We start from the raw sequence: 57,671 nt of genomic DNA, 5'->3' as shown, positions 1-57,671 counted from the left end.
GCTGGCGCTGATGGCCACTTTGTCGATGGGCATTCATCAGTTTTGGCAGCTTACTTTCACCCGAACATTGCACGCGCAAACGACCTTTCAGGCCAAATGGGATCTGTTGGCGGGGGAGCAATTTGTTCGGCAGTTATTGGTAGAGAGTTTGCATGAACAGACGTCCGTTAATCTGGGGCAGCGATGGGCAACGCCTGGGATGATACACATGGAAGACAGGGGGATTTCTTATGTTATCAAGGATGCCCAAGCCTGTTTTAACATCAATACGTTACGCTACCACTACTTGCCGGATAAGCAAAAATCGCCCCCGCAAGACCCGCCGCCGGCCCCACAGTCCGAGGTTAAAATCGACAGAGATATTGCCCGTCAGGTGTTCGGCGCTCTGTTATCGAATCTGGCGTTCACCGATGATGAAATCAAAGGCATCGGCAGTGCGATAGAACAGCGGCTGATGCCGGAGAATTCGCTTTTTACTGACGTTTCCGAATTGCGCACATTTCCCTTCATTGGCCGCCAGCAGTATCTGCGTTTACTGCCCTGGCTATGTGCATTGCCGGAACGTAAGCCGGCAATCAACATCAACACGCTGGATGAGGCTCACTTACCTCTGCTGCGCGCCTTGTTTCTGAACCAGGCCAGCGACACTCAATTGAAGAAATGGCTCAATGCCCGTCCCGAGGCCGGTTGGCGCGCGCTGGACGATCAGGATTGGCAAAAAGCACTGGCCGGGTTGCGCCTGTCCTCGTCGGCGGGGGAGAAAATGTTGGTGACGGAGAGCCGTTATTTTAACGTCCTGCTGCTGACTCAAGATGCAGACGCCGGTTATTACCTGCGCAGCAAATTGCATTATGAAAAAGGAAGGGTGACGGTGAAAGGTCGTCAAACCGGGCAGGGAGAGAAGGTTCAATGACGTGTTCAAAACCCTTGTTGGTGCTGGCATTAGGGGAGGCCGGAGCGCCAATCCTATGGTGTCAGGGGGATCCGAGTGAATCGCAATGGCGGCATGCGGGGGCAGATACCTTGCCGGCGACGCTGCCGATAAAGGCATCGCAATGCAGAGTCGTGGTCTGCGTGCCGGGCCAGTCGGTGACATTGCAGAGGGTGACATTCTCTGGCCCCAGCCGCGCGGCAACGCCTCTGGCCCTGGCTTATCAGTGTGAGGATAGCCTGCTGGAGGAGGTTGAGCAGTTGTATTGGGTGATCCTGGGTCGGCAGGACGACCACTATGCGCTTGCCGGTTATCGTCATGTGGATATGCAGCGCTGGCTGTCGCAATTGGAACGCTGGGGCATTGTTCCCGACAGCCTGTTGCCAGACACGCTTTGCGGACCGGTCAACGACCGTCATTTCTACCGTTGGCGGGGAAGGTTGTTGCGCAGGACGTCGCCGTGGTCAGGCTATTCGCTGCCGTCACAGTGGCTTTTGGCTCCGTCCGACGTCGTCGACGCCGTTCCCCTGTCTCCTTGCGATGTGTTGTGGGACCGGGTTCGGGGAGAGGCCGAAACGGCAGTTTCACTCCTGCAGGGTAAATATAAGGCGCCGCCACGCTGGCAACGAAACCCGTTCTGGCGCCACTGGCCCAGCATCGCCGGGGCGGTGTTAACGCTATGCGCTCTGGCGATCGGCGGGGCGCATTATCATCATCAGGCTAAGCAGGCCAACCAGCAACGTGACGCTTTATATCAGCGGCTTTTTGTTGGCCAGCCGATACCGGCGGAACCTGTGAGTGAGAGCGCGCGTTATATCCGAGCGTTACAAGAAGCAAAATCTCCGCGCCAATTCTTCGAACTTGCCGCGCAGGCGCAACGGGCCCTGCAGGGGATCCCGAAACACCGGGTCATTGGTCTGACTTTCGACGCCGACAGGTCAATGCTGGCCATCAGATTACAGGCGCCTGAATTGCAGCCCTTCACGCAAATAAATGATGAAGGTAACACCCTGGAGCTGCAGGTTAACCCGGCCAAACAGCAGGGGACGCTTACCCTGAAGGAAACTCAATGATGTCTCCAACAATGCGGCAGCGTGTGGGCAAAAAGAGCACGGCGCTTATCTTTTGCGGCATGCTCGTCGCGGTCAGCCTTTTGGCGTTTTATCTTCAGCAAAAAGGCCTGGCCCAACAGGCGAGCGCTGAACTGGCTCAAATGCAACGCAATGCGCAGCGTATTGCCATGCTGCGGCACCCTTTACCCCCGCCGCCGCCTGAAGGCACATCGCTCCAGACCCTGCTTAAGACCAGCGCTGAAAAACTCGGGGTGCGATTGGGGACCGTCCGCTCAGACAAAAATAACCTGGATGTTGCATTGCCCCCGCAACCCGTCAAGCCACTGCTGTTGTGGCTGGAGAACCTGCAACAGGCATATGGCATGGGGGTCAATTCGATTGATCTCAGCCTGCATGGGGATGAGGTCAGGGTGCAGGCATTGACTCTTCAAGTCATCTCAGTTCATTGACCAATAGGAATGACCATGGCGTTTTACACGGATACCTCTCTTTGGCTGGCGTTCTCGGGGCTGGTGGGGTTGTGCGTCGGCAGCTTGCTTAATGTGGTGATCTATCGCTTGCCGCTGATGATGCAGCAGGAAGAAACAACCTTCGTGATGGATTATTTGACCCGACACCCCAGCGCCGTACCAACGCCCGCCGGAAAGAGCATTTTCCCCGATAAAAACCGCGCAGTCCTGAACCTGTTTCTGCCGCGTTCACATTGCCCCAACTGCAAACATACCGTCGCCTGTTACGATAATATTCCGCTGCTCGGTTGGTTGCTTTTGGCCGGGCGCTGTCGCTATTGCCGGCAGGCTATCGGCTGGGCTTACCCGGCGGTTGAGCTGGCGATGGCGGTTATCGCCACCCTGTTGGCCTGCTATCTGCCCCCGGGAGCGGACTGGGTGATGATGATGGTTTCTAGCGCCTTGCTGCTCTCGCTGGCCATCATCGATTTTCGCCATCAAATATTGCCGGATATCCTGACTTTGACGTTGTTGTGGTGCGGCCTGTTTTGGCACTGGCTGGAGCAGCGTGATTTTTTGGGTGATGCGGTGCTCGGCGCTATCGCCGGTTACCTGGTATTGTGGTTGCTCTATTGGAGTCTGCGGCTGATGACCGGGAAGGAAGGGCTGGGGTATGGCGATTTCAAGCTGCTGGCGGCGCTCGGTGCCTGGCTTGGTTGGCAGAAGTTGCCGGAGATCCTGCTGATAGCCTCGACGGCAACGCTGTTTGTTATCCTGTTGTTCGCGAAAAAGCGAGCAAATAGCTGGAGCCAGCCCCAACCTTTCGGTCCGGGGCTGTGTGTTGCAGGGGCGATTTGCCTGATCTTACAGCTGAAATAGCGTTATTGTCGGCGAGAGGCTTCAATAAAAGCGGCTAACGATGAGTTAAAATAGGCACACTTCTGGGCAACCGGCGTGGGGTCCTGGTTCAGCTTGTTAATAATTTCGCGGGCATTCAGCGGTAATACGTCAGACAGTGTTTCACTGACCGGCCATTTTTTATTTTTCGCTTCTAATATCGCCGTTTTTGTTAATGCCGAAATAGCAGGAATGTCATTGCGTTGGCAATTTTCTTTTAGATACTGACTTCCGGCAATTAATGCCGCCAACTGTTGTTGATGTTCTACATCCAGCTTGGTGGTGGGGTTATTGTCAGTGGTTGTCGAACAACCCGTTAATAATGTGTTGCACAAAATAAAAGATAATAAAATCTGTTTTTTTACCACTGATAGGCTCCATGAAATTTCATAATGTCTGCGTCTCCCGTGTCGAAAGACACGGAGGTGGAGGGTATTTTACGTCAGGGGTATTATGGGCCGTCAGCGGCATTATGTCACTTATACTCCCTTATATTCAGCCTTTTTAAGGTGCCCGTGGCAGAAGAATAACTATGATATCGGCAGAGTAAATGAGCGGTTATCGGTGTATGGGATATACACCGTTTAACCAGTTAAATTTGAATGATAACTCTGGTGATAAAATGGAATTGAAAAAAATCGCGCTGGCAGTAGCTGCATTAACTCTCTCCAGTGGTGCTCTGGCGCATGGTTATGTTGAATCGCCGCAAAGCCGGGCCTATAAATGTAATTTGCAGGAAAATACCGATTGCGGCGCCGTGCAATACGAGCCGCAAAGCGTTGAGAAAGACTCCGGCTTCCCGACCGGGCCTTTACCGCGCGATGGCGAACTGGCCAGCGCCAGCATTCCTCATTATTCCCCGCTTGATAAGCAAAGTATGAATATGTGGGCAAAAAATCCCATCAAGGCGGGAATGAATACGTTTACCTGGTTCCATACTGCCATGCACAAAACCAATAACTGGCGGTATTACATCACCAAACAGAATTGGGACGCCAATCAGCCGCTGACTCGCGCGGCATTCGAAGCGACGCCTTTCTGCCAAGCTGAGGGCCATGGACAGATGCCGGCCCAGCGGGCAGTTCATGAATGTAACGTGCCGCAGCGCAGTGGTTATCAGGTGATTTACGGCGTCTGGGAAATTGCCGATACCGTAAACAGTTTCTATCAGGTCATTGACGTCGATTTTGGCGGAGGTGAAGGCATCACGTCACCGTGGAGTAAGCAGCTTTCAGGGCAGGTGTCTGGTAAGGATTTGAAAAAAGGCGATAAGGTTATAGCTCGATTCTTTGACGATCAGGGAGAGGTAACGTCTCTGCGCAGCGAAATGACCATTGATAATCAGAAGCAGATGGATAAAAACCGTTGGTCACACGATCTGGCGGTATTGATTAATGCGAAACATGATGATGTACGTATTGGCGTAAAGGACACACAAGGAAGTGTGAATCCGGTTTACGGCAATAACAGTGCTTTCGTCAAGGATGACAGCCGTTTGAGCAAGGTAGTCATCTCTTATGAAGAGCAGGCCCCAGGCATTGAAGAAGAAGTGGAAATCTCCGGCGTTCAGGTGGATAAAATCCAGGATGGTCACGCCAACGTGAGTTTCAACGTTAACGTCAAGGGGGAAGTCACCTTTGAAGCCCGGGTGTTCGATCACCATGGCAGTGAGAAAGGCTACCTGAAGCAAAGCGTAACCGATGACCGCCTATCGATGACTCTGCCGCTGAACGACGTTACTGCCGGGCACCATATGCTGAAATACTTCGCGACCAATAAAGAAGGTCAGTTGGTTAAACAGGATGTGATTAACCTGCAATTAGAAGATGCTTCTTCCGGCAACTATCAATATATCTTCCCCGAAGGTCTCGATAGCTACACGGCAGGGACGGTGGTGTTACAACCTAAAAATGGCAAAACCTATCAGTGCAAACCTTTTCCTTACAGCGGCTATTGCACACAATGGGCTAGCGGTAAGGCGCAATTTGAACCGGGTATCGGTGAACACTGGCAACAAGCCTGGATATTAAAAAACTAATAGCAACACTACTTTTTTGTCGGCCTGCCCCGGGCCGACTTTTTTTTATCAGTAATAAGGATATTAATGACCATGCAGAATAAGGCACCTCGCTCCCGCTACGATCGTTTTTCTCGCATATTACACTGGGTGCTGGCCGTCGGGATTATCTACGCCTCGCTGGTGGGGTATGGCCTGCACTTTATTTTGGACCCCAAGATTTTCACCTTCTTCTCTGAGCTTAATATGTCATTGGCAACGGTGATGACGCTGCTGATGATTGTGCGTTTTACCTGGCGTTTTTTCAGACCCTCGGTGCCCTACGGTGAGCATATTCAGGGAAATAAAAAAGGATTGGTTATTTTACTTCATGAAATTTTCTACCTGATCATCTTTGTTGTTTTGATCAGTGGCTTCTTAATGTTGAAAGATGGCTACCTATTTTTTGGCCTGTTGCCTGTCCCTCAGCCGCTCAATAACCTTGAAGTGAACCTCTTCTTTTTCAACGTTCATCGGTACAGTTGCATTGCTCTGGGGCTGATGTTGTTAATGCATGTCGCTGCGGTGATAAAACATCAGTTATTTGATAAGAAAAATATTCTCTCAAGAATGGTCTGACTGCCCTCTATCCATTATTTATCCGGGTTATGTACAACAGAAAATATTGTTTGTTCATTTCAAAAGGAAAAAACATGTTTAGCAATAACCTCACTTACCTTATTCCTTTGACTTTATTTATCCCTTGTTTGTCCCTGGCTTCGCCTCTGACGCCCGAATACACCCCTACCCAGGTGATTGACGGTGGTGATGTTGGCATCTTTAACGTGGTGTGCGACTACTCTCATACGTTGGCCGATGACGCGATTGTCATGCCGGGCTTGCCAGGGTTCTCGATGATCCATGATTTTTTTGGCAATACCGAGGCGGATGCGATGAGCACGACCGAGTCATTGCAAAAATCCCCGACCACCACCTGTACCTCGCCCTATGACAGCTCCTCTTATTGGGCGCCGCAGCTAAAACTAGCGGATGACAGCGTTGTTACACCCAGCTATATCAAGGTTTATTACCGTAACAATATACCGGAGCAGGCCGTTGCGCCTATCCCGCCGGGGTTGCAACTGTTGGTAGGTAACCACCATAGGTCGCCAGACGATTATGATCCTTATATTTGGTTTTACTGCCGCACATCGCTTGAGGGCGGGGTGCATTCCAACGATCCACCGGAGAGCTGCCCGCAGATAGCCGGGTTTGACGAAGGCGCAGAATTCAATATTTCGCTTAACTTCCCGGACTGCTGGAATGGCACCAGCCTGACCACTAACCCGCACAAACGCAATGCGGCTTACAGCGATAAATTAACCGGTCTATGCCCTGCGGCATATCCGGTGAAGCTCCCGCAGCTGAATATGCGTATCCATTATGCTTTGGGTGAAAATAGCAATCTTAAAGGGGCCAAATTGTCCATGAACCCCGTTTTGCAGGCTGACGGCAGTTTACTCCCTAAATGGGGCGATCTATATGCTGCGCACGCGGATTTCTTTGCCGCCTGGAGCTCGCGCGCCACGCGTTACAGCGTGGAAGAGTGCCTTAATCGCAAGATTGCCTGCGATAAGGATATTCCGGGCGATTTCGAGCGTAGCAGCGATGATGCCTGGGTTTCGGTGACCGATGGGCGTCTTCATGGTGATGAGGCGGTGATCAAGGTCGGGGGAGAGCAAAATATCGGCTTAATCAAATTTGACCTGCCGGAGCGTCTCGACAACCTGAATATCACCAAAGCCGACCTGCGTCTCTATGGCCGTCAGGTTAGCGGCGAAACCGGGCAGGTACGGTTATATGCACTGCCGGGAGTGAATTGGGATGAAAATCAGGGGCAACATGCCATCAAGAACTGCCCATCGGCCCAATTGGATCACGCGCAGATGTGGACCGATTCGGTGCAGAAAACCTTTGACGTCACTGCCGCCGTCACGCAAGCCCTACAGGCCGGGCAGCGTGAGGTGAGTTTTTGTCTGAGCGGCAGTCAAGACGCGGATGCCGAATTCAGCAGCAAAGAGGGGCCTCGCGGGCCGGTGTTGCGTTTCTATTTTACCCCCGAAAATAGCCATCAAAACCCTTAACCTTTTGCCGTCGCTAGGGACGCAGGGACGAAGGAGACCGGCCGAACTGGCGACGGAAGTGGGTACTGAATTGCGCCGGGGCGCTGAAACCGCATTGGGCGGAGATCTCGGTCAGAGATAACCGGCTGGTGATGACCAGTTGATAGGCTCGCTCCAGCCTTCGATGCAGAACATACTGATAGGGTGGCAGGCCAAAAACCTGTTTAAAAACCCGGGAAAAATGGAACAGGCTCAGCTCGGTGAGTTGAGCCAGAGCCTGAAGAGTGATGGTCTCACCCAGGTTATCTTCGATGTAGCAAGTCAGTTGCTCCATCTGCGTTTTGGTGAGCGCCTGGTGAGCGAGCGCCTGCGAGGACAACACTTGCAGGTGATGTGAGGTTTCAGTCAGCATCGTCAACATCAAGGACGTTGCATGTAATTCATCCGTACTGGTTTTCAGGCTGGCGCACAGTTGTCTGATTAACGGGCTGCGGATATTGGCGTTAGGCTCAATATTCAGCCCAGTGGCACCACCCGGAAGCGACGCGATGAGCTCGGGGGAAACGGAAATAGCGGTGTATTTGAGCGTGCCGTCGATATAAGTCACCGCCTCAAAACCGCAGCCGCAGGGGACGATATCCGCGACCTGGCCGATTGTGCGTCTGCAGGGAACCCGTTTGTGGTCAAACCAAATGTCGCCATGGATGGTGCTACCGCCGTCAGCAGCGTGAAAACTGTCATAGACAATCAGCGTGTGGCTGGGACGGGAAAGTTGAGCTTGATGAGCCCCGCTGACCGCAACGTTATCCACCTGACCGTATTCCCAATGCGTAGAGCTAACGGTTAATTCTGTCTGGTGACGGTAAACAAGCCCATTGTTATCTTTAGTCATGGTGTCGGAGGCCCTGAAAATTTTAAAAGCGACGGGTTAATGGTGAATAATCCTGTATCGGATGAATAAGTCCTGCGGTTGATTCATCTAATCTATGGATGCGAACTCAGGATGCGTAGGGTAGTAATGTGTTTCTAGTCACTTGAGTTATTAATAGTTCAATTTTGAAATATGCTTTATTTCTATTTGTGAAGCGTTGTTATTATTTCTTGGGGCAATTAATCAGAATTCAATAGCCTGAAATCGCATGGCATTACTGGCGGTATAGAGTACGGTGTGGTGAATGTTTCGATGCCCAAGATAGTCCTGAATCAAACGGGTGTCCATCCCCAGATTTGCCAGAAAGTAGCCGCAGGCATGGCGTAACATATGGGGATGTGTCGGGATTTGGATGTTGGCATTTTTACCGTAATCACGGATCAGACGGTAAATTTGCTGGCGGGATATTGGCCCGCCTTTTCGTGAAAGAAACAGCCAGGGCTGATCGGCATAGTGCCAGCTTTTCCTTATTTCCAACCAATGATTCAGCATGACTATCTCATTTTCATGTAAAGGGTGTTGTACGGAAAGACCATTCTTCAAACGAGGGATGTAGATCCTCTTCGCATTCAGTTCGATATTATCCAATGTCAACCCTCCCAGCTCACTGGCGCGTAAGCCGTGAATAAAGCACATGCTGATCATGCATCTGTCACGCCAGGCATTCATGCCTTTTTTAATATTCTCGATCATGCTGTTTATTTCTGACTCATCCAGATATTTTCTGATGTTCGGTTTCACACTTACCTCCGTTGTACTTATGTGGTGTGAGATTAAATGATCGAGTAATTATAAAATGTTTCTTAATGACCGATTCGACTTAAGATAAATCTTATGTTGTTATGTTTGCATAAATAGACTCCCGTCTTCTACTTGATTATTGCTGTGACATTGTTATTTTTGCCATGCTTCGATCTGTGTTTGACATGTGTTTAAAAAACAATGAGATACGGTTATTTTATTTTTTGTTTAATTTATTTTTTAATTATTAATATTTCTTATGTTGATTTTTTGTTTGATAAAAATACCTTTTGTTAAGTGCGGTTCATTATTTAATTGTCAGTATTGTTCAGCGTTTTTTATTAAAATTGAGCAGGGCGTTACGAGAATGAAGCACAGTGTGAGGTCCATTGCGGCCATCAGTGGCCTTAAAGGCCACTCTGACAAACCTGAGGGCTCGTTCCGGCTTGCCTTTCACCGGCGTAGCCCGCGCCGTGATGTGACCGATGTGTGAAATAACCATGCTCTTTTTGCAACTAGTGCGTATAATCGCCGCCCGGCGATTAATTAACCTGTGAAAGAGCACCAGAATGAGCACTACCAGTCTGATCCAACCCGACCGTGAATTGTTTTCCTATAAGCCTTATTGGGCCGAATGTTATGGCACCGCGCCGTTTTTACCGATGTCGCGCGAAGAGATGGATCAACTGGGCTGGGACAGCTGCGATGTGATCATTATCAGTGGTGACGCCTATGTCGATCACCCAAGTTTTGGCATGGCGATCATCGGCCGTATGTTGGAAGCGCAGGGCTTCCGCGTCGGTATCATCGCGCAGCCGGACTGGAGTAATAAAGAAGATTTCATGCGTTTGGGCAAACCGAACCTGTTTTTCGGCATCACCGCCGGCAATATGGATTCGATGATCAACCGCTATACCGCCGACCGCAAGCTGCGCCACGATGATGCCTATACCGCCGGCAACGTGGGGGGCAAACGCCCGGATCGCGCGACGCTGGTTTACAGCCAACGCTGTAAAGAAGCCTATAAAGATGTGCCGATCGTACTGGGCGGCATTGAAGCCAGCCTGCGCCGCATTGCTCACTACGATTACTGGTCGGATACCGTGCGCCGCTCGGTGCTGGTGGACTCCAAAGCCGACATGCTGATCTACGGCAACGGCGAACGGCCGTTGGTGGAAGTGGCGCACCGTCTGGCCGCCGGCGAAAAAATCAGTGAGATCCACGATATCCGCAATACGGCAGTGATGCGCAAGGGCGCGTTACCAGGCTGGACTGGCGTAGATTCAACCCGTCTGGATAAGCCGGGCCGCATTGAACCCATTCCAAACCCTTACGGCGACGATCTGCCCTGCGCCGACGGCGGCAAGCCGGAACCGGAAGCCAAGCCGGTGACCGTACGCGCTGCCAAGCCCAAACCGTGGGAAAAAACCTACGTGCTGCTGCCGTCCTTTGAGAAGGTGAAGGCCGACAAGGTCTTGTATGCGCACACCTCGCGTATTTTGCACCATGAAACCAACCCGGGCTGTGCCCGCGCGCTGATGCAGTCACATGGCGATCGCTACGTGTGGATCAACCCGCCGGCCATTCCGCTGACTACGCCGGAAATGGACAGCGTGTTTGCCCTGCCGTACCAGCGTATTCCGCACCCGTCCTACGGCAAGGAAACCATTCCGGCCTATGACATGATCCGCTTCTCGGTCAACATCATGCGTGGCTGCTACGGCGGTTGTTCATTCTGTTCGATCACCGAGCATGAAGGACGCATCATCCAGAGCCGTTCGGAAGACTCCATTATTCGTGAAATCGAAGAGATCCGTGACAAGGTGCCGGGCTTTACCGGCGTGATCTCCGATTTGGGTGGCCCGACGGCCAACATGTACATGCTGCGCTGCACCAACCCGCGCGCAGAGCAGACCTGCCGCCGCGCCTCGTGCGTGTATCCGGAAATCTGTACCTACATGGACACCAACCACGAGCCGACCATCAAGCTGTATCGCCGTGCGCGCTCGCTGGAGGGCATCAAGAAGATCCTGATCGCCTCTGGCGTGCGTTACGATCTGGCGGTAGAGGATCCTCGCTATATCAAAGAGTTGGCTACCCATCACGTTGGCGGCTACCTGAAAATTGCCCCGGAACACACCGAGGAAGGCCCGCTGTCGAAAATGATGAAGCCGGGTATGGGCAGCTACGATCGGTTTAAACAACTGTTCGACCATTACTCCAAACTGGCGGGCAAAGAGCAGTATCTGATCCCGTATTTCATCTCCTCGCATCCGGGCACCCGCGATGAAGATATGGTGAACCTGGCGCTGTGGCTGAAGAAAAACCGTTTCCGCCTCGACCAGGTGCAGAACTTCTATCCTTCACCGATGGCTAACTCCACCACCATGTATTACAGCGGCAAAAACCCGTTGAGCCGGGTTGGCTACAAGAGTGAAGATGTGGTGATACCGAAGGGCGATCGTCAGCGTCGTCTGCACAAGGCGCTGCTGCGTTATCACGATCCGGCCAACTGGGCGATGATCCGCACCGCGCTGGAAGAGATGGGCATGAAGCACCTGATCGGCAGTCGCCGCGAGTGTCTGGTTCCTGCGCCAAGCATTGACGAGCAGCGTGAAGCCAAGCGTTTGCAGCGCCATACCCGCCCGGCGTTGACCAAACACACCGACATCACCCGTCAGCGTACGCCGTCCAATAAGCCGCCGCGCAAGCCTATCCGCAGCGGTAAACCCTAACGGTCGGGCAGTGCTCTTAAACGAAAAGGAGAACCCCAGGGTTCTCCTTTTTGCGTTGAAAATCAAAGTTGCTCGTAGGCCGCTTCTACTTTCATCAAATGGCGCGGTGCCTGCGGGGCGGGATGATACTTGCGGACATGCCAGTTAAAGGCTTCCGGCGACAGATTGTTAATCATTGAAATGGCTTGCTGGCGGTTGCTGGAGAAGGTCCGCAGCAGCGCACCCGTGCCGTTTACGTACGCGATGATAGTGGCGTAACGAAGCGTGACGGGATCGTCGATCCCCTTAAGCTGCTGTTTTTGCAATACGGCAATATAGGCGGCACCGAGATCGATATTGGTATCCGGATCCAGCAGATCGTCTTCGTCCGGGCAGCCGCGTTTGCCTTTGTAGCGATAGGCGTCGCAACCTGCGGTATCGGCTTTCAGCTGCATTAACCCTATGGCATTTGACCGGCTGATTGCAGCCGGGTTAAAGCCGGATTCCACTTTAATCATCGCGGCGATCAGCTTTTGATCGACATCGTATTTATCCGCAGCATCTTCAATTGCGTCATCAAAAGCGTGAGCATCATAGCTGGTACGCGGTTTTTTGCTGGAACAACCGGCCAGGATCAGCATCAGGCAGACAATGCCTGCGCGTGACCAGAGTCGTAGAGTGGGGTTCATGGTGCTCCGTATTGTTTTTACTGGGATAAAGTCGGGCATCATAGCATCTCCGTCAGTGCCTGTTCGACATACAGATAGCCTATCCCCGTCACCTGCTGCGCGCGCGTCAGTTGGCCAAAGCCGATATGCGTGGCCTGGGCCTGGATCTGGTCGTGCCGGTCGAAAGGGTTAAAACCGGTCTGACTGATGATGGTGTCCAGCCAGGCCTGACCAAATCCACAGCTGCGCCCGTACAGATAGATACGGTTGATATTGAGGATATTAAGGAAGTTATACAGGCTCAGGCCAATCGCCTGGGCGGCGCGTTGCACCAGCACCTGCAACGCAGCATCGCCCTGATGATAACGGGCAATCAGGTCGGCGGTGGTGGGGGTTTTAATCCTTTCGCCTTCCTGTTGTGCCCAGGGAGCGACCTTGAGCTGAATGCGGGCCTTTTTCTTCAGCGCCGACAGCGAAGCGATGGTTTCCAGACAGCCGTAACGGCCACAGGAGCAAAGGCCGCCATCGGGATCGACAATGGTATGGCCGATTTGACCGCTGCCAAACAGGCTGCCCCGGTAAATCTGCTGGTTAATCACAAATGATGAACCTATGCCGTAATCGACGTTAATCACGCAAAAGTCCTGCAGATTGGCGTTATTTTGCCACTTTTCCGCCAGCCCCAGCATCACGCAGTCGTTATCGATCAAAACCTCGGTCTTCAGACGCTCTTCCAGCAGGTATTTTATCTCTACCGGGCCTTCCCACGGGGCCTGCGGCATACGTTGGGACACCCCGGTCAGCGGATTGACCTGGCCGTGGATCGACAGCGCAATCTTCAGTGGCATGCCCTGCTGGCGGCTGTGCAGATGATAGATTTGCACCATTTCCTGCAGCATCGCCTGCGGCGTAGTGGCGACGATCGGCTGCGGGGTGAAGGCGCTGCAAGGCGTCATCAGGCCATCCACCACGATGCTTTCAATCAGATAAGGGGAGACATTCAGGCACAGGATGCGTTGCCCGGCGGCGGCGATGCGGTAACTGCCGCCACCCAAACCGCGGCTGTGCAGGTTGTGCGGGTCGTGTTCTACCCGCTGCTCTTCCTGCAGTTCGTCGAGAATTTTGCCGACCGCAGGAATAGACAGCTGCGAAAGCCGTGCCAGCGTCGACTTACTGGCGACCTTTTCCCGGTACAGCAGTGCACATAACACCCGTTTATTAAAATTACGCACCCGTTGGTTATTCAAACCTTGCAATGCCATTTATTAAACCCCGTTTAGTGTATTGCGTGATGGTAGCGCATAAAGTCATCAATTCCGTCATCTAGACTGCCTGAAACGCAATGTTCAGTATTTTTAGAGAGGAAAGCATGCACGGGACAGTCAAGGTTTGGCAAGAACAGGTTGAATTACCCACCTACGGCACCGGTGAGCAGGACTCGCACCCGATGTTTCTGGAAAACCGTGTCTATCAGGGATCTTCCGGCGCGGTTTACCCTTATGGCGTGATTGATACCCTAAGCGGTGAGAAAACCTTGCGCCGTTATCAGGCTGTCTATCTGGAAAACGACTACCTGCGCGTGATGCTATTGCCGGAACTGGGCGGGCGTATTCATCGGGCCTACGACAAAGTGCAGCAGCGTGATTTTGTCTACCACAACGAGGTGGTCAAGCCGGCGTTGGTGGGGCTGCTGGGGCCGTGGATCTCCGGGGGCATCGAGTTTAACTGGCCACAGCACCACCGGCCGACCACTTACATGCCGGTGGACTGCCAGATTCAACAGCATGCTAACGGAGCGCAGACCGTCTGGCTGGGGGAAGTGGAGCCGATGCGCGGCCTGCAGGTGATGGCCGGTTTCACTCTGTATCCCGACCGCGCGCTGATTGAAATCAGCGCCAGGATCTTTAACGCCAACCCGACACCGCGCCATTTCCTCTGGTGGGCCAACCCGGCAGTGAAGGGCGGGGACGATCACCAGAGCGTGTTCCCACCGGATGTGACTGCCGTTTTTGACCACGGCAAGCGCGATGTCTCCTCGTTCCCCATCGCTACCGGCACCTACTACAAGGTGGATTACTCGGCCGGTGTGGATATTTCACGCTACAAGAATATCCCGGTGCCGACGTCTTATATGGCGTATAAGTCGGACTATGACTTCGTTGGGGCCTATAGCCACGATGAGCAGGGCGGTTTGCTGCATATCGCCGATCATCATGTATCACCCGGCAAGAAACAATGGAGCTGGGGCCACGGCGAATTTGGTCAGGCCTGGGATCGCAATCTGACCGACAACAATGGCCCGTACATCGAGCTGATGACCGGGGTCTACACCGATAATCAGCCGGATTTCACCTGGCTCGATGCCTATGAAGAAAAATGCTTCGTGCAGAATTTCCTGCCTTACAACACCCTGGGCATGGTGCAGAACGCCAACACCCGGGCGGCGCTAAAGTTGGAAAGCGACGGACGACAGCTGGTGTGGGGGCTGTATGCGGTCGCGCCGCTGGCGCAGCATCGGCTGGTGGTCCGCAGCGATAGCGACCAACAGTTATTGCTCGATCGTCGTATCGATCTCAGCCCCGGAGCGGCCTTGATGGAGACCATGACCGGTGATTTCTCTGGTCGTCTGACGATTGAATTGTTGGACTCGCAGGGGCGCTGCGTACTCAGCTATCGTCAGCATCAGGCCGATCCGGCGGCAGAACTGCCGCAGCCGGCCAAAGCACCGCCGCTGGCCGGGCAAATTGACAGTGCCGATGAGGCCTGGTTTATCGGCCAGCATCTGGAGCAATACCATCACGCCAGCCGTTCGGCATTCGATTACTACCAGAGAGGCTTGGCGCTGGATCCGCTCGATTACCGCTGCAATTTGGCCCTGGCGACGCTGGAATATAACCGCGCCAATTTTGCACGCGCCATTGCCTATGCTGACGATGCGCTGGCACGTGCTCACCACCTTAACCGTAACCCACAGTGTGGCTTGGCCAGTCTGATCCGCGGCTGCGCGCATGAACAATTGGGTGACGACAGCGCGGCCTATGAAGATTTCTACCGCGCCATCTGGAGCGGAAATGGTAAACCGGGCGGCTTCTACGGCCTGGCTCGGGTCGCGGCGCGGCGCGGGAATTATTCGCAGGCGCTGGAATTTTGCGAAAGCAGCCTGAGCGTTAATGCCAGCCATTATCCGTTGATCGCTCTCAAGGCATGGTTGTTGCAACGCCTGGGACAGGGGGAACAGAGCCTGGTCTATATTGCGCAGCAACTGACTGCCCGCCCGTTGCATTACAGCCTGTATTACCTGCGTTATGCGCAAACCCGTGAGGCTGCCGATTTACAACGCTTGCGTGCGGTGACCGGTTGCCGTGGCATTAATGCGCTGACCATGGCCAACCAACTCTGTGAATGGGGGGCCAAACCGCAGGCGATTGAACTGCTGACGCTGCTGGACAGCCAGGAAAGCCTGCCGCTTTATCTGTTGGCCAGCTTGCGCAAGGGCGAGGCGGGCGATAGCGAATACCAGCAGTTGCTGGCGCAGGCGCGTGAAAGCTTTAGCCGACAGGTACGCTTCCCCAATACCCTGAACGAAGTACAGATGCTGAGCCAATTGCCGGAGTGCGATTTTGCGCAGTACCTGCTGGGGTGTTTTCATTACAGCAAACGCAACTACTCGCAGGCGGTGGCACTGTGGCAGCGCTGCGTCGAGCGACAGCCGGGGTTTGCCGATGCCTGGCGCAACTTGGGGATCTACAGCTTCAACAAGCTCCAGCAGCATGACGTTGCGCTGGAATATCTGCAACGAGCGTTCAGGCTACAGCCCGACGATGCCCGGTTATTGTTCGAGCTGGATCAACTGAATAAGCATCTGCGAGCGGCTCCTGAACAACGGCTGGCCTTGCTGGAACAACATTTGGCGGTGGTGGCCAGGCGTGATGACCTCACAGCCGAACTGCTGAGCCTGTACAACCAGTGTGGCCGCTTGAGTGAGGCGCAACAGACTCTGCAACAGCGGCAGTTCCACCCGTGGGAAGGCGGTGAAGGCAAGGTCACCGGCCAGTACCTGATCAACCTGCAGCGCTTGGCGTTTCAGGCGCTACAGCAGGGGGATCCGCAGCAGGCGCATGAGTTGCTGCAGTCGGCGTTGCACTACCCGCACAATCTGGGGGAAGGCCGGCTGGCCGGGCAAAGTGACAACGATCTCTACTATTGGCTCGGCATCAGTGCCGCCCGGCAAGGTGATCTTGACGCTGCCACCGGCTACTGGCAGCAGGCCTGTGCCGGGCAGGGTGACCTGACGCAAAGCCGCTACTACAACGACCAACCGGTGGACTATCTGTTCTATCGCGGTATGGCACTCAAACAACTGGGGCAGTCGGCACAGGCCGAACAACAGTTCATGCAAATGCAGCAATGGGTACGGCAACAGTCAGAGCTGGCGCCGGGTGCCGATTTCTTTGCCGTTTCGCTGCCGGATTTGATGGCGTTGGACAACGACCTGAACCAGGCGCATCAACAGCACTGCCTGCTGGTGACTGCTTTGGCGCTGCTGGGGTTAGGGCAGTTAACGGCGGCGCAGCAGACATTGGGCGAGTTGCTGGTGGTAAATCCTGCGCATGACAAAGCGCGTTTATTCAGCGTACTGGCCGAGGTTTTAGCCAACTGATGCCGCAAGGGGACGAATGTGACGAATAAACTGAACATGCCCTATGTCTGGACTATCTGCCTGGTCGCCGCTTGCGGTGGCCTGTTATTCGGCTATGACTGGGTAGTGATCGGCGGGGCCAAGCCGTTTTACGAGGCTTACTTCGGCATTACCGACCCTGCGCAGTCCGGCTGGGCGATGAGCTCGGCGCTGGTAGGCTGTATTTTTGGCGCCCTGATCTCGGGCCTGTTGTCGGACCGTTTTGGCCGCAAGTTGCCGTTGGCGATTGCCGCGCTAACCTTCGTGATCTCCGCCTGGGGCACCGCCATGGCCACCAGTTTTGATGCCTTTATTGTGTATCGCATTGTCGGTGGCGTTGGTATTGGCCTGGCCTCGGCGCTGTCGCCGATGTATATCGCCGAAGTCAGCCCGGCAGCCCAGCGTGGCCGCTTCGTGGCGGTGAACCAATTGACCATTGTGATTGGGGTGCTGGCGGCGCAGTTGATCAACCTGTTGATCGCCGATCCGGTGGTGGCCAATGCCAGCCAGGCGGATCTGTTAGCCAGCTGGAATGGACAAATTGGCTGGCGTTATATGTTCGGCGCCGAACTGGTTCCGGCACTGGCTTTCCTGCTGTTGATGCTGGTGGTGCCGGAATCCCCGCGCTGGCTGGCAAAAGCCGGGCGTCATGAAAAGGCGCAGCGGGTATTGCGGCGTATTGGCAACGAGCAATACGCACAGCAAACGCTGATGGAGATCCGTCAGACTCTGGGCAAGGACAGTGGCAAGGTGCCGTTCCGTGCGCTGTTGCGCAGCGACGTACGACCGGTGCTGGTGATTGGCATTGTGCTGGCAGTCTTCCAGCAGTGGTGTGGTATCAACGTGATCTTCAACTATGCGCAGGAGATCTTCGCTTCTGCAGGGTTTGATATTAACGACACCCTGAAATCGATCGTCGCCACCGGATTGATCAACCTGATCTTCACCTTGCTGGCCTTGCCACTGGTGGATCGTATTGGTCGTCGCCGCTTGATGCTGATCGGTGCCTGTGGATTAACGGCGATCTACCTGCTGATGGCGGCGGCTTACGCCTATGGGCTGCTGGGTTTGCCGGTCTTGCTGCTGGTGTTGGTCGCCATCGCTATCTATGCCGTCACTCTTGCGCCGGTCACCTGGGTACTGCTGTCTGAAATCTTCCCCAACCGCATTCGCGGCGCGGCAATGGCCGCGGGCACCTTTGCCCTGTGGGTGGCCTGTTTTGTGCTGACCTACAGCTTCCCACTGCTGAATGCGGCGCTGGGTGCGGCGGGCAGTTTCCTGCTGTATGGCGGCATTTGTCTGGCCGGTGCGGTGTTTATCTACGCCCGGGTCCCGGAAACCAAAGGCATTACCCTGGAGGCGTTGGAAGAGCGGCTCAGCTCAGCAGGCGCTAGCGTCGCCAAGGCGAAAGAGTTTACTTAACGCCGTTTAGTTTAATGCGTGATCCTGTGGCGGTAAGTAATCAGCTTGATCATTTAGTGTAATGAGTCTGTGCCCCGTTGGATGGCAAACTGCGGTAAATCCCTCCGACGGGATAATAAAAATAGGCAGCAAGAGGTTAATGAACATTAACTGGAGAATAACGATGTTGCTAAAAAATATAAAACACATGCTGTTAGCCATTACCGGGGGCCTGATTATTTTCAGTGCAGGCGCACAGGCTAAAAACGATAAAACCACCATCGGCGCGATTTATCTCGATACCCAGGGGTATTACGCCGGGGTCCGCTGGGGTGTGCAGGATGGTGCCGCCAAGGGCGGAGGGAAAATCGAAATCATAGAAACCAATGCGCAGGGGGATGTTTCTAAAGAGAGTTCGTTTATCGATACCATGATCGCACGCGACGTAAATGCCGTGGTGCTTTCCGCCGTTTCGGTCAATGGCAGCGTGCGGGCCATCAAGCGTGCCAACGAAGCGAATATTCCGGTGATTTGTTACAACACCTGCATTAACGAGAAAGGCGTAGATAACTATGTATATGCCTATCTGGTCGGTGATCCCTATGAGTTTGGCAAAAAACTGGGTAATACCGCCGCCGATTACTTTATAGAAAAGAAAATCACCGAACCCGCGATTGCGGTAATTAACTGCGAAGCCTTCGAGGTTTGCGTGCAGCGGCGTAAAGGTTTTGAAGATGCGCTAAAAGCGAAAGTGCCGGGCATGAAAATCGTCGCCAATCAGGAGGGTACGGTGCTGGATAAGGCGATCTCGGTCGGCGAAAAACTGTTGATCTCCTCCGGGAATGTCGATGCCATTTTCGGCGAGTCCGGCGGTGCCACGCTCGGTGCGGTTAAAGCCGTGCGCAATCAGAACAAGGTCGGGAAAACGGTGGTTTTCGGCTCGGATATGACCACTGAAATCGCGCAGGAGCTGGTTAACCGCCAGGTACTGCAAGCGGTGGTGGATATCTCGGGCAAGAAAATGGGGGCTTTGGTCTTCACGCAGGCAATGAATGCGATTAACCGCCAGCCGGTCGGTCAAAAGGTGGTGCAGGTACCGATAGATCTCTATGCCTCATCGCAGAGTGCTACTGATTGGCTGGCGACTCACAAAGACGGCTTACCTTAATGTCGGCGGCTACCCTGAGCGACAGGGCCTTAAACGAATTGGCGCAGCAACCGGTGGTGGCCCGCATTCAATCCGGGCATAAGCGTTACCCGGGGGTAGTGGCGCTGCAAGATGTGAATTTCACCCTGCGGCGAGGTGAGGTACGTGCCCTGCTGGGGAAAAACGGTGCGGGCAAGTCTACCCTGATCCGCATGCTGACCGGCAGTGAGCGACCGGACGCCGGGCAAGTCTTTATCGGCGACCGGTTGTTGGATGGGCCAGAGGCGTTGTTGACGCGTCGTGCCGGTGAGCTTGGCGTGCGGGCGGTCTATCAGGAACTCAGCCTGGTGCAGGATATGAGCGTGGCGGAAAACCTGTGCCTGGGCGCCTGGCCACAGCGTGCCGGAGTGATTGACGTGCAATGCATGATGGCGCAGGCACGTGCTGCGCTGGCACTGCTTGGGGTGGATATCGATCCTCAGCAATGGGTACGCGATCTCAGCCCGGCGCAGCAGCAACTGGTGGAGATAGCCCGGGCCTGCCAGGGAGATCCCAAAGTGGTGATCCTCGACGAGCCGACCAGTTCGCTGGCCAACGCCGAGGCGGATCTGGTGGCTGCGGCGGTGATGCGCCTTTCTGCGGCGGGGATTGCGGTGGTGTATGTCAGCCACCGGATGAATGAAATCCGCCGGTTGGCGTCGTCCTGCACCATTATGCGCGACGGCCGCGTGGCGGGTGACGTGACGCTGGACAACACGACCACCCAGCAGATTGTCGATCTGATGCTGGGCCATCAGGATCACCATACGCAAACCGTGACTGTTCCGGCGGGGGGCGAAACGGTATTTGAGGTGAGGCAGTTATCGCTGCCGCCCAAATTGCGGCAGGTCAGTTTTGAGCTGCGGCGCGGTGAGGTGCTGGGCATTGCCGGGTTGCTGGGGGCGGGCCGCAGCGAATTGCTGAAGGCCATTGTTGGCCTGACGCCGTTTACCGATGGCGAACTGGTGCTGGACGGGGAGGCGCTGATCTGCCCGAATTATGCCGACATGCTCAAACGGGGTATGGCCTACACACCGGAGAACCGCAAGGCCGAGGGCATCATGCCGCTGCTGGGGGTGGATGAGAATACCGTGATGACCGACAGCCGCTCGGTAAGCCGCTTTGGCGTACTGAACTGGTCGAAGATCAAACAGGCAACCTCGGCCATCGTCAGCCGCATGCGGGTGAAAACCGCTGAAACCGGCACGCCGATCATGACGCTCTCCGGCGGTAACCAGCAGAAGGTGGTGATTGGCCGTTGGGTTTACGCCAGGAGCCGCATCTTGTTGCTGGATGAGCCGACGCGCGGCGTCGATGTAGAAGCGAAAAATCAAATCTATCGTATTGCGCGCGAACTGGTGGCCGAAGGGAAAAGCGTTATTTTCGTGTCGAGCGAAGTGGAGGAATTGCCTCAGGTCTGCGATCGGATCTTATTGTTACAGCAGGGAACGATAGTGAAGGAGTTTATCTCGCCCGTGGATGTTGAACAGCTGATGTCCGAAGTGCTGATGATCCAATAATTCTGCCCGCATGTGAAGGCATCGGAGGTAATGACAATGTCCACCTTGGTACCGGATGTAAAAATAGCAAAAGCCCGTAAATTATCGAAGCACGCTAATGAACTTGGCCTGTTGACAATTATTATCGTGCTGTACCTGGTGTTTTCCATTTACGCCACCGGGTTTATTTCTCTGAATAACCAAATGAATATTTTACGCGACGCCGCCACTATCGGTATTGCCGCCTGGGCAATGACGCTGATTATTATTTCCGGTGAGATCGACGTCAGCGTCGGCCCGATGGTGGCGTTTATTTCGGTGATCCTGGCTTATTTAATGCAATACCAAATCCCGCTGGCGTTCGCGCTGATACTGGCTCTGTGTCTGGGGGCGGCGTTGGGCTCGGTCGCCGGAGCGCTGCGCGGTTGGTTTAACGTGCCGAGCTTTGTCGCCACGCTGGGGCTTTGGAGCGCCTTGCGCGGCATGGGGCTGTTTATGACCAACGCCTTGCCGGTACCGATTGACGAAAACGCGGTGCTGGACTGGCTGGGCGGGCAGGTGTTGGGCCTGCCGGTTTCGGCGGTGATTATGCTGATCCTGTTTGTGGTGTTTCAGTTTATCAGCAAGAAAACTGCCTTTGGTCGCTCGGTGTATGCCATTGGCGGCAACGCCGGTGCCGCCCAGCTGTGCGGCATTAACGTCAAACGCATTCGCGTGCTGCTATTTACCCTGGCCGGCTTGCTGGCCGCCGTCACCGGTATTCTGCTGGCGGCGCGTCTTGGCTCCGGTAATGCCGGGGCGGCCAGCGGCCTGGAGTTTGACGTGATTGCCGCCGTGGTGGTGGGCGGTACCGCCTTGTCCGGCGGACGCGGTTCGATGCTCGGCACCCTGCTCGGCGTGCTGGTGATCACCCTGATTGGCAACGGCCTGGTCTTGCTGGGGATTAACTCCTTTTTCCAACAGGTGGTCAGAGGGGTGATTATCGTACTGGCGGTGCTGGCCAATATTATCGTGATGCAAAAGAACTCTAAGCAATAGCCTCACATGCCACACAAATAACTGATTAAAGCTGGAGGGAAAATAGTATGGGAAAAATGTTGGCGGCTTATTTACCCGGAAACGCCACGGCAGAACTGCGTGAGGTGGATATTCCGCAACCGGGCATTGGCCAGGTATTAATTAAAATGAAATCGTCCGGTATTTGCGGCAGCGATATTCATTATATTTATCATCAGCACCGTGGTACGGCGGCCGCACCGGATCAACCCTTGTACCGGGGGTTTATTAACGGTCACGAGCCTTGTGGCCAGATCGTGGCGCTGGGGGCCGGCTGCCGCCACTTCCGCGAGAGCGATCGCGTGCTGGTGTACCATATTTCCGGCTGTGGCTTTTGCAGCAATTGCCGGCGAGGCTATCCGATTTCCTGCACCGGCGTTGGCAAGGCCGCCTATGGCTGGCAGCGAGATGGCGGCCATGCCGACTACCTGTTGGCGGAGGAAAAGGATTTGATTCATCTGCCGGATTCGCTCAGCTATGAAGACGGCGCTTTTATCTCCTGTGGGGTCGGCACGGCTTATGAAGGCATCGTGCGTGGCGAGGTCTCCGGCAGCGACCACGTACTGGTCGTGGGGCTGGGCCCGGTCGGTATGATGGCGATGATGCTGGCGAAGGGACGCGGGGCAAAAACGGTGATTGGCGTTGATGTTATCCCGGAGCGTCTGGCGACCGCGAAACGCCTGGGGCTGATGGATCACGGTTTCCTGAGCGGTGACGACGTGACAGAACGCATTCGCCAATTGACCGCTGGCGGGGCCAACGTCACGCTCGACTGTTCCGGCAATGCCAAAGGGCGCCTGCTGGCGCTGCAGGCCTCTTCGGACTGGGGAAGAGTGATCTACATTGGCGAAACCGGCAAGGTGGAGTTCGAGGTCAGCGCAGACCTGATGCATCACCAGCGGCGGATCATCGGCTCTTGGGTCACCAGCCTGCACCACATGGAAAAATGCTGCACCGACCTGCACGACTGGAAAATGCACCCGCATCAGGCGATCACCCACCGTTTTAAACTCGGGCAGGCTGCCGAGGCCTATGCTCTGATGGCTTCTGGCCAGTGCGGCAAAGTGGTGATCAATTTCGCCGATTAATATCCGGGGGCACTATGGCATTGTTTGATATGGATAACGGCTGTCTCTCGTTGGTGGTTTCGTCGTTGGGTGGCAGCGTGTTGAAATTGGCCGCGCGCGGACCAGAGGGAGAGATCCCTCTGCTGCGGCCTGCGGTGTTGAGTGATACCACGTCGGCGCTGCAATCGGGGTGTTTTCCTCTGGTTCCTTTTGGCAATCGGGTGAATCAAAACCGCTTCAATTTCGAGGATCATGAATATCAGCTCAGCGCGAATACCGATTGGGATCGGCATTATCTGCATGGCGACGGCTGGCTGCAGGAGTGGCAATGTGTTGAACAGGGTAGCAATCATCTTCACTTGCGTTATCAGCATGAGGATGGCCCTTACCGTTATCAGGTAGAGCAATATTTCACCCTGCAGCAACATCAACTCAGTATTGAATTGGCGGTAGAACACCGTGGTGAAAGGCCGATGCCCTATGGGTTGGGTTGGCATCCGTATTTCCCGTTAACGGCGGATACCCGAGTACAGGCATCCGCCGGGGCCTACTGGTTGGAGGCCGAAGACTGGCTGGCGGGCGAGCAGGCGGCACTGACCGAGGCGCTGGATTTCTCCCAGCCAGGCCCGTTGCCGCGTCACTGGGTGAATAACGGTTTCAGCGGCTGGAACGGTGAGGCGCGGATCCAGTGGCCGGAACAAGGCGCTCGGTTACGGATGAACACTCAGCCGGCTTGCCCGGTTTACTTCCTGTTCGTCTCGGATCCGGCGTTTGATCCGGGTTATCAGTTCGACTTCTTCTGCCTGGAACCGATGTCGCATGCCGCTAACGGCCATAACATGGCTGACCTTGGTGGGCTGCGCCGCTTGGCTAAAGGGCAGCGGTTTAGCCAGACGATGCTGCTCAGTTATTCCTCGTTTTAAGTCCGGAAATTAAAATTCGGATCTCCTTCACAGAACCCGTTTAAACCCTGCAACCGGTTACTGAAACCGGTTGCTGTTTTTTCGTTTTTGAAACCATACTCATTCATCGACTGTATGATTTGCACCTATATCTCAGGAGAGCGAATGAAAAAAATATTCTTATGCTGTGCCGCCGGAATGTCTACCAGCATGGTGGTAAATAAAATGAAAAAGTCAGCAGAACAACAGGGGATTGAGGTTGATATTATTGCCGTCGGTATGGATGAATTTGAATCTACGCTGGCAAATTATCAATGCTGCCTGCTTGGGCCGCAGGTTAAATATAAACTGGCCGATTTTAAAAAAATCGCCGACAGGGAAAATAAGCCCATTGCGGTTATCAACAGCATGGATTACGGCATGATGCGCGGTGATAAAATCCTCGCCGAAGCCTTACGGATGATCGCACAACACTAATTCCGCCGGGGCCACCTGCCGCCGCGCGTGGCGTCGGTTTGTTCGCCCCGTGACCATTGACTCAGAACGTCCCGAGGGTTGAACCATGAGTATCAGCCAGGCCGCATTCAATTTTATTGAAAACCGTATCAGCCCCATTGCCGGTAAACTATCGACCCAGCGACATATTATGGCGATCCGCGACGGTTTTATTTCCGCGATGCCCTTTATGATCGTCGGCTCATTCTTATTGGTATTTGCCTACCCGCCTTTTTCGGCCGACAGCAGTTGGGGAATAGCTCAATGGTGGCTGGGTGCTGCGGAGAAACATCAGGTCGCTATTCTCACCCCGTTTAATATGACCATGGGGATTATGTCGATTTATATTACTGCCGCCATCGCTTATAACCTGGCGCAGAGTTATAAGCTCGATCCCTTTATGGCGGCCATGCTGGCGCTTATGTCATTTTTGCTGGTCGCCGCGCCGCAGACCGAAAAGATGCTGCCGACCGCCGCGTTGGGCGGCGTGGGGATCTTCACCGCCATTTTGGTGGCGGTCTATACCACCGAACTGATCCGCTTTCTCAAGTTGCACAATATCGGTATCTCACTGCCGGAACAGGTGCCGGCCAAGATCAAACAGTCGTTTGATCTGCTGATCCCGATCCTGGCGGTGGTGATCACCCTGTATCCGCTTAGCCTGCTGGTGCAGCATCAGTTTAATTTACTGTTGCCACAGGCGATCATGGCGCTGTTCCAGCCGCTGATTTCCGCTGCCGACTCGCTGCCGGCGATCCTGCTCGCGGTGCTGATCGGCCATTTATTGTGGTTCGCCGGTATTCACGGCGCGGTGATCGTCTCCGGCATGCTGCAGGCATTCTGGCTGACCAATCTGGGCATCAATCAGGATGCGTTGGCCGCCGGCCACCCGATGCCGCACATCTTTATGGAGGCTTTCTGGACCTTCTTTATCGTTATCGGCGGATCCGGCGCCACCTTTGGGCTGGTGCTGCTTTATCTGCGCAGCCGTTCGGCGCACCTGCGTTCGATCGGCAAGCTGAGCCTGGTGCCGAGCTGCTTCAACATCAATGAACCGGTGATCTTCGGCACGCCGATCGTCATGAACCCGACCTTCTTTATCCCGTTTATTACCGCGCCGATCGTCAATTCGATCATTGCCTATGCGGCCGTGAAGCTGGATCTGATTGGCCGCGTGATCTCGGTAGTGCCCTGGACGGCACCGGCACCGATTGGCGCTGCCTGGGCCACCGGTTGGGATCTCCGTGCCGCACTGCTGGTGCTGCTGCTGGCGGCGGTATCGGCACTGATCTACTACCCGTTCTTCAAGGTCTATGAGCAGCAGTTGCTGGATCAGGAAGTGAGTGAGGCGGAGCAGATCGAACAGACACAAGGAGTCACCGAATGATTGACATGGAAACGGCGGTAATGGAATTGATCATCAACGCCGGTGAGGCTCGCAGTTGTGCCATGCAGGCGTTGTACGCAGCGCGCAAATACCAGTGGGATCAGGTAGATATTTTGCTGGCGGAGTCGCAGTTGGCGGCGAAGCGAGCGCATGCCACTCAAACCGAGCTGATCGGTTTTGACGAAGGGGAAGGCAAGCTGCCGGTCAATCTGATTATGGTGCACGCGCAGGACCACATCATGAACGCCATGCTGGCGCGCGATCTGGTGGAGGAACTGGTGAGAATTTACCGATTACTGGAGCAGAACGGGGTGAAAAACCAATGAGCGTATTTCCGAAGGATTTCCTGTGGGGCGCGGCGACCGCGTCTTACCAGGTTGAGGGCGGCTTTGATGCCGACGGCAAGGGCCTGTCCAACTGGGATTTGTTCTCCCACCTGCCCGGCACCACTTATCAGGGTACCAACGGCGACGTCGCGGTCGATCACTACCATCGCTTTCGCGAAGACGTAGCGCTGATGGCCGAATTGGGGATGCAGACCTACAGATTTTCGATCTCCTGGCCACGGTTGCTGCCGCAGGGGCGGGGCGAGGTGAATGAGGCCGGGATCCAATTCTACAGCGATCTGATCGACGAACTGTTGAAGCACAACATCAAACCGATGATCACCCTGTACCACTGGGATCTGCCGCAGGCGCTGCAAGAAGAGTTTGGCGGTTGGGAATCGCGTGAGATCGTCGATGCTTTCGATGAATATGCCCGTCTGTGTTATCAGCGTTTCGGCGACCGCGTCGAGCTGTGGTCCACCTTTAACGAAACCATCGTGTTTATCGGCATGGGCTATATCACCGGAGCGCATCCGCCCAAGTTGACCGATCCGAAGAAGGGCATTCAGGCCTGCCACCACGTGTTTTTGGCCAATGCCCGCGCGGTAAAAAGTTTCCGTGAAATGAAGATCAACGGTCAGATCGGCTTCGTCAACGTGCTGCAACCTAACGATCCGATCAGCGACTCGCCAGAAGATCGCCGCGCCTGCGAGTTAGCCGAGGGAATCTTCACCCACTGGCTGTACGATCCGGTGTTGAAGGGCGAATACCCGGCAGAGCTGTTGGCGATGGCGCAGCAGGCCTTTGGCGTACCCTATTTTGCACCGGGCGATGAGGCGTTGCTAAAGGACAACATCGTCGATTTTATCGGTCTTAATTACTACAAGCGCGAAATGGTGGCGCATAACGACGACGTCGAGGGCTACGCGATCAACACCAGTGGCCAAAAGGGCAGCGGGCGTGAACTGGGCTTTAAGGGGCTGTTCAAACTGGTGCGCAACCCGAACGGGGTTTATACCGACTGGGACTGGGAGGTTTATCCGCAGGGACTGACCGATGCCATTGGCCGCATCGTCAAACGCTACGGCAACATTCCGATCTACATTACCGAGAACGGGTTGGGTGCCAAGGATCCGATCGTCGAGGGGGAAGTGCGCGATCAACCGCGCATAGACTATCTGCGCGATCATATTCAGGCGATCGGTGCGGCGATCGAGCAGGGTGCCGATGTGCGCGGTTACTATCCCTGGTCGTTTATCGATCTGCTTTCCTGGCTCAACGGCTATCAAAAGCAGTACGGCTTTGTGTATGTCGATCACGACAACAATCTGGCGCGCAAGAAGAAGCAGAGTTTTGGCTGGTATCAGCGGGTGATCGCCAGCCACGGTGAGCAGCTGTAACTCGCGAACGGGGGGCGGTTCAGTACAGCGATCCGTGCTCCTGATCCAGGTACAGTAACTGTTGCTCGATCACCAACAGGACTTTTTTCAACTGCTGCGAGTTCAGATTGCCAAAGCCAAAGAAAATGGGCGACGAGTGGCCACCCGCTCTCCAGGTGGTTTCCGAGCCGTTTTCCAGCTCACGCAAGGTGTCGAAGCGGACCCCGGCCTGGAGGCAGCGCTGCCGAAGCCGTTGAATAACATCGTCGGTCATGGATGTGATCAATGTCAGATGCAGCCCGGCGGCGTGACCCCATAGTTGCCCTTCGGGAAACAGACGTTTTAGCCCTTTACGCAATAGGGTCTGGCGCATCTCGTACTCGCAGGTCAATTTGCTCAAGTGGGTATAAAACACCTGACTGTGCATAAACTCCGCCAGGAATTGCTGCAATAACCAATTACTCCCGCTGTTGCTTAGTGCCTTCATATTCTGTACTGAGGGCAAAATGGCATCGGGACAGACCAAATAGCCCAAGCGGATCCCTGGCCCCAGGGTTTTTGAAAAGGTGCCGGCATAAATTACCCGATCCTGGCTGTCCATCGCTTTCAGCGGAGGCAGAGGTTTCTGTCCCCAGGAAAAAACCGCATCATAATCATCCTCGATGACGTAAGCGCCCACCCTTTGTGCCCAAAGCAGCAAGGTTTTGCGCCGCGAGAGAGAAAGTTGGCTACCCAGAGGATACTGGTGCGAGGGCGTGACATAGCACAATTGTGTGGAACGCTCCGGAAGATGTGATACGCACATGCCCTGTTTGTCGACGTCCAGCGTGGTGACCTGCGCACCGTAATAATTGAACAGATGCCAGGCGCCGGAATAACAGGGCGATTCGGTCACAATATGGCAGGGGATATGGGACGACGTCGTTCGCTTGAGAACAAAGAGCTGGCTCAAGAGTGATAACCCTTCCTGAACGCCATTGGTAATGATGATATTTTCTGGACGGATCTCGATGCTGCGAGAGAGGTGTAAATAGCGTGCGATCTCCTGGCGTAACGGCAGTAGCCCATGAGGAGAGTGATAGCGCGTCACCAGTTGTTCTTTGAGACAGGACGGTGAGTTGTTCCATTTGCGCCAGCTTGCCCAAGGGAAAGCGTTTGGATCGGGAATGCTCATGCGGCAATAAAGTTCGGACGTCGGCTGACTGTAGAGATCGCCGGGCACCTCTGCGGTCAACAGACGGGTGGGGGCCGGTCCTTTGAAGTAAGAGGGAATGTGCCGGACGGGTTTTACCTGACGGTCAAATACGACCTGGTAACCAATGCCCGGTCGGCTTTTAATGTAGCCGCCAATCACCAACTTTTCATAGGCCAGCACCACGGTGATGCGTGCAACCTGCAGCTTGCCGGCCAGCTTACGAATAGAAGGCAGCATATCACCGCAAACGTAGTTACCACGTGTGATGGCCTGATAATAGTATTGAAAAATCTGCAATTGCAGGGGCGTATCACAGACTCTGTCGAGCTCTAATTCCCACATAAAATCCCTTTGTCGCAAACTTTCAGCTCCTGCACCTTACGCTAACCGCGTACGGCAATAATTGACCCTAAACAAAATGTGTCATCTGGCCTTATTACTGAAACTGGCCGTATCTATTTGGCCACCTGCATTTTGCTTTAGCGTAGCCACTAAATAACGAGAATCGAGGCAATCTCATCATGTTGTGGATACGCAAGAAATCACTTTGGCTGATGGTAGCTGGGGCAGGGGTCATGTTGCTTCTGCTGTGGGCGGGATGGCAGGGCGTTCACCAAACCAGTTCGACGGCGTTCTGTTTGTCCTGCCATTCGATGAGTACCGTCGGGCAGGAATACCAGGAGAGTATTCATTTTAAAAATGCTTCCGGTGTGCGTGCCGAGTGCAAGGATTGCCATATTCCACCAGGGGTCATCCCGACGGTGGTACGCAAAATCGCCGCGCTGAACGATCTCTACCACGAGTTTATTTCCCCTTCTATCGCGACGCCGGAGGCGTTTGAGAGCAAACGCGCTGAACTGGCGCAGCGGGAGTGGGCGCGCATGACCGAGAACCGTTCTGCCGCTTGCAAGGCCTGTCACAGTTACGACGCCATGGATCACGATAAGCAATCTTCCGAAGCGGCAGCACAAATGACCGCGGCCGCGTTGAAAGACAGCAACTGTATTGATTGTCACAAGGGGATTGCGCACCACAAACCGGATATGAGCCAGGGATTCCGCAGCCAATTTAAAACGCTGCAGCAGCAAAGTACGGCTTTGCCTGCGGCGACCACGTTGTATTCCCTTGGCGAAAAATCCTTGAGCGCATCGGCCGACGAACCGGCTGACAAGGCACTGCTGATGCCCGCCACGCAGGTCAGCGTGCTGCAAAAACAGGGTGACAAAGTGCAAATCCAGATTGTGGGATGGCGTGAGAGCGCCGGTCGTGGGCGCGTGATCACGCAGTATCCAGGTAAACGGGTATTCGCCGCGGTCCTGGATGCTTCATTACTCCCCACGATCAAGATCCTGCAAACCCAGGTCGATCCGGCCTCACATCAGGAATGGCAGCAAATCAGCGTAGCAGCCTGGACCTCCAACGACGGATTTAATGCCAGCCTTGAGCCCGTGTGGCAATACGCCGACCAGATGCTGCAATCCACTTGCAGCGCCTGTCATAGCGTACCGCCCGCAACCCGTTATACCGCCAACGGCTGGATCGCCGGGCTAAAGGCCATGTCCACCTATTACCGTCTCAGTTCGCAAGAAGAGCGAACCCTGCTGAAATATTTGCAAACCCACGCCAGTGATACCGCTGACAGCGCAAAAAAATAGAATAAGGAGTCATCATGGATATTCACGATTTCAACCCTTCTCGCCGACGGTTTATAGCCGGCGTACTGGCCGCGGGGACTGCCAGCATGCTGGGCCCCAATCCTCTACTCGGCAAGGTGTGGGCGGCAGGCGAAAGCCCTGAGCGCTGGATCCAGTCGGGATCGCATTTTGGGGCTTTTGAGGCCAAGGTGGTCAACGGCGAATGGATCGACACCCGCCCGTTCAAACACGATAAATATCCGTGCGATATGCTCAAGGCGGTGCGCGAAATCGTCTATAACCCGTCGCGAGTACGGTACCCCATGGTTCGGCTGGACTGGTTGCGCAAACGCGAGCTGTCCGACCGCAGCCAACGTGGCGATAACCGTTTTGTGCGTGTGAGTTGGGATCAGGCGCTGGACCTGGTCTATCAGGAGTTGGAGCGGGTGCAAAAAAACCATGGCTCATCCGGCGTGTTTACCGGGCTGGCCGATTGGCAGATGGTGGGCAAGTTGCATAAGGCCGGGGGCGCAATGGATCGCGGGCTTGGCCTTCATGGTAGCTATGTCACCACCGTAGGTGACTATTCGGCCGCGGCGGCGCAGGTGATCTTGCCCCACGTAATAGGATCATTGGAGGTGTATGAGCAGCAAACCTCGCTGCCTTTGGTGATTGAAAATACCCAGACCATCGTGCTGTGGGGCTGCGATCCGATCAAAAACCTGCAGATCGAATACCTGGTTCCCGATCACGATCCCTTTGGCTACTGGCAGCAGATTAAAGAGCGCGTGCAACAAGGCAAAATACGGGTGATTAGCGTCGATCCGGTGTGCAGTAAAACGCAGAACTATCTCGGTTGCGAACAGTTGGCCTTGAACCCGCAGACGGACGTGGCCCTGATGCTGGGGCTGGCGCATACGCTGTACCAGGAAAAACTCTATGACGCTTCATTTATCAAAGATTATTGCGTGGGTTTCGAGCAGTTTCTGCCTTATTTGATGGGGGAGACGGATCAACAACCTAAAGACGCGGAGTGGGCCGCAGGCCTCTGTGGACTCACTCCCGAGCAGATCCGCGAATTTGCACGGCTGCTGGTCAAGGGGCGTACCCAGTTTATGGGGGGCTGGTGCGTTCAGCGCATGCATCACGGGGAACAATACCCGTGGATGTTGGTGATACTGGCCAGCATGGTGGGGCAGATAGGCCTTCCTGGCGGCGGTGTCGGTTTTGGCTGGCATTACAACGGTGGTGGCACTGTGACCTCATTGGGCCCGGTACTTTCCGGATTAGGTAGTCTGTCCAACCCTCCTGCACCCATCCATGCCGCCGATTTCCGCGGCGCTTCCGAGCATATCCCCGTGGCACGTTTCATCGATTGCCTGCTCTCGCCCGGCAAGACCCTGGCGTTTAATGGTGAGACGCTCACCTATCCTGATATCAGGTTGGCGCTCTTTAGTGCTGCCAATCCGTTCCATGCCCAACAGGATCGCAACCGAATGATCGAAGCCTGGAAGCGGCTGGAAACGGTGGTGGTGTTGGATCACCAATGGACGGCGTCCTGCCGTTTTGCCGATATTGTGCTGCCGGTGACCACGCGTTTTGAGCGTAACGATATCGAACAGTTCGGTACGCATTCCAACAAAGGGTTGATGGCGATTCGCCAGGTGGTGAAGCCGCAGTATGAGGCTCGCCACGACTTTGACGTGTTTAGCGAACTCTGCAAGCGTTTTGGCCGCGATCAGGTTTACACCGAAAGGCGCAACGAGATGCAGTGGATCAAGGCTATCTATGAAGAAGGGGTGAAGCAGGGGGCCGCGATGGGAGTGAAGATGCCCAGTTTTTCCACCTTCTGGGATGGGGAAGGTTATATCGAATATCCGGCAGGCCAACCTTGGGTGCGTCACGGTGATTTTCGCGAACAACCCGACCTCTATCCTTTGGGGACGCCATCCGGCCTGATTGAAATCTACAGTAAGACCATTGCCGCTTTTAACTACCGGGAATGCCCTGGCCATCCGCTGTGGATGGAGCCTTTTGAACGCAGCCACGGAGGCAAAGGTTCAGAGAAATATCCGCTGCACCTGCAATCCTGCCACCCGGACAAGCGGCTGCATTCGCAACTGTGTTCCAGCGATAACTACCGCGCGACCTATGCTGTAGCGGGGCGTGAACCCTTATATATAGGCCCAGAGGATGCTAAAGCTCGCGGTTTGAAAGCCGGTGACGTAGTACGCGTTTTTAATGCGCGCGGGCAAGTGCTTGCCGGGGTAGTCATTAGTCCAGACTACTCACCTGGCGTTGTGCGTATCCATGAGGGGGCATGGTATTCCCCTCTGGTGGGGGGGAAAGCCGGAACGCTTTGCACCTATGGCGATCCTAACGTCTTAAGTGCCGATATTGGAACGTCTCAATTGGCACAAGGGACTTCGGCTCATTCTGCGTTGGTTCAGGTGGAGCTTTATCAGGGCGAGCTTCCGCCGGTAACGGGTTTCGGTGGGCCACAGGAAATTAAACCGGACACCAAAGAGGCCTCTCATGCCATTACTTAACGAGGTGGCCCGGCAACGGGCCATCATTTACCGTTGGTTTTCTCAGTTGCTGTTTCAGGAACTGTCTGACGAAGGGCTGCTCAGGCTACGAGACAAAGAGAACCTGGCATTATTGAACGCCCTAAAATTGATTCCCGAACTTTCGTTGCTCGTTACGCATTTTCAGCGACGGTTACGGGCGATGTTAAAGCGGGAAGAGTGCCGACTGGAGCTGGCGGCCGATTTCGCCTCCCTGTTTTTACTGCCTGCCCCTTCGGGAGTCTCGCCTTATGCCGGGCATTATCCGCATACGAACTCACCCGAAGAGCGACAAGCGTTGCGGCAAAAGCTGGTTGAACACCGTCTTGCGCCACAAAACAATGAAGCAGTTGACCATATCGCTATCCAACTTGCATTAATGACAGCGTTGATCGAAGAGGGCGTTGAACGGGAGCAGCAGGATCTGTTTTTGAATCGGCATCTGCTGAGTTGGTTGCCACTTTGTACCAAACGTTGCTACCAGCGCGATCGTTTTGGTTTCTATGCTGCCGCTATGGGGTTGCTGACCGGGTTTGTGCAGCAAGATTCCGAATGGCTTATTGCCTGCCGACTTGCTATCCATCCAGCACGGCCTGGACAATCATAACCCCCCTTTACGGGGCCATGCAGCGCCCGGCGGAAGCCGGGCGCTGGGACATTACAGTGAGTCGGGATCCGGCCCCAGACGGTTGCCGATATCCAGTTGGGCGATATCGCTCAGTTCGTCTTTATCCAGTTTGAAATCAAACACCTCGAAGTTCTCGCGAATGCGTGATGGCGTGACCGATTTCGGGATCACGATAAGACCGCTGTCCAGGTGCCAGCGCACCACGATTTGCGCCGGGGTCTTCTCGTATTTTTCCGCCAGCTGTTTGATGACCGGCTGGTCGAACACCCCTTCGCCGCCCTGCGCCAGTGGGCTCCATGATTCGGTAGCGATGTGGTGCGTTGCGTTCCAGGCGCGCAACTGACGTTGTTGCAGCAACGGATGCAGTTCAATCTGGTTAATCACCGGCGCGATATTGGTTTCGTCCAGCAGGCGCTGCAGATGCGGGGTATGGAAATTGCAGACCCCGATACTCTTCACCAGCCCCTGTTCGCGCAGTTTGATCAGCCCGCGCCAGGCGTCTACGTATTGATCCTGCTGCGGTTTTGGCCAGTGGATCAGATACAGATCGACGTAGTCCAGCTTGAGTTTTTTCAGGCTGGTTTCCAGGGCGGCCTGTGGGTCGCCCTGATCGTCGTTCCACAGTTTGGTGGTAATAAACAGTTCATCGCGCGGCACCGAGGCGGATTGCAGTGCAGCACCGACCCCTTCCTCGTTCTTGTAAATCGCAGCGGTATCGATCGAACGATATCCCACCTCCAGCGCCTTGAGCACCGCCTGGGTGGTGTCTGGAATACTCGCCTGCCAAACGCCGAGACCCAACTGCGGCATCAGATTACCATCGTGGAGTTTGATGATGGGTTGTTGCGTTGTCATGCGTATCTCCTTGTTAACGGATTGCCCGGTGCTGCATGCACCAGGAACGGCTATCAATAAATTCTAGTTGGCAAACTGGGGTGGTGCTGAGTTTGCTAAGCAAATTTCAGCGATATCAGAATAGTGCTTGGCACTGCGCCCGAGGACAGCTCGGGCGCAAGAGACTGAAATTAAAGCCTGACAGGTAACCGCGAGTTTGCGATTAACGTGCCGCCTCATAAATACGTTGGCTGACTTCCAGGGTGATGTCCTGATGTTCGCCCAGCGCGGTCATGCCGTGCTGATGCAGCTTATCAAGCAGTGCCGGGATCGAGCTGCCGTCGAGCTGGTAATCGGCCATGCGGGTTGGCACGCCCATTTGTTCGAAGAAGGCACGGGTGGCGGCGATGGCCCCGTCGATACGGTTGTCTTCGCTGCCCTCACGCAGACCCCAGACGCGGTCAGCGTACTGCAGCAGTTTTTCGCGTTTCTGCGCTTTTTTCTCGTTCAGCAGCGCCGGCAGGACGATGGCCAGCGTCTGGGCATGATCCAGACCGTGCATGGCGGTTAACTCGTGGCCCAGCATATGGGTTGCCCAGTCTTGCGGCACACCGGCACCGATCAGACCGTTCAACGCCATGGTGGCGCTCCACATCACGTTGGCGCGTACGGCATAGTTTTCCGGCTCGGCCAGCGCACGCGGGCCATCTTCCAGCAGCGTCAGCAGCAGGCCTTCGGCAAAGCGATCCTGCACTTTCGCATCGACCGGGTAGGTCAGGTACTGCTCAATGGTGTGGATAAAGGCATCGACCACGCCGTTGGCGATCTGGCGCGGTGGCAGCGAATAGGTCACTACCGGATCCAGTACCGCAAACAGTGGCTGAACGTATGGCGAGAAGAAATGCTGTTTGTCGCCGCTGCTTTTACGGGTGATCACCGCGCCGCTGTTGGATTCAGAACCGGTAGCCGGCAGTGTCAGCACGCAACCCATCGGCACAGCGCCTTTGATTTCGCTGCCGACGGTTTTCAGGATATGCCATGGGTCGCTATCCGCCTGATAGTGGGCCGCTGCGGCGATGAACTTGGTGCCATCGACCACCGAACCGCCACCGACGGCCAGCAGGAAATCGATGTTCTCTGCACGCACGACCTCGACCGCTTTCATCAGCGTTTCGTAGGTTGGGTTAGGTTCAATACCGGAGAACTCCTGCACGTTGCGACCCGCCAGTGCGGAATAAACCTGATCCAGCACGCCGTTCTTCTTCACGCTGCCGCCACCGTAGGTGATCAGAATGCGTGCATCGGCAGGGATCTGCTGCGCCAGGCCGGCGATTTGGTCTTGACCGAACAGGATTTTGGTTGGGGTATGGAGAATAAAGTTTTGCATGGCTGATTTCTCTTCTGCATGAGGCAAGCGCCGGATGGCGCAAAATATCTGGGGTGTATTGTCAGTAACCTGGCCCCGCAGCACAATGCTCATTCCTGCCCGAGTCTTGCCTATTCCTACAAAACGTTGTAGAAAAGCAGAGTTTTAAACTATTATTTATGCCGAATTGTTCTTAGTGTAAGAGGGTGTTTCCGTGAGTGAAATCGATGAACTGCGCGGTCGGATGGCGCGCCAGGCGGCCGGCTTTGCCGAGAGCAACGGTTATACCCCTTCGCCGGTGCCACTGGTGAAAATCCTCTATGTGGATCGCCATTGTCCGCGTCAGCCGGTGATGTACGAACCTGGGGTGGTGATCATTTTCCAGGGCCACAAAGTGGGTTACTGCGGCAATCGGGTGTTTCAGTACGATCCGCGTAACTATCTGTTGATGACGGTACCGCTACCGTTCGAATGTGAAACCTTTGCCAGCCCGGAACTGCCGCTGGTGGGGCTGTCAGTGAATATCGATAGCCAAATGCTGCAGGATTTGTTGATCGACATCGGCGATGACGACTACCTGATGAAACCGCGCAGAGAAAGCAGCGGGGTTAATCTGGCCGAGCTGTCGGAAGAGTTGTTGTGCGCCACCGAACGCCTGCTGGACGTGATGGCCAAACCGCTCGATGCACGGGTATTGGGGCCGCAGATTGTGCGCGAAATTCTGTACCACGTGCTGCGTGGCAGCTGCGGAACGTCGTTGCAGGAACTGGTCAATCGCCATACCCACTTTAGCCAAATCGCCAAGGCGCTGCGACGCATCGAGAACCAATATGCCGACAGCCTCAACGTTGAGCAGTTGGCGGGGGAGGTGAATATGAGTATTTCGGCGTTTCACCATAACTTTAAGGCGGTGACCAATACCTCGCCGTTGCAGTATGTGAAGTCCTATCGGCTGCACAAGGCGCGTCTGCTGATGGTCCACGACGGCCTGAAGGCCAGCACCGCCGCGCTGCGCGTCGGCTATGAGAGTGCTTCGCAGTTCAGTCGTGAATTCAAACGCTTCTTTGGCGTGACGCCAAGCGACGAAGTGGCCCGACTGCGTGATAACCCTCCTTTAATGATGGAGGGTTAAGCACGCAGACGGGGCGGCTACTGCCGCCCGCAGGCCGATCAGGAAGAGGCGGCGCGCTTTTTACGCCAGATAACCAGCATGGCGCCCAGCAGACCCACCAGCAGCAGTAGCAGCGGCAGGATCATCAGCCCGGTCATTACCTGGCTTTCGTAGCGTTTCACCAGTGGGATCTGGCTGAAAGCGTAGCCAAGACCGACCACCGCGCCAACCCAAATCACGGCGCTCAGCCAGTTAAATATCTGAAAACGCGTGCTGTTCAGGCCTGAGATACCGGCCATGGTCGGCAGCAGGGTACGAACAAAACCCAGAAAACGGCCGATCACTAATGCCATCAAGCCATGGCGGTTAAACAGATTATGCGCACGTTGATGATATTGGGCAGGCAGTTGCAGCAGCCAGCCTTTGACCAGACTGGTGTGACCCAGCCAGCGCCCTTGCACGTAGCTCAGCCAACAGCCGAGGCTGGCGGCAACGGTTAAAATGATCAGCGTTGGCACAAAGGCCATCACGCCTTTGGCGATCAGGGCACCGGATAACAGCAGCAGGCTGTCGCCGGGCAAGAAGGAGGCTGGCAGTAGTCCGTTTTCTAAAAATAGAGTGGTGAAAAGTACTGCATAAACCACCCAAATTACGCTGGGATCAGCAAGGGCAATAAAGTCCTGCTGCCAAAGCGCATGAACAATCTCTCGTAATACATCCATTATATATCCTGTTGCATGCCGGTTGCGCCTGGGGTTGGCTTCCCCAGGATGCGGTGTTGACCGTATCTGACAGTTACCCGGCTAGTGTAACGCTAATAGCTTAAGCACACATTAAACAAGGCGAATAAAGTTGCCATTGCAACAGGTGGCGCGTCAGTGCGCGTTGGCGATACGCTCGAATCCGGCGGCGAGGTCGTCAATCAGATCCTGCACGTTCTCCAGTCCGATATGCAGGCGCACCAGGGTGCCGGAGAAGTCGACGCCGCCGGCCGGACGGATGGCTTCCAGCTCTTCCGGTTGGTTGGCCAGGATCAGCGATTCATAACCGCCCCAGGAATAGGCCATGCTGAAATGGCTGAAGTTGTCCAGATACGCGGCCAACTGTGCGTCGCTCAGACGTTGTTTCAGCACGAAAGAGAACAGGCCGTTGCAGCCGCTGAAATCACGGCGGTAAAATTCGTGGCCCTTGCAGCTGGGCAGCTCCGGGTGATTGACCACTGCCACCTCCGGCCGTTCGGCCAGCCAGTTGGCGACTTCGATGCTGCCTTGCTGATGTTGCTTCAGGCGAACGCCCAGCGTGCGCAGGCCACGGCTGGCCATATAGGCGGTATCGGCGTCCACCATCTGGCCCATCAGATAAGAGTATTCGCGCAGTTGATCCCAACAGCGCTGGTTTGCCACGGCGGTGCCGAGCATGTAATCGGAGTGGCCGATAATGTATTTGGTCCCGGCCTGAATCGAAATATCAATGTCGAAGTCCAGCGCCTTGAACAGCACACCGGCCGCCCAGGTATTGTCGATCATGATCACCACTTCCGGTGCCACCGCGCGAATGGCCTGCACCATGGCCGGGATATCCTGAACTTCCATGGTGATCGAACCGGGCGATTCAAGGAACACCACGCGGGTATTGGGCTGAATAAGCCCGGCGATATCAGCACCGATCAGCGGGTCGAAATAGGTGGTTGCCACGTTCATGCGGCTCAGGATATGGCTGCAAAAATCCTGCGTGGGTTCATACACCGAGCCGGTCATCAGCAGGTGATCGCCGGCGCTGACAAACGAAAGGATAGCGTTGGAGACCGCAGCCGCGCCGCAAGGGTAAAGGACACAACCTGCGCCGCCTTCCAGCTCAACCATCGCATCCTGTAACGCAAAGTGGGTCAGGGTGCCGCGCCGGCCATAAAACAGTTCGCCATGGGCCCGCCTGGCAGTGGCGTGCTTTTTGGCCGCCACCGAATCAAATACCAGTGAAGAAGCGCGTTGGGTGACGGGATTGACGGAACCCTGGGTATAGCGCTTGCTGCGTCCGGCGCCGATCAGGGTGGTTTCGATGTTTTTTGACGTCATAGGAGCAGGCTCACCTTTGGCTGGGTCTTCACGGGATGTTTGCGATAGCCCTTACGTTAGCATGACACATGATAGCCATCCAGACGTTTTAACCGCCAAATGTAAAAGCGTTGCCGATTTACCCGTTCTTGGCACGTTGTTTTGCCGATTATTTGGTAAATAATAATGAGAACTACTATCAATCCCTGATTGGTTTGATATGATCGCACGCTGAATTATTCCTCAATTTTGATCGGTAACGGGTGGAGGCACAGCGTGAAAACGGCTGGCAAGAATTTAAATCAAGGATCGTTCGGTCAGGGCCGGGCGCAATGGGGCCAGGCATTTGGCCGCGGTCTGTTAGCTTCAATGGTATTGGTAGTGGGTCTGGCCGGTAGCGCTCAGGCTGCTCCGGCGACTAATCCGGCCGTTACCCAGAGCGTTGCTCCGGCCTCTGCGCCTGCCGCAGCCGCGCCTGAAAGTATCACTCCGCTGAATCCGCAACCGACCATCCTGCCGCCGGAAACTCGCGGTATGGACCTGTCCGTCTGGGGCATGTACCAGCATGCGGACATCGTGGTGAAAATCGTGATGATAGGTTTGGTGCTGGCGTCTATCGTCACCTGGACCATCCTGTTCTCCAAGGGCAGCGAACTGTTCCGCGCCAAGCGCCGTCTGCGCCGCGAACAGCTGGCGCTGGCCAATGTGCGCTCGCTGGATGAAGCCTCCGAGCTGGCACAGAACTTCTCGGACGAGAGCATCAGTTCCGTATTACTGAATGATGCGCAAAACGAGCTGGAGCTGTCGGCAGAGTCTAACGACAACAACGGCATCAAGGAACGTACCGGTTTCCGTCTGGAGCGTCGCGTTGCGGGCTACAGCCGTAACATGGGCCGTGGTAACGGTTTCCTGGCAACCATCGGTGCCATTTCGCCGTTTGTCGGCCTGTTCGGCACCGTCTGGGGCATCATGAACAGCTTTATCGGCATCGCCCATTCGCAAACCACCAACCTGGCCGTGGTTGCACCCGGCATCGCAGAAGCGCTGTTGGCAACCGCATTGGGGCTGGTGGCCGCTATCCCGGCGGTGGTGATTTATAACATCTTTGCCCGTGTAATCAGCGGTCATCGCGCTCAGGTTGGCGACGTGGCTGCTCAGGTGCTGTTGCTGCTGGGTCGCGATTTGGATCTGGCCGCCACGGCACAAGCCAAACGTTCACAGCATTCACAGCAACTGCGGGTGGGGTGAGTTATGGCGATGCGCTTAAATGAAGATCTGGACGACAGCGGCGAACTGCATGAAATCAACGTGACGCCGTTTATCGACGTCATGCTGGTGCTGTTGATCATCTTTATGGTGGCCGCGCCGCTGGCAACGGTAGATATCCGTGTCGATCTCCCGGCTTCCTCAGCCAAACCGCAGCCGCGCCCGGAAAAACCGGTGTTCCTGTCGGTAAAAGCGGATAAGCAGCTGTACGTTGGCGAACAGGCGGTCAGTGCAGATCAACTGACGTCGGTGCTGGATCAGCAAACTCAGGCCAACAAAGAGACCACCATCTTCTTCCAGGCGGACAAGACCGTGGACTACGAGACGCTGATGAGCGTGATGGATACGCTGCGTAAAGCCGGCTACCTGAAAGTGGGGCTGGTGGGGATGGAAGGCACCGCCAAAGCGGGCTGACATCACCAACGATAAAAAAGGCGCTCAGGCGCCTTTTTTATTGGCCGAGTTTTTTACGAAGAAAAGCCTAAGGCTGGCCGAGCAATGCCTTCGAACCGGCGTGGCGCCAGTGGATGCTGCCCGGCAGGTACAGTGCGTTCTGCTCTAATGGCCGCTCGTCAATCAGCGCGCTAACCATGTCGAAACTGTGTTGGGCCAGGGCGCGGCAGTCTTGCGCCACGGTGTCGATTTTCAGCGTTAGTCCGTCGAACAGGTAGTGGTCGTCAAAGCTGCACAGATGCAGATCGCTTTCCATCAACTGGTGCTGATTCAGGTAACGCAGCACCCCTTCCAGCAGGCCGCAGGCGGCGGTAAACAGCGCCTTGGGCGGTCGGCCCAGTTGCGCGCAGAGTTGGGCGAACATCTCGTAGCCGGAGCTGGGGTGATAATTACCGTTGATGATCCACTCCGGTTTACACACCACCCCGGCACGTTCCAGACCGAGTTGGAAACCGGCCAGCCGATCGCGCGTGGGTGAAATGCGGGGTTGGCCGCCAAGGAAATAGAATTCGTCCGGATGCTGGCGTGCGACGTTTTCCACCAGCGTGGCGGTCGAGGTCAGCGAGTCGGTGATCACCAGCGGCAGGTCGGAGCCGACGATCAGCCGGTCCATCTGCACCACCGGCAGGCCAGCGTTAATCTTTTGGTATTCCGCATCGTTAAGCTGGCTGGAGGCGACAATCAGACCGTCGACCTGGCGTTGTACCAGACTGTTCACCGCCATCATTTCCTGCGCCGGGTTTTCATCGGTACAGGCGATCAGCAACTGCAAACCGGCCTCGCGGCACAGGGTTTCCAGCTCGCGTGAAATCACCGCAAAACCGTAGTTGGTCATTTCCGGCACCACCAGCCCCAGGGTATGGCTGCGGGAAGAACGCAGTGAACGGGCGTGGAAGCTGGGCTGGTAGTGGTGCTCACCGGCCAGTGCCAGGATACGATCGCGGGTGTCGTCGGACACCCGATATTCCTTGCTGCGACCGTTAAGCACCAGGCTGGCGGTCGATTTCGACACGCCGGCCAGTGCGGCAATATCACTGATGGTAATGCGTTTATTTTTTTTCACTGACGGCATCTGAATTCATCGAAGGATGCGTCATTCTAGCATGCATGGCGTCAGCGACCAGTGCTCGAGCGCCAGTTGGGTTTTACCGCTCAGGTGCAGTTGTGGTTGCGGCCCGGGGAAGTAGCGTGCGCTCATCACTGCCTCGCCGTGGTTGATAAAAATCTCCACGCTGGAGCGGTCAAACAGGATCTGCAGCTGGCTCAGGTTGCCGCGCCAGTAGCGATGTTCCGGTTGCCCGTTACGCAGATTATTGCGCGTCAGTCGTAGCAAGGCACCGTCCCAGAGCAGCGTCATTGCCCCGCCAAAATCGGCGCTGAATGCCCCTTCTGGCGTTAGCAGCAGTTCCGCGCTGCCGACGGGCCAACATGGCGCTTCGTCGGCGATCCCCTGCCATTGCCGGCTTTCACCGCGCAATTGTTGCAGTTCGCGCGCCGGTTGTTGGTAAAGCTTGCCCTGATGCAGCGACAGTTCGCGCGGGCAGGTCAGGATGTGGATCCAGCCGTACTGCAGCGTCGGGTGATAATCTTCGTCCTGCTCCGGCACGCCCATCCAGGCGACCAGCAACCGGCGACCATCTTCGGCCTGGGTGGTCTGCGGCGCATAGAATTCGAAGCCGAGATCCAGCTCGTGGAAGGCGCCATGTTCGAAAGTGGCCTGCCGATAATCCAGTTTGCCAGTGAAATAGCCCGCCTGATAAACGTTGAGATACTGTTCGGCCTGCGCCGCCAGCCCCTGTGGGCAACAGATCAGTATCTCGACCCCGTCCAATGTGAACAGGTCCGGGCATTCCCACATATAGCCGAAATCGCCGATGCCGTTCAGCTGTGAACCGGCAATCTCTCCCAGCAACTGCCAACCGCGCAGATCGGCGGAGCGCAACAGCAGCACTTTGCCACGGTCTTGCAGGTCGCGAGCGCCGAGCACCATGTACCAGTCGTCCTGATGACGCCAAACCTTCGGATCGCGCACGTGGCCGCTATAGCCCGGCGGTAGCGGTAATACCGGGCCGAGTTTGGCATAGCCGCCCTGGGCATTTTCTTGCGCCAGGCACTGGTAGGCGGTGCGGGAGCCGTCGGGGTATTTGACGTTGCCGGTATACGCCAGCATGATTTTGCCGTCCGCCACCACTGCCGATCCGGAATAACAGCCGTGGCTGTCGTAGCAGGCTCCCGGCACCAGTGCCACCGGCTGATGCTGCCAGTTGACCAGATCCGTCGACTGCCAGTGGCCCCAACACTTGTTGCGGTGATCGCAACCCAGCGGGTTCCACTGATAAAACAGGTGGAAGACGCCGTTATGCTGAATGAATCCGTTGGGATCGTTGAGTAACCCGACGCTGGGCGCCAGATGCCATGCCGGGCGGTGCGGCGCACGCAGTACCTTTGGCATGTCGCGCATCAACGCCTGAACGGCCTGTTTCATCAAATTCAATTCTTCCATTATTCGCTGTCCGTTTTGTATTTCAGCAGCAACGAGATAATAAAGGCGCTGCCGAAGGCGATCACCAAACCAATGATATAGCTGACCAGCGAACTGGCCTGCACAATGGCCATCCCCGGAATTGCCGTCAGCCCGACCGCGTTCATGCCGACGTGATTGGCCACCACCCAGGCACCGCCGAGCGCACCGCCGGCCAGCGCCGCCAGGAAGGGTTTCACAAAGCGCAGGTTAATGCCGAACAGCGCCGCTTCGGTAATGCCGAGCATGGCGGAAAAGGCCGAAGGCACCGCGATGGCTTTGATCTTGGCGTCGCGGGTTTTGAAATAGACCGCCAGACAGGCACCGCCCTGAGCGATATTGGCCATCGACCAGATCGGCAGCAGGAAGTTAACGCCGATATTCGGGTTGCCGAGCAGTCCGGCTTCGACGGCATGGAAACTGTGGTGGATACCGGTGATGACGATGGCGGAATACAGGCCACCGAACAGCAAGCCGGCAAACCAACCGGCGTGGGCGATCAGCGTGCTGAGCACCAGCGAGATGCCATCACCCAGCGCGCGACCGGCCGGGCCGATAAACAGCATGGCGACGAAGCCGGAGATCACCACCGTCAGGAACGGCGTCAGGATCAGATCCAGCGAATTGGGGATCACTCTGCGCAGCTGTTTTTCCAGCATGCTCATAAACCACACCGTCAACAGCACCGGGAACACCGTGCCCTGATAGCCGATCATGGCAATCTGCAACCCGAAGAAATCCATGGTGTGAAAGCCGCTGGCGACGCCCCAGGCGTTGGTCAGAGCCGGATGGGTCAGAATGCCGCCGAGCGTAGCGCCCAGATAGGGGTTACCACCAAATTCACGCGCGGCGGTGAAGCCGATCAGGATTGGTAAAATAATAAATGCCGCTGAACTGAACATATCCAGCATCACGAATACGGCGCTGTTGGCATCGGCCCAGCCGTAGGTTTTCACCATGCCGAGCAGGCCCATCAGCAGGCCGGAGGCGACGATAGCCGGGATGATTGGCACAAAGATATTCGACAGCAGGCGGGCAATGCGCTGCAGCGGGTTGAGTTTTTTCGCCGCGATATCGGCGGCCTCAGACTTGCTGGACTCGCTGACGCCGGCCGCCTTGATAAACTCCGCGTGCACCTTGTTGACCAGCCCGGTACCGAAAATCACCTGGATTTGCCCGGCGTTGCTAAAGCAGCCTTTCACCCCTTCCAGCTTGCCGATCGCCACTTTGTCCACCTTGCTGTCATCGAGCAACACCAGGCGCAAGCGTGTGGCGCAGTGGGCGGCACTGGCTATGTTTTCTTTGCCGCCGAGCAACGGCAATAGCGCGTTAGCGGTTGCGGTAATGTCCATGTTCACTCCCTTAATCAATAAAAATGCCGCCGCGGAATTTCGCGGCGGAAATCAGTTCATCAGCGTCAGAAGAAGTACTTGAACCGGGCACGTACGCCGTAGCGCTGATCGTTGCTGGAGTTGGCAATTTTGTTATCTGCATTGGCCTCCAGCATCGAGACGTAGGCCCCGAGATACAGGTTAAAGTTCTTCATATTCATGATGTTTGGTATTTGGTACGAGGCATGAATGGTATGAATATCATATTTGCCCGGCTCGCTGAGCGGGTTGCTGATGTCGGCGCTCATACCGGCGGTATTGAACTCTTTGATGTTGTTGTGGGCATAGATGTAACCCACTTCAAAGCGACGCCACAGTACGTTGACGCCGGCGGTCAGGTCCTGCTCGCCGGAGGCGTCCAGGTAGGCGGTGCTCAGGTTGGCAACCACGCCGTTGTCCGGGTTGGCGGCGGTGTTGTTCCAACTGAGAGTCATGCCGTAGCCGTTACGTTTGGACTGGTCGACGAATTGCCCCTGGCTGTCGTGATAGCCGTAGGCATTGTTGACCACGTTGCTTTCCATCGCCACCGCCGCGCTGAGCTGGTCTTTTTTCCAGGCGATCACCGGCCGCAGGTAGGCGACATTTTTCTTATTATCCAGGCTATTGCCGTGGTAGGCGTCGTCCTGGAACAGGGAGGTACCGTCCTCCACCAGCGTATTGAGTTCGAAGTAGAAGTTACCGGCATACTTGCTCAGCATCAGGTTGCCGCCGCTGCTGCTACGCCCACGACCTTCTTTCATCATGTAGATATAGCCGAAGCCATCGGCATACAGATCGTTGGCGGTATTGCCGGAATACTGGATGAAGGTGTCCTGATTGAGCGGGAACATGTCGTAGGCTTCAAAACGGCCAATCTTGGTCTGCCAGTTCTTTTCGTTACCGAAGAAGAAGGCGGCATCGTCGAGGTTCATTTTACCGGTCATGTCGGCCAGCGGCTGCACGCTGAAACCGGAGAAGTTGCCGTCCGGGTTGCGTCGGTAGCCGTCTACGCCGACCAAAATGCGGCCGTTGATATCCCAACGTTCTTTGTTGCCCGGCTTCCAGTCTTTGTTGTCGCTGCTTTTCAGCGAGGTGAGCTGGCCGCTGCGGCTGGCGCCGTCCAGGTTGAACTCGACGTCGCCGTACAGTTTCAGGTCGGTTAATCCGGTGAGTTGCAGCTTGCCGGCCGGGGCGGCGTGGGTTTCCAGCGTCGCGGTGCGCTGAACAACCTGTTGGGTTTGCTGCTCGGTGTTGGCGGTGCGTAATTCCAACTGTTGTGCCTTGCGTTCCGCCGCCGTGGCACGCGTTTCCGCCTGGACAGCTCGCTGCTCGGCCTGTTGCAACCGTTGTTCCAGCGCATTCAGACGGGCTTCGATACTGGTATTGGTACCAGTCGCGGCCGCAGAGGTAGAGATGAGAAGCCCTGTAGTGACTGCCAGATAGCCAAGTTTTTTCATGATTTTCTATCATCCGGGGTGGTTGTTATTATTTTTTGCTAAATTGCTAAACCGGTTTTTCAGGATGAAAGATAGTGAGTTGAGCGACGGCTGGCAATCAAGTTTGCTAACCCGATTCAGCTATTGTGATCAAGTCCGCAAATTATGTTCCGGAGATGAAAAGTGGGGAGGTACCCAATGCCCTGTGGCATTGGGCCTGACTTACAGCTATCGGGTTAGCGTCGCAGGAAGTCCTGCAACTCGTCGGCATGCGGCAGGGCGGTCATAGCGCCTTTGGCGGTGGTGGCCAGCGCCCCGCAGGCCTGGGCCTGGGCGATCACTGCCGGCCATTGGGCTTCCTGCGGTAAAGCGCCCAGGTGTGCCAGTGCGGCCAGCAGACCGGCGACAAAGGCGTCACCCGCACCGGTGGTATCGACCGGGGTGATTGAAGGGGCGCGGAAATGGCGGATCTGTTTGCCGTCATGCACGCAGACACCGTCGCCGCCCAGCGTCACCAGCAACAAACGCAGTGGGTAGCGCTGCATCATCCAATCGATACCGCTCTCCAACTCGCCGATATTGCTGATAAAACTCAGTTCTTCCAGCGAGATCTTCACCACGTCCGCCAGCAATAACGCCTTTTGCAAGCAGGGGCGCAGCGCTTCCGGCTGGCGCCAAACGTCTTCACGAATATTTGGGTCAAAGCTGACCCAGCCACCGGCCGCCTTGATGTTCTCCATTGCGGTGAAGGTGGTGCTGCGGCTGGGTTCCTGTGACAGAGCGATAGAGCAGACGTGCAGCCATTCATCCGCTTTGAAATCAGGCAGATCCTCGGGTTGCAGGAACAGATCGGCGCTTGGGCTGACCATGAAGGTGAAGGAGCGTTCACCCATCAGATCAAGATCCACCACCACGGTAGAGGTGTGGTGGTCTGGATCCTGTGACATATGGCCGATGTCGACCTGCTCTTCGCTCAGTACCTGCTGCAGGAAAGCGCCGAAGCTGTCCCGGCCTACCCGGCCGATAAAGGCGCTGTTGCCGCCCAGGCGGGCGATGCCGACTGCCACATTGGCCGGAGCGCCACCGGGGCACTTAAGGTAACTGTTTGAATTTTCAGGTACCAGGTCGACAACTGCATCACCCAGCACCCATACGCGATTAACCATGTTCGATCCCCGTTTTCATCGGTGTCTGATGGCGAGCTAAAATAGAAGAACCGGTTTAGCAAAGCAATAAAATAATGTTTCGAGTAGCGAAAGGAAGGGGTAAAGAGTAGCGACAGCGAGCAAAAGCGCAGGAGGGAATGCCCGCCCTGGTGTGGTTCAGGGCGGGGTCAGCAGGGTTATCCCATCTTTGGATAAACCCCCGGGCCAATCGGCAGGCCGAGCGCGTACCAGGCCAGCAGCAGCAAAATCCACACGGCAAAGAACACCAGCGGATACGGCAGGATCAGCACGTAGTAGGTGCCGAGCTGGGCGTCTTTGCGGTAACGCTGCAGGAAACCGAGGAACAGCGGCAGGAAGGGGGACATCGGTGCCAGCGGCAGCACCGAGGAGTCGGCGATGCGGAAAATCATCTGGGCGAACGCCGGATGAAAGCCCAGCAGCATAAACATCGGTACAAAGATCGGGGCCAGAATCGACCAGATGGCAGAGCCACTGGCGATAAACATGCACAGGAAGGCCGAGAGGAACATCAGCCCGAGAAACGCGGGGGCACCGCTCATACCGGCGGCCTCCAGCATATCGGTCAGGCCGATGGCCATAAACTTGCCCATGTTGCTCCAGTTAAAGAACGCCACGAACTGCGACAGCGGGAACACCATCACGATAAAGCCGGCCATGCTTTTCATCGGCTCTATCAGGTGGTTGGGAATATCGTCCGGCCGTTTGATCTGTTTGGTGACCACGCCATAGGTAATGCCAACGGTGAAGAAAAACAGGATGATGATCGGCACAATGCCCTTAATAAACGGCGATGGGATCACCGAGCCGGTTTTCGGATCGCGCAGCGGGGCCGCTTCGGGTACCACCAGGGCGGCGATAATCGCTATAAACACCAGCGCGGCAATGCCGCTCATCATCAGCCCACGGTTTTGTAGTGGGGTTAGCGTCTCAATTTTGTCCTCGGCGCTGCCCTGCCATTTGGGCAGACGCGGTTCGATAAACTTATCGGTCAACAGCGCCCCGGCGAAGGTCAGCACTACGACCGAGGTGGCCATAAAGTACCAGTTGTCGATCACGCTGACGTGAACGGCGGCGTCCACCGCCTTGGTGGCCTCGGTACTGATGCCGGAGAGCAGTACGTCGGTGGTGACGATCAGCAGGTTGGCGGTAAAGCCGGAGGCAACCCCGGCAATCGCGGCCAACAGCCCGGCCACCGGGTGGCGGCCCACGGCCAGAAACATCAGCGCGCCGAGCGGTGGCATCACCACCAGTGCGGCGTCAGAAGAGATATGGCTGAAAAAGGCGATAAACAGCACCAGATAGCTGGCATAGCGGGCGCTAACGCGTGAGGCCATCTTGTACATCAATGCCTGTAGCAGCCCGACCTTTTCGGCCAGCCCGGCACCGATCACCAGCGCCAAAATTGCACCCAGCGGGGCAAAACTGCTGAAGTTATGAATGATATTCGGGAAGATCCACTGCATGCCCGCCACGCTCATCAGGTTATTTACCTTGATCAACTCGCCGGTGGCCGGGTTTTTTACCGCCATGTCGAGCCAGGAGAACAGCGCGGTAGCCAGCATTAAAACAACGATTAAATAGACGAACAGTAAAAATGGATTGGGGATTTTATTCCCGATGCGCTCTACCCAGTAAAAAACGCGACCGGGGCTTTTATTGGCTGAAGTTGTGACCTCACTCATTGTCTTACCCTCTGTGTTTGTCCTGTTGTGTTTATTTTTTATTATTTGATTTAATTATAATTATTATTACTGGCCCGCTATTGCGGGCCTTGGCAGCATGGTGGTTACTTTAACGGTGAAGGCCTGATGTCTTTAGGGATCGGGCAGCTATAAGGCTGTTCGGCGCGCTGGCGTTCGAACTCGCGGCGGCAGCCCGCCAGCAGAGCGCTGTCGCTCAGCAGTTCGACGGCGGTGGCTGCCATCACCTTGCCGGCCAGGCACATGCCTTTGTGGGCGATCGAAGTGCGACCCTGTGCCACCAGTTGCCAGGTGTGCAGCGGAGTGCCGAACGCAAAGCAGGGGCTGAAGCACTGGGCGGTCGGCGCGACCCAACTGACATCGCCGACGTCGGTAGAGCCGTACAGTAGATCTTCCGATGCCACATAAGGGGCTACCTGATCCATCAACACCTTGTCGCCCAGATTCTGAACCCACTCGCGGCCCGCCGCGCCGCCGGTACGGGCGATATTTAACCTGGCATTACGCAGGTCGTCTTTGTTGAGCGTTTGGCGGATTTCCGTGGCGAATTTGCGTTCCGCCTCACTGTATTCCGGCAGGCCGAAGTCGCAGACATAGCGATACATCACCTGCTCCATGCTGCGGTTTGGCACGTAGTTGGAGCAAGCCTTGTCGAAACGCACCGTCATCTGGGTATCGGTCATCAGCGCTGCGCCTTTGGCGATGTTGATCACCCGTTGGTAAATATCCTGCGCCTGATCGAGCTGTGGCGCGCGGATCAGGTACAGCACCTCGGCATCGGCTTGCACCACATTGGGTGAACTGCCACCGGTATTGGTGACGGCATAGTGCAGCCGGGCTTCCTGTACGATGTGCTCACGCAGGAAGTTGGCACCGGTGTTCATCAGCGTAACCGCATCCAGCGCGCTGCGGCCAAGATGCGGTGAGTTGGCGGCGTGAGCAGCGATGCCCTTGAACTGAAACGCCGCCTGAATGTTGGCCAAAGTGCTGGTATTGAACATGCCGCTGAAGCCTTCCGGATGCCAGGTGAGGGCGGCATCAACGTCATCGAACAGGCCTTCACGCACCATAAAGGTTTTGCCGGAGCCGCCTTCTTCACCCGGGCAGCCGTAGAAACGCACGGTGCCGGACAGGTGCTGCTGTTGCATCCAGGCCTTCACCGCGAATGCCCCCGCCAGCGCGGCGGTGCCCAGCAGATTGTGGCCGCAGCCGTGGCCGTTGCCGTTTTCCACCAGCGGCTGCGGCGTGGCGCAGCCGGCCTGTTGGCTCAGTCCGGCGAGTGCGTCGTACTCGCCCAGCAGCGCGATCACCGGCTGGCCGCTGCCGTAGCTGGCGATAAACGCGGTTTCAATGCCGCCAACGCCGCGCTCAAGCCGAAAACCTTCCTGCTCCAGCGCGTCGGCCAGCAGATTGGCAGAATAGGTTTCGGTAAAGCGCGTCTCCGGGTGATCCCAGATGCTGTCGCTCAGTGCGCTGAACTGCGGCTGGTGTTGGTCAATGTACTGATTGATAAACGTAAGCAGTTGCGGGTTACTCATGCTTTGCTCCCAAAGGTCGGCAGGTTCAGTGCCAGCGACGCCAGCGTTTTCACCGCCACCGCCATCACCTGTTCGTTAAAATCGAACTTTTCGTTGTGGTGCCCGGCGCTCAGTTCGGTACCGAAAATCACGTAAGAGGCCTGCCCGCCGTGGGATTTCACCCGTTCCATCATATAAGTGGCGTCTTCGGAACCGGCGGCCTGCTCGCGGCGATCGACGACCGAAGTCAGTTCGGCTATCTCCTGCGCCTGGCGGTGAATGTAGTCCACCCAGGGCTGGGTCGGTTTACTGCTCTGCGCTGCACCCATCAGGGCGATGTCGTATTCCACGCCGTGCATTTTGGCCGCGCCTTCGATCACGTTCAGCGCCTGCTGGTAAACAAATTCGTTGATGGCGTTGGTGGCCCCGCGGGTTTCCACCTTCATAAACGCCCGATCGGCAATCACGTTGCGGCCGGTTCCGCCCTGCAGCACGCCGACGTTAATGCGTGAGCTGCCCTCGCTGTGGCGTGGGATGGCGTACAGCCCCACGGTGGCCTGCGCCGCCGCCAGCAGGGCATTACGGCCGTCCTCCGGTTTGGCACCGGCGTGAGAGGCAACGCCACGGTAGGTGACGTCCAGCTTGCTGGTGGCCATAAAGCTGTCGCTACCGCACACCAGTTCCCCGGCCGGTACGCCGGTGCCGATGTGTACGGCGGTGAAGAAATCCACGTCGTCCACCACGCCGGCTTCCACCATGGATTTTGCGCCACGAGTGCCTTCTTCTGCCGGCTGGAAAATCAGTTTGATAGTGCCGCTCAGCTGCGCTTCCAGGCTCTTGAACACCCGTGCCAACCCCAGCCCAATGGTGGTGTGGCCGTCATGACCGCATGCATGCATCATGCCGCTGTTGCAGGAAGCGAAGCCTTCACGGAACGGCAGGTGATCCGGCTGGAGTTTTTCGTTGAGATCGAGCGCATCCATGTCAACGCGATAGGCGATCACCGGGCCGGGGCGGCCGGTGTCCAGCGTGGCGACAATACCGGCGAAGCCGCCGGAAAAGTGTGGTAACCACTTATCCAGTGCCCCCTGTTCGCGGGCGCGCTGCTCCTGTTGCTGCAGAGCTTCGGCGGAAGGCAACCCCATGCGGGCATCGGCATTAATGACTTCGCGGCCCAGTTGCAGGCGGTAGCCCAGCCGATCCAGTTCTTCCGCCACCAGCGTAGCGGTGCGGAACTCAAACCAGCCGGATTCGGCATAGCGGTGAAAGTCGCGGCGCCAGGCCTGCAGTTGCGGGGATAAATCTGACACCAACATCGAAAGCGGATTATTCATTGGGAGATCTCATTGGTTATCGCGCCCAGGCAAACGCCGGGCAGCAGTGGTGCGCTGAACTGAGGTCAGACGGTGGAACTGTTTAATGAAAAAGACATATTTAGTGACTAACTGCCGTGAAATGCGCTTATTGGCGCAGAAAATGCGTTTAATTAAGCGAAATAAGAATTTGGTTATTTATTATGTTTTTTTCGAATGTACACAATGGAATCGGGCTAAATAAGATGCCAATATCTTGCTATTGATAAACAATGGTTATCACCATTCGCCTATGCCAGCCTCAATAAAATTGCACCAATTACGTGCGTTTGTAGAAGTCAGCCGTCAGGGCAGTATTCGCGCCGCCAGCCGGACTTCACAGCTTTCGCAGCCTGCGCTGACCAAGTCGATTCAGGAGCTGGAGACGGTGCTGGGGGCCAAGCTGTTTATCCGCCGTAGCCAGGGCGTGGTGCTGACCGACTGCGGCGATAACTTTTTCCAGCATGCCAGCCTGATCCTCGAAGAGCTGCGGGTGGCGCAGGAGGATATCCAGCAACGGCTGGGGCTGGCGGGCGGCTCAGTGAATATCGGCGTCGGCGGCAGCATTGCGCGCACCGTGATGCCGCAGGTGATTAATCAGTTCCACCGTGAATATCCAAAGGTCAAAGTGCGGATTGTCGAAGGGCAACTGGTGTCGATGATCCCGGAACTTCGCCAGGGTGAACTGGATTTCACGGTCAATACCTATTACCCCAGCAGCCTGGACAATGAATTGCAGTACGAACGGCTGATGGAGAAAGAGTACAAGGTGGTGGTGCGCAAGGGGCATCCGATGGAGGGGGCGACGTCACTCAGGCAACTGCAGCACTGCGACTGGACCATGCCGACGCCAAAGGGCAGCTACTACCGGCTACTGCACGACTTGTTCGGGGATTTGGGAATGGCGCCGTCTATCAGCGTCACCTGCGAGACTTTTATGGCCTGCACCAGCCTGGTGGCGCAGAGCGACTTTGTCAGCATTCTGTCGGTAGATGTGATCTCCGACCCGATATTGGGTAAACATCTGGTGCCGCTGGCGCTGGAGGAGAGCCTGCCAAAAGCGACGTTTTATCTGATCCAGCGTAAAGACACTACGCTGACGCCGATGGGCGCACACCTGGCGCGCCTGTTCCGCTTGTACTGCCGCTAAAGGGCATTCTCTTTTTGAACACCCTGCACGGATATCTCAGACCTTACCCATTAACGGATCGCTGACGCTGTGGTCGCCGTTCTCCAGCCGGCCTGCCAGTCGGCGTTGCCAGCCCTGTGCCCCCTGCAGTGAAAGATCGTACCAGCCACCGCTGGATTTGGTAGCAAAGGCCTGCTGATGGCGGCCACCCGCCGGAAGTTCAATCTTCCAGGGGCCTTTTTGCGTATAAGGGCAGCGGACGATGGTCACCGTTGTTGCCTGGCTACCCGCGTTGGTTAGCGTTAGCGATAAACGATCGCCCTGCGGGGTGAGTTGCACTTCCGGCTGCGGCTGTTGAACGCTGCCACCCAGCTCACGATGAAAACCGTTGGGGCCTAGCAACCACAGGTGGTAGCGATCTGCCGTTAGCCAGTTATCACTGACCGCTTTACCGGCCTCGACGGTATAGCGCCGTGGGATCTGCTCCAGACTCAGCAGGTCATACACATGAAAGACCGCGCCCTGTTCGCCAGTGTTGTACAGGTTGAGCGTCAGCATTTTTTGCTCGGGGTTGCTGCTGGCCTCAACGTGCAGCTGGTAAGGCAGCGCACGCGATGGGCGTGCCAGTCGCGACTGATGCGGTAACTGTTGCCTGTCCACCGGCGGCAAGGGCACCTGCGGTAACTGTTCCTGTCGCTGGCGCAGGTTATCGGCGGCGTGGCGACTGGTGGTGGGCAGACGAGGCAAGGTTTCCTCATTAGGGTCGACAAAGTTGAAGGCCGAAGTGAGGTCACCACAGACCGCCCGTCGCCAGGCGCTGATGTTCGGTTCATGCACCTGGAAACGTTTTTCTAAAAATTGCAGTACCGAGGTGTGGTCGAATACCTGTGAATTGACCCAGCCGCCACGGCTCCAGGGAGACAGCACCAACATCGGCACCCGTGGGCCGGGGCCATAGATACGGCCGTCCGGTGGGGGTTGCTCTTGTGAACCGGGTGGGGCGACATGCTGAAAGATTTCGCTGTCGAACGGCACCGTCGATTTACCGGCGAAGCTGCCGTCTTCGCGCAGTGACGGGGCTGAGGGCGAAGGCATATGGTCGAAGAAACCGTCGTTTTCGTCGTAATTGACCAGCAGCACGGTCTTGCTCCACACCTCCGGGTTATCCGTCAGCGCATTGAGGATCTCCTGGGTAAACCAGCCGCCCTGCACCGGGCTGGAAGGCCCGGGGTGCTCCGAGTAGGCCGCCGGGGCGATAATCCAGCTTACCTGCGGCAGCTTGCCCTGCTGTACGTCGTTACGAAAGCCGGTCAGCATCGCATCCAGATCGTTGCCGTCGGCTGCTGGCAGCGTATTGCCATTGCCCTTGTACAGCGGGGCTTCAACGTTCAATTCATCGCGATAGGGTACAAAGGCGGTGAAGTCTTTTGGCGGCTGTGCCGGGTTGCCGACCTTAACGCTGGCGGCACGGTACTGGCGGAATCCCGCCAGTGGGTTGTCGGTGAAGTTATCAGGCAAAAACTGATAGACCTTCCAACTGACGCCGCCGGCCTCCAGCCGCTCCGGATAGGTCTGCCACTGGTAGCCGACTTCCGCCGGGCCGGGGCTGTCCCACTCGTTGACCACCACCGCGACCTCAGCCGCCGTCGGGCCATTGGTGCCGGTCCAGTGGAACAGGCGGTTGGTGTTGGTGCCGGCGTGGATCGAGCAATGATAGGCGTCGCACAGGGTGAAGGTTTCGGCCAGCGCAAACTGGAACGGCAATTCGTGCCGACGGTAATAGCCCATCGAGGTGGGCGTTTTATAGGTCGGCCAGGCGCTCATGCGGCCGCTGTCCCAGGCGGATTGTTCATCTACCCACGAATGCGGCGTGCCGCTTACCCGTTGGGCATTGCCGCGCTTGCTGTCGAGATGATAGGGCAGCACCAGCCGATGTTCCCCCTGCTGCTGCCAGACGTGGCGGCCGCCGGGCAAAGGAATGGTGATGCGATCGCTAAAGCCGCGTACGCCGGGCAAGGTGCCGAAGTAATGGTCGAAAGAGCGGTTTTCCTGCATCAGGATCACCACGTGTTCGACATCGTTAAGAGTACCGGTGCGATTATTGGCGGGGATTGCCAGCGCTTTGCGGATCGAGGCGGGTAACAGTGAAAAAGCCGATCCGATGGCGGCAGCCCGCAGTATTTCTCTGCGCGAAAAATCAGGCATGCGTCGTTAATCTCCCTGAGGGTTGTTTTGAAGATAGTTGTTAACGACGGTAATGGCGAAAAATAACAAACAGATGACGGGGAGAAATAATGCCCCCGGGCGGGGGCATGACAAGTGGAGCGTTATTGCCTGATCAAACGGCCCAGGGTCGGCGCCGTTTCAAAATCGCTGCGGAACGGGTTGATGTCCAGACCGCCGCGGCGGGTATAGCGGGCGAACACGCTGAGTTTCTCCGGCTGGCAGCTTTGTTTGATGTCGTTAAAAATACGCTCGACACACTGCTCGTGGAACTCATTATGCTGGCGGAAGGAGATCAGATAGCGCAGCAGGCGCTCGCGATCGATTTTACGGCCCTGATAGTGGATCACCACGCTGCCCCAGTCCGGCTGATTGGTCACCAGACAGTTGGATTTCAGCAGGTTGGAGGACAGCGTCTCCGTCACTATTTCCGCCTGTTCGCTGGTGGCACCAATCAGATATTCCGGTTTGAAATCAAAGTCATCCACGGCGATATCCAGGTCGTCGATATTGATGCCCGGCAGGGCGTCGATCTGCGCTGAATAACCGTCCAACCCCGGATACAGCTTCACCCCAACCTGACCATTGGCGGCCTGCGACAGATCTTTTTGCATCGCGGCGCTGACCTGTTCCACGCTGTCGAAGCGCGTCTGGTTAAAGCTGTTGAGATACAGTTTGAATGATTTGGACTCGATCAGGTTGGTGGACGAATGGGGCAGGGTAAATTCACCAATGCCCACCACCGGTTTGCCTTTGGCGTTGAGCCAGGAAAGTTCGAAGGCGGTCCACAGGTCGAAGCCGCTGAATGGCAGTTTGCGTTCATCCACGCCGATCAGATCGCGACCGCGTGCGCGCGGCAGGGCTTCGAGCAATTCGGGAGCATACTGGTCCGGATAATCGGAGTTGGCGCCAAGATGGGTGATTTTATCTTGTTTTTTGATATGCATATTCATTGCTCCTTGCAAGATCGGTATTGATATAACGGTTAAACAGGCTACGGGCGGCGTATATCGGCCCGACGCCCACCAGGGCGTAGACCACCTTAATCAGGAACTGCGACAGGATCATGGTTTTGATGATGTCCCAGCTCAAAACGTTGTAGAACGCCAGGGTACAGAACACCAGGCTGTCGATGGCCGAGGCCACCACGGTGCTGGTGATTACCCGTACAAACAGATAGCGGGAGTTGGTCAGCTCTTTTATTTTGCACAGCAGCCAGGAGTTGACGTTCTCGGAGATCAAATAGGCGGCAGATGAGGCTACCAGCACCGCCATGATGCTGTGGACGATACCGTCATAAGTCTGGCTGAACTCCCACTGCGGAATGCTCGGTACCAGCGTGGTTGCCCAAACGCCCAGCACAAAAATCAGGTTGGCCATAAACGAGATGATAATGGTGCGCCTGGCCAGCCGCAGCCCATAAAATTCGTTCAGAATATCCACCAGGATAAAGGTCAGGGGGTAAATAAATATCGCCGGGGGCGTGATGATGTTCAATGCAGCAATTTCAATCGGTTTGACGCCGCACAGGGTTGAGAAGATATAAATCACGCTGAGCGCCACGGTAATAATCAGATAGGCATACCAGGAGCGTTCATGACGATCGCTGAGCTCATAGGCGGTTTGCTGCTGATTGTTGCCGTAGATTTTGCGATACAGCGCCTGTAGCTCATGGCGGCTCAGATCTTCCGATATATCGCTGTCGGCCAGTTCATTGAGCCCCATGGTAATGGTTTTGCCGGTGGCTAATACCATGACATTGGCAGCCAGAGTGCCATGTCGGGTAAAGCCCAATAGCTTGAACTTTTGATTCGGTTCCATTTATAGCCTTTCTCCAAAGATATAACCCAGGAATTGCACGGTATCCTGATGATTTTTCTCCATGCTGCTTTCTTCTTTGTCGTTAACCACAAAGAAGCCGTATTTTCCCGAGTGATACAATAAAGGCGAATCGCAAACTAATACCGGCGGGCGTTTTATAATAATGACCTCGCCTGGGATAAATGAACCTTTTATTTCGGTCTCTATGCGCATTGCTACCATATTTGACTCATCGCCGAAGAAATAAGTCAAAGGGAACTCTGTGACCAGTTGGCCGATCTTCTTGCCGGCAACCGCTAAATAACGCGACTGCGGAATAACAGGAATTGCGGAAGGATTTTTATTGCCTTCGGTGGACAGGGTTTCATTGAGCAGCTCCAGTTTTTCCAGATCATAGTCTTCGATCTCTTC

General features: G+C 55.8%; 48 protein-coding genes (2 of these 48 running past the window's edge). 26 read left to right on the top strand and 22 right to left on the bottom strand.

Annotation, left to right across the window (positions count from 1 at the left end):
* The 4 genes in view from gspK to ACNT1W_RS22930 are tightly spaced (at most 15 nt apart) and all read left to right on the top strand, a layout consistent with a single transcriptional unit that may run on beyond the window.
* Positions 1-913, top strand: the 3' portion of a protein-coding gene (gspK, locus tag ACNT1W_RS22945) for a type II secretion system minor pseudopilin GspK (protein WP_419246181.1). Its footprint begins 44 nt before the window's first position; 913 of the gene's 957 nt are visible here — the last part of the coding sequence; its start codon lies off the left edge, out of view; its stop codon occupies positions 911-913.
* Positions 910-2,004 (top strand): type II secretion system protein GspL, encoded by a 1,095-nt coding sequence (gspL, locus tag ACNT1W_RS22940; protein ID WP_419246180.1) that lies wholly within the window; start codon positions 910-912, stop codon positions 2,002-2,004. Before gspK ends, gspL begins: the two co-directional genes overlap by 4 nt.
* On the top strand, positions 2,001-2,453 hold the full coding sequence (gspM, locus tag ACNT1W_RS22935) for a type II secretion system protein GspM (protein WP_419246179.1): 453 nt from the start codon (positions 2,001-2,003) through the stop codon (positions 2,451-2,453). Before gspL ends, gspM begins: the two co-directional genes overlap by 4 nt.
* Positions 2,454-2,468: 15 nt before the next feature.
* A complete protein-coding gene (locus tag ACNT1W_RS22930) occupies positions 2,469-3,332 on the top strand; it encodes a prepilin peptidase (protein ID WP_012146940.1) in 864 nt (287 codons plus the stop codon).
* A 2-nt stretch (positions 3,333-3,334) separates the two neighbouring features.
* Here ACNT1W_RS22930 and gspS read toward each other — a convergent pair whose 3' ends face one another.
* A complete protein-coding gene (gspS, locus tag ACNT1W_RS22925; protein WP_012146939.1) occupies positions 3,335-3,718 on the bottom strand; it encodes a type II secretion system pilot lipoprotein GspS in 384 nt (127 codons plus the stop codon).
* Positions 3,719-3,972: 254 nt separating this feature from the next.
* On the opposite strand from gspS, the gene gbpA reads away from it, so the two are divergent.
* The 3 genes from gbpA (at position 3,973) to ACNT1W_RS22910 (ending at position 7,490) form a co-directional block, all read left to right on the top strand.
* Positions 3,973-5,388, top strand: coding sequence for an N-acetylglucosamine-binding protein GbpA (gbpA, locus tag ACNT1W_RS22920; RefSeq protein WP_419246178.1), 1,416 nt, complete (start codon positions 3,973-3,975; stop codon positions 5,386-5,388).
* Positions 5,389-5,454: 66 nt separating this feature from the next.
* Positions 5,455-5,985, top strand: coding sequence for a cytochrome b (locus ACNT1W_RS22915; RefSeq protein ID WP_419246177.1), 531 nt, complete (start codon positions 5,455-5,457; stop codon positions 5,983-5,985).
* Between the two features lie 74 nt (positions 5,986-6,059).
* Positions 6,060-7,490 (top strand): DUF1996 domain-containing protein, encoded by a 1,431-nt coding sequence (locus ACNT1W_RS22910; RefSeq protein ID WP_259190404.1) that lies wholly within the window; start codon positions 6,060-6,062, stop codon positions 7,488-7,490.
* Between the two features lie 13 nt (positions 7,491-7,503).
* On the opposite strand, the gene ACNT1W_RS22905 is transcribed toward ACNT1W_RS22910, so the two are convergent.
* Both ACNT1W_RS22905 and ACNT1W_RS22900 read right to left on the bottom strand, forming a co-directional pair.
* Complete coding sequence (locus tag ACNT1W_RS22905) at positions 7,504-8,361, bottom strand: helix-turn-helix domain-containing protein (RefSeq protein WP_012146935.1); 858 nt, start codon at positions 8,359-8,361, stop codon at positions 7,504-7,506.
* Positions 8,362-8,583: 222 nt separating this feature from the next.
* Positions 8,584-9,141 (bottom strand): tyrosine-type DNA invertase, encoded by a 558-nt coding sequence (locus tag ACNT1W_RS22900; protein WP_112364156.1) that lies wholly within the window; start codon positions 9,139-9,141, stop codon positions 8,584-8,586.
* A 569-nt stretch (positions 9,142-9,710) separates the two neighbouring features.
* On the opposite strand from ACNT1W_RS22900, the gene ACNT1W_RS22895 reads away from it, so the two are divergent.
* Positions 9,711-11,876: a YgiQ family radical SAM protein gene (locus ACNT1W_RS22895; RefSeq protein WP_112364157.1), complete on the top strand. Its 2,166-nt coding sequence runs from the start codon at positions 9,711-9,713 to the stop codon at positions 11,874-11,876.
* Between the two features lie 62 nt (positions 11,877-11,938).
* On the opposite strand, the gene ACNT1W_RS22890 is transcribed toward ACNT1W_RS22895, so the two are convergent.
* Together ACNT1W_RS22890 and ACNT1W_RS22885 are read right to left on the bottom strand one after the other, a co-directional pair.
* Entirely contained in the window at positions 11,939-12,544 is a 606-nt protein-coding gene (locus tag ACNT1W_RS22890; protein ID WP_041418756.1) for a transglycosylase SLT domain-containing protein, read from the bottom strand.
* A gap of 38 nt (positions 12,545-12,582) precedes the next feature.
* Positions 12,583-13,785 carry an ROK family protein gene (locus ACNT1W_RS22885; RefSeq protein WP_261133345.1) on the bottom strand — a complete coding sequence of 401 codons (1,203 nt, stop codon included), beginning with the start codon at positions 13,783-13,785 and terminating at the stop codon, positions 12,583-12,585.
* A 107-nt stretch (positions 13,786-13,892) separates the two neighbouring features.
* Between ACNT1W_RS22885 and ACNT1W_RS22880 the strand changes: the two genes are divergently transcribed.
* The 11 genes from ACNT1W_RS22880 to ACNT1W_RS22830 all read left to right on the top strand — a co-directional run bounded on the left by ACNT1W_RS22880 (position 13,893) and on the right by ACNT1W_RS22830 (position 27,920).
* On the top strand, positions 13,893-17,183 hold the full coding sequence (locus ACNT1W_RS22880; RefSeq protein ID WP_419246176.1) for a DUF5107 domain-containing protein: 3,291 nt from the start codon (positions 13,893-13,895) through the stop codon (positions 17,181-17,183).
* 18 nt (positions 17,184-17,201) lie between these two features.
* Positions 17,202-18,623, top strand: coding sequence for a sugar porter family MFS transporter (locus ACNT1W_RS22875; protein WP_261099318.1), 1,422 nt, complete (start codon positions 17,202-17,204; stop codon positions 18,621-18,623).
* Positions 18,624-18,780: 157 nt separating this feature from the next.
* The gene (locus ACNT1W_RS22870) at positions 18,781-19,770 is read left to right on the top strand and encodes a substrate-binding domain-containing protein (protein WP_242507566.1); all 990 of its coding nucleotides are present in this window, start codon (positions 18,781-18,783) and stop codon (positions 19,768-19,770) included.
* Positions 19,770-21,308 carry a sugar ABC transporter ATP-binding protein gene (locus ACNT1W_RS22865; protein WP_419246175.1) on the top strand — a complete coding sequence of 513 codons (1,539 nt, stop codon included), beginning with the start codon at positions 19,770-19,772 and terminating at the stop codon, positions 21,306-21,308. The genes ACNT1W_RS22870 and ACNT1W_RS22865 overlap by 1 nt, the downstream gene beginning before the upstream one ends.
* A gap of 30 nt (positions 21,309-21,338) precedes the next feature.
* Positions 21,339-22,325: an ABC transporter permease gene (locus tag ACNT1W_RS22860; RefSeq protein ID WP_419246174.1), complete on the top strand. Its 987-nt coding sequence runs from the start codon at positions 21,339-21,341 to the stop codon at positions 22,323-22,325.
* A 47-nt stretch (positions 22,326-22,372) separates the two neighbouring features.
* Complete coding sequence (locus ACNT1W_RS22855) at positions 22,373-23,431, top strand: zinc-dependent alcohol dehydrogenase family protein (RefSeq protein ID WP_012146925.1); 1,059 nt, start codon at positions 22,373-22,375, stop codon at positions 23,429-23,431.
* A 14-nt stretch (positions 23,432-23,445) separates the two neighbouring features.
* The gene (locus tag ACNT1W_RS22850) at positions 23,446-24,333 is read left to right on the top strand and encodes an aldose 1-epimerase (RefSeq protein WP_419246173.1); all 888 of its coding nucleotides are present in this window, start codon (positions 23,446-23,448) and stop codon (positions 24,331-24,333) included.
* Positions 24,334-24,477: 144 nt separating this feature from the next.
* Positions 24,478-24,789 (top strand): PTS sugar transporter subunit IIB, encoded by a 312-nt coding sequence (locus tag ACNT1W_RS22845; protein ID WP_012146923.1) that lies wholly within the window; start codon positions 24,478-24,480, stop codon positions 24,787-24,789.
* 85 nt (positions 24,790-24,874) lie between these two features.
* Entirely contained in the window at positions 24,875-26,194 is a 1,320-nt protein-coding gene (locus ACNT1W_RS22840) for a PTS cellobiose transporter subunit IIC (protein ID WP_017894006.1), read from the top strand.
* On the top strand, positions 26,191-26,520 hold the full coding sequence (locus ACNT1W_RS22835; RefSeq protein ID WP_012146921.1) for a PTS lactose/cellobiose transporter subunit IIA: 330 nt from the start codon (positions 26,191-26,193) through the stop codon (positions 26,518-26,520). Before ACNT1W_RS22840 ends, ACNT1W_RS22835 begins: the two co-directional genes overlap by 4 nt.
* A complete protein-coding gene (locus ACNT1W_RS22830; protein WP_261133335.1) occupies positions 26,517-27,920 on the top strand; it encodes a GH1 family beta-glucosidase in 1,404 nt (467 codons plus the stop codon). Before ACNT1W_RS22835 ends, ACNT1W_RS22830 begins: the two co-directional genes overlap by 4 nt.
* A gap of 19 nt (positions 27,921-27,939) precedes the next feature.
* On the opposite strand, the gene ACNT1W_RS22825 is transcribed toward ACNT1W_RS22830, so the two are convergent.
* Positions 27,940-29,436 carry a PLP-dependent aminotransferase family protein gene (locus tag ACNT1W_RS22825; protein ID WP_012146919.1) on the bottom strand — a complete coding sequence of 499 codons (1,497 nt, stop codon included), beginning with the start codon at positions 29,434-29,436 and terminating at the stop codon, positions 27,940-27,942.
* A 179-nt stretch (positions 29,437-29,615) separates the two neighbouring features.
* Between ACNT1W_RS22825 and torC the strand changes: the two genes are divergently transcribed.
* The 3 genes from torC to torD are packed head-to-tail and all read left to right on the top strand — an operon-like array spanning position 29,616 to position 33,902.
* Positions 29,616-30,749: a pentaheme c-type cytochrome TorC gene (gene torC / locus ACNT1W_RS22820; protein WP_041418754.1), complete on the top strand. Its 1,134-nt coding sequence runs from the start codon at positions 29,616-29,618 to the stop codon at positions 30,747-30,749.
* Between the two features lie 14 nt (positions 30,750-30,763).
* Positions 30,764-33,277, top strand: coding sequence for a trimethylamine-N-oxide reductase TorA (gene torA, locus ACNT1W_RS22815; protein WP_012146917.1), 2,514 nt, complete (start codon positions 30,764-30,766; stop codon positions 33,275-33,277).
* Complete coding sequence (gene torD, locus ACNT1W_RS22810) at positions 33,264-33,902, top strand: molecular chaperone TorD (RefSeq protein ID WP_419246172.1); 639 nt, start codon at positions 33,264-33,266, stop codon at positions 33,900-33,902. The genes torA and torD overlap by 14 nt, the downstream gene beginning before the upstream one ends.
* A 51-nt stretch (positions 33,903-33,953) precedes the next feature.
* Here torD and dkgA read toward each other — a convergent pair whose 3' ends face one another.
* The gene (gene dkgA, locus ACNT1W_RS22805; RefSeq protein WP_012146915.1) at positions 33,954-34,778 is read right to left on the bottom strand and encodes a 2,5-didehydrogluconate reductase DkgA; all 825 of its coding nucleotides are present in this window, start codon (positions 34,776-34,778) and stop codon (positions 33,954-33,956) included.
* 202 nt (positions 34,779-34,980) lie between these two features.
* Positions 34,981-36,144, bottom strand: a complete 1,164-nt coding sequence (yqhD, locus tag ACNT1W_RS22800) for an alcohol dehydrogenase (RefSeq protein WP_218216666.1) — start codon at positions 36,142-36,144, stop codon at positions 34,981-34,983.
* Between the two features lie 223 nt (positions 36,145-36,367).
* Between yqhD and ACNT1W_RS22795 the strand changes: the two genes are divergently transcribed.
* Positions 36,368-37,255 carry an AraC family transcriptional regulator gene (locus ACNT1W_RS22795; RefSeq protein ID WP_256137947.1) on the top strand — a complete coding sequence of 296 codons (888 nt, stop codon included), beginning with the start codon at positions 36,368-36,370 and terminating at the stop codon, positions 37,253-37,255.
* 38 nt (positions 37,256-37,293) lie between these two features.
* On the opposite strand, the gene ACNT1W_RS22790 is transcribed toward ACNT1W_RS22795, so the two are convergent.
* A complete protein-coding gene (locus ACNT1W_RS22790) occupies positions 37,294-37,956 on the bottom strand; it encodes a DedA family protein (protein WP_012146912.1) in 663 nt (220 codons plus the stop codon).
* Between the two features lie 153 nt (positions 37,957-38,109).
* Positions 38,110-39,306, bottom strand: coding sequence for a cystathionine beta-lyase (gene metC / locus ACNT1W_RS22785; protein WP_259190419.1), 1,197 nt, complete (start codon positions 39,304-39,306; stop codon positions 38,110-38,112).
* Between the two features lie 255 nt (positions 39,307-39,561).
* Between metC and exbB the strand changes: the two genes are divergently transcribed.
* Together exbB and exbD are read left to right on the top strand one after the other, a co-directional pair.
* Positions 39,562-40,533 (top strand): tol-pal system-associated acyl-CoA thioesterase, encoded by a 972-nt coding sequence (gene exbB, locus ACNT1W_RS22780; protein ID WP_012146910.1) that lies wholly within the window; start codon positions 39,562-39,564, stop codon positions 40,531-40,533.
* A gap of 3 nt (positions 40,534-40,536) precedes the next feature.
* Positions 40,537-40,965 (top strand): TonB system transport protein ExbD, encoded by a 429-nt coding sequence (gene exbD, locus ACNT1W_RS22775; RefSeq protein ID WP_012146909.1) that lies wholly within the window; start codon positions 40,537-40,539, stop codon positions 40,963-40,965.
* A gap of 67 nt (positions 40,966-41,032) precedes the next feature.
* On the opposite strand, the gene ACNT1W_RS22770 is transcribed toward exbD, so the two are convergent.
* From ACNT1W_RS22770 to ACNT1W_RS22735, 8 genes are all read right to left on the bottom strand, one after another.
* On the bottom strand, positions 41,033-42,076 hold the full coding sequence (locus tag ACNT1W_RS22770; protein WP_012146906.1) for a substrate-binding domain-containing protein: 1,044 nt from the start codon (positions 42,074-42,076) through the stop codon (positions 41,033-41,035).
* A 21-nt stretch (positions 42,077-42,097) separates the two neighbouring features.
* Positions 42,098-43,507, bottom strand: a complete 1,410-nt coding sequence (locus ACNT1W_RS22765) for a sucrose-6-phosphate hydrolase (RefSeq protein ID WP_419246171.1) — start codon at positions 43,505-43,507, stop codon at positions 42,098-42,100.
* Complete coding sequence (locus tag ACNT1W_RS22760; RefSeq protein WP_012146904.1) at positions 43,507-44,877, bottom strand: sucrose-specific PTS transporter subunit IIBC; 1,371 nt, start codon at positions 44,875-44,877, stop codon at positions 43,507-43,509. Before ACNT1W_RS22760 ends, ACNT1W_RS22765 begins: the two co-directional genes overlap by 1 nt.
* Before the next feature lie 65 nt (positions 44,878-44,942).
* The gene (locus ACNT1W_RS22755; RefSeq protein ID WP_419246170.1) at positions 44,943-46,352 is read right to left on the bottom strand and encodes a carbohydrate porin; all 1,410 of its coding nucleotides are present in this window, start codon (positions 46,350-46,352) and stop codon (positions 44,943-44,945) included.
* 215 nt (positions 46,353-46,567) lie between these two features.
* Positions 46,568-47,497: an aminoimidazole riboside kinase gene (locus tag ACNT1W_RS22750; RefSeq protein ID WP_012146902.1), complete on the bottom strand. Its 930-nt coding sequence runs from the start codon at positions 47,495-47,497 to the stop codon at positions 46,568-46,570.
* A 176-nt stretch (positions 47,498-47,673) separates the two neighbouring features.
* Positions 47,674-49,200, bottom strand: a complete 1,527-nt coding sequence (abgT, locus tag ACNT1W_RS22745) for a p-aminobenzoyl-glutamate transporter (protein WP_017893995.1) — start codon at positions 49,198-49,200, stop codon at positions 47,674-47,676.
* A 104-nt stretch (positions 49,201-49,304) separates the two neighbouring features.
* A complete protein-coding gene (locus ACNT1W_RS22740; RefSeq protein WP_419246169.1) occupies positions 49,305-50,756 on the bottom strand; it encodes a M20 family metallopeptidase in 1,452 nt (483 codons plus the stop codon).
* Positions 50,753-52,069 (bottom strand): M20 family metallo-hydrolase, encoded by a 1,317-nt coding sequence (locus ACNT1W_RS22735; RefSeq protein WP_017893993.1) that lies wholly within the window; start codon positions 52,067-52,069, stop codon positions 50,753-50,755. Before ACNT1W_RS22735 ends, ACNT1W_RS22740 begins: the two co-directional genes overlap by 4 nt.
* Positions 52,070-52,340: 271 nt before the next feature.
* On the opposite strand from ACNT1W_RS22735, the gene ACNT1W_RS22730 reads away from it, so the two are divergent.
* The gene (locus ACNT1W_RS22730; RefSeq protein WP_012146898.1) at positions 52,341-53,237 is read left to right on the top strand and encodes a LysR family transcriptional regulator; all 897 of its coding nucleotides are present in this window, start codon (positions 52,341-52,343) and stop codon (positions 53,235-53,237) included.
* A gap of 36 nt (positions 53,238-53,273) precedes the next feature.
* Here ACNT1W_RS22730 and ACNT1W_RS22725 read toward each other — a convergent pair whose 3' ends face one another.
* The 4 genes from ACNT1W_RS22725 to ACNT1W_RS22710 form a co-directional block, all read right to left on the bottom strand.
* A complete protein-coding gene (locus ACNT1W_RS22725; protein ID WP_419246168.1) occupies positions 53,274-55,421 on the bottom strand; it encodes a phosphocholine-specific phospholipase C in 2,148 nt (715 codons plus the stop codon).
* 122 nt (positions 55,422-55,543) lie between these two features.
* Complete coding sequence (gene queF, locus ACNT1W_RS22720) at positions 55,544-56,386, bottom strand: NADPH-dependent 7-cyano-7-deazaguanine reductase QueF (protein ID WP_012146896.1); 843 nt, start codon at positions 56,384-56,386, stop codon at positions 55,544-55,546.
* On the bottom strand, positions 56,364-57,260 hold the full coding sequence (locus tag ACNT1W_RS22715; protein WP_012146895.1) for a queuosine precursor transporter: 897 nt from the start codon (positions 57,258-57,260) through the stop codon (positions 56,364-56,366). The genes queF and ACNT1W_RS22715 overlap by 23 nt, the downstream gene beginning before the upstream one ends.
* Positions 57,261-57,671: the 3' portion of a helix-turn-helix domain-containing protein gene (locus ACNT1W_RS22710; protein WP_012146894.1), read on the bottom strand. Its footprint extends 204 nt past the window's final position; the window shows 411 of its 615 coding nt (coding positions 205-615); its start codon lies beyond the right edge, outside the window; the stop codon is at positions 57,261-57,263. It lies immediately after the preceding gene.

Origin of the sequence: Serratia sp. NFX21 (assembly GCF_048517035.1) — a bacterium.
In the GTDB taxonomy this organism is placed as follows: Bacteria; Pseudomonadota; Gammaproteobacteria; order Enterobacterales; family Enterobacteriaceae; genus Serratia; species Serratia quinivorans.
This window is presented reverse-complemented; position numbering and strand designations above follow the sequence as displayed.

Excerpts from the sequence above, each read along its gene's own strand:
- torA (WP_012146917.1), top strand. The coding sequence starts at position 30,764 with ATGGATATTCACGATTTCAACCCTTCTCGCCGACGGTTTATAGCCGGC.
- gbpA (WP_419246178.1), top strand. The coding sequence starts at position 3,973 with ATGGAATTGAAAAAAATCGCGCTGGCAGTAGCTGCATTAACTCTCTCC.
- ACNT1W_RS22930 (WP_012146940.1), top strand. The coding sequence starts at position 2,469 with ATGGCGTTTTACACGGATACCTCTCTTTGGCTGGCGTTCTCGGGGCTG.
- ACNT1W_RS22880 (WP_419246176.1), top strand. The coding sequence starts at position 13,893 with ATGCACGGGACAGTCAAGGTTTGGCAAGAACAGGTTGAATTACCCACC.
- ACNT1W_RS22735 (WP_017893993.1), bottom strand. The coding sequence starts at position 52,069 with ATGAATAATCCGCTTTCGATGTTGGTGTCAGATTTATCCCCGCAACTG.
- ACNT1W_RS22895 (WP_112364157.1), top strand. The coding sequence starts at position 9,711 with ATGAGCACTACCAGTCTGATCCAACCCGACCGTGAATTGTTTTCCTAT.
- ACNT1W_RS22910 (WP_259190404.1), top strand. The coding sequence starts at position 6,060 with ATGTTTAGCAATAACCTCACTTACCTTATTCCTTTGACTTTATTTATC.
- ACNT1W_RS22770 (WP_012146906.1), bottom strand. The coding sequence starts at position 42,076 with ATGCCGTCAGTGAAAAAAAATAAACGCATTACCATCAGTGATATTGCC.
- ACNT1W_RS22725 (WP_419246168.1), bottom strand. The coding sequence starts at position 55,421 with ATGCCTGATTTTTCGCGCAGAGAAATACTGCGGGCTGCCGCCATCGGA.
- ACNT1W_RS22845 (WP_012146923.1), top strand. The coding sequence starts at position 24,478 with ATGAAAAAAATATTCTTATGCTGTGCCGCCGGAATGTCTACCAGCATG.
- ACNT1W_RS22760 (WP_012146904.1), bottom strand. The coding sequence starts at position 44,877 with ATGGACATTACCGCAACCGCTAACGCGCTATTGCCGTTGCTCGGCGGC.
- ACNT1W_RS22790 (WP_012146912.1), bottom strand. The coding sequence starts at position 37,956 with ATGGATGTATTACGAGAGATTGTTCATGCGCTTTGGCAGCAGGACTTT.
- ACNT1W_RS22840 (WP_017894006.1), top strand. The coding sequence starts at position 24,875 with ATGAGTATCAGCCAGGCCGCATTCAATTTTATTGAAAACCGTATCAGC.
- ACNT1W_RS22905 (WP_012146935.1), bottom strand. The coding sequence starts at position 8,361 with ATGACTAAAGATAACAATGGGCTTGTTTACCGTCACCAGACAGAATTA.
- ACNT1W_RS22740 (WP_419246169.1), bottom strand. The coding sequence starts at position 50,756 with ATGAGTAACCCGCAACTGCTTACGTTTATCAATCAGTACATTGACCAA.
- torD (WP_419246172.1), top strand. The coding sequence starts at position 33,264 with ATGCCATTACTTAACGAGGTGGCCCGGCAACGGGCCATCATTTACCGT.
- gspL (WP_419246180.1), top strand. The coding sequence starts at position 910 with ATGACGTGTTCAAAACCCTTGTTGGTGCTGGCATTAGGGGAGGCCGGA.
- exbD (WP_012146909.1), top strand. The coding sequence starts at position 40,537 with ATGGCGATGCGCTTAAATGAAGATCTGGACGACAGCGGCGAACTGCAT.
- queF (WP_012146896.1), bottom strand. The coding sequence starts at position 56,386 with ATGCATATCAAAAAACAAGATAAAATCACCCATCTTGGCGCCAACTCC.
- ACNT1W_RS22795 (WP_256137947.1), top strand. The coding sequence starts at position 36,368 with ATGGCGCGCCAGGCGGCCGGCTTTGCCGAGAGCAACGGTTATACCCCT.
- ACNT1W_RS22825 (WP_012146919.1), bottom strand. The coding sequence starts at position 29,436 with ATGTGGGAATTAGAGCTCGACAGAGTCTGTGATACGCCCCTGCAATTG.
- ACNT1W_RS22750 (WP_012146902.1), bottom strand. The coding sequence starts at position 47,497 with ATGGTTAATCGCGTATGGGTGCTGGGTGATGCAGTTGTCGACCTGGTA.
- abgT (WP_017893995.1), bottom strand. The coding sequence starts at position 49,200 with ATGAGTGAGGTCACAACTTCAGCCAATAAAAGCCCCGGTCGCGTTTTT.
- ACNT1W_RS22860 (WP_419246174.1), top strand. The coding sequence starts at position 21,339 with ATGACAATGTCCACCTTGGTACCGGATGTAAAAATAGCAAAAGCCCGT.
- ACNT1W_RS22755 (WP_419246170.1), bottom strand. The coding sequence starts at position 46,352 with ATGAAAAAACTTGGCTATCTGGCAGTCACTACAGGGCTTCTCATCTCT.
- ACNT1W_RS22830 (WP_261133335.1), top strand. The coding sequence starts at position 26,517 with ATGAGCGTATTTCCGAAGGATTTCCTGTGGGGCGCGGCGACCGCGTCT.
- ACNT1W_RS22890 (WP_041418756.1), bottom strand. The coding sequence starts at position 12,544 with ATGAACCCCACTCTACGACTCTGGTCACGCGCAGGCATTGTCTGCCTG.
- yqhD (WP_218216666.1), bottom strand. The coding sequence starts at position 36,144 with ATGCAAAACTTTATTCTCCATACCCCAACCAAAATCCTGTTCGGTCAA.
- metC (WP_259190419.1), bottom strand. The coding sequence starts at position 39,306 with ATGACGTCAAAAAACATCGAAACCACCCTGATCGGCGCCGGACGCAGC.
- ACNT1W_RS22850 (WP_419246173.1), top strand. The coding sequence starts at position 23,446 with ATGGCATTGTTTGATATGGATAACGGCTGTCTCTCGTTGGTGGTTTCG.
- ACNT1W_RS22715 (WP_012146895.1), bottom strand. The coding sequence starts at position 57,260 with ATGGAACCGAATCAAAAGTTCAAGCTATTGGGCTTTACCCGACATGGC.
- ACNT1W_RS22885 (WP_261133345.1), bottom strand. The coding sequence starts at position 13,785 with ATGGCATTGCAAGGTTTGAATAACCAACGGGTGCGTAATTTTAATAAA.
- ACNT1W_RS22855 (WP_012146925.1), top strand. The coding sequence starts at position 22,373 with ATGGGAAAAATGTTGGCGGCTTATTTACCCGGAAACGCCACGGCAGAA.
- dkgA (WP_012146915.1), bottom strand. The coding sequence starts at position 34,778 with ATGACAACGCAACAACCCATCATCAAACTCCACGATGGTAATCTGATG.
- gspM (WP_419246179.1), top strand. The coding sequence starts at position 2,001 with ATGATGTCTCCAACAATGCGGCAGCGTGTGGGCAAAAAGAGCACGGCG.
- ACNT1W_RS22865 (WP_419246175.1), top strand. The coding sequence starts at position 19,770 with ATGTCGGCGGCTACCCTGAGCGACAGGGCCTTAAACGAATTGGCGCAG.
- ACNT1W_RS22730 (WP_012146898.1), top strand. The coding sequence starts at position 52,341 with ATGCCAGCCTCAATAAAATTGCACCAATTACGTGCGTTTGTAGAAGTC.
- ACNT1W_RS22835 (WP_012146921.1), top strand. The coding sequence starts at position 26,191 with ATGATTGACATGGAAACGGCGGTAATGGAATTGATCATCAACGCCGGT.
- ACNT1W_RS22765 (WP_419246171.1), bottom strand. The coding sequence starts at position 43,507 with ATGGAAGAATTGAATTTGATGAAACAGGCCGTTCAGGCGTTGATGCGC.
- torC (WP_041418754.1), top strand. The coding sequence starts at position 29,616 with ATGTTGTGGATACGCAAGAAATCACTTTGGCTGATGGTAGCTGGGGCA.
- ACNT1W_RS22915 (WP_419246177.1), top strand. The coding sequence starts at position 5,455 with ATGACCATGCAGAATAAGGCACCTCGCTCCCGCTACGATCGTTTTTCT.